This window comes from Aeromonas sp. s11 (assembly GCF_040907945.1).
GTDB lineage: Bacteria > Pseudomonadota > Gammaproteobacteria > Enterobacterales > Aeromonadaceae > Aeromonas > Aeromonas veronii.
In genome coordinates, this window is record NZ_JBFOCU010000039.1 from 1 (window position 1) to 56891 (window position 56891).

Annotated in this window: 49 protein-coding genes (1 of these 49 running past the window's edge); 26 read left to right on the forward strand and 23 right to left on the reverse strand. The window is 60.9% G+C overall.

Annotated elements, in window-relative coordinates; all coding sequences use genetic code 11:
* Window positions 1–126: 126 nt before the first annotated feature.
* Window positions 127–846, reverse strand: a complete 720-nt coding sequence (locus AB5Y84_RS10945) for a substrate-binding periplasmic protein (protein WP_368176930.1) — start codon at window positions 844–846, stop codon at window positions 127–129.
* 91 nt (window positions 847–937) lie between these two features.
* Window positions 938–1960, reverse strand: a complete 1023-nt coding sequence (locus AB5Y84_RS10950; RefSeq protein WP_368176931.1) for an MBL fold metallo-hydrolase — start codon at window positions 1958–1960, stop codon at window positions 938–940.
* A gap of 152 nt (window positions 1961–2112) precedes the next feature.
* Here AB5Y84_RS10950 and AB5Y84_RS10955 point away from each other — a divergent pair, with 152 nt between their 5' ends.
* The 7 genes from AB5Y84_RS10955 (at window position 2113) to pdxY (ending at window position 11589) form a co-directional block, all read left to right on the forward strand.
* Complete coding sequence (locus AB5Y84_RS10955) at window positions 2113–3012, forward strand: LysR family transcriptional regulator (protein WP_368176932.1); 900 nt, start codon at window positions 2113–2115, stop codon at window positions 3010–3012.
* Between the two features lie 101 nt (window positions 3013–3113).
* Window positions 3114–4394, forward strand: coding sequence for an L-methionine/branched-chain amino acid transporter (yjeH, locus tag AB5Y84_RS10960; protein ID WP_368176933.1), 1281 nt, complete (start codon window positions 3114–3116; stop codon window positions 4392–4394).
* A 392-nt stretch (window positions 4395–4786) separates the two neighbouring features.
* Window positions 4787–6334, forward strand: a complete 1548-nt coding sequence (cadC, locus tag AB5Y84_RS10965; RefSeq protein ID WP_368176934.1) for a lysine decarboxylation/transport transcriptional activator CadC — start codon at window positions 4787–4789, stop codon at window positions 6332–6334.
* 405 nt (window positions 6335–6739) lie between these two features.
* Complete coding sequence (locus AB5Y84_RS10970) at window positions 6740–6940, forward strand: hypothetical protein (protein WP_368176935.1); 201 nt, start codon at window positions 6740–6742, stop codon at window positions 6938–6940.
* A gap of 150 nt (window positions 6941–7090) precedes the next feature.
* Window positions 7091–8425 (forward strand): cadaverine/lysine antiporter, encoded by a 1335-nt coding sequence (cadB, locus tag AB5Y84_RS10975; RefSeq protein WP_368176936.1) that lies wholly within the window; start codon window positions 7091–7093, stop codon window positions 8423–8425.
* Window positions 8426–8502: 77 nt separating this feature from the next.
* Window positions 8503–10635 (forward strand): lysine decarboxylase CadA, encoded by a 2133-nt coding sequence (locus AB5Y84_RS10980; RefSeq protein WP_368176937.1) that lies wholly within the window; start codon window positions 8503–8505, stop codon window positions 10633–10635.
* Between the two features lie 93 nt (window positions 10636–10728).
* Window positions 10729–11589 (forward strand): pyridoxal kinase PdxY, encoded by an 861-nt coding sequence (pdxY, locus tag AB5Y84_RS10985; RefSeq protein ID WP_108612855.1) that lies wholly within the window; start codon window positions 10729–10731, stop codon window positions 11587–11589.
* Window positions 11590–11665: 76 nt separating this feature from the next.
* Here the strand turns inward: pdxY and AB5Y84_RS10990 are convergent, their stop codons facing one another.
* Complete coding sequence (locus AB5Y84_RS10990) at window positions 11666–12103, reverse strand: PliI family lysozyme inhibitor of I-type lysozyme (protein ID WP_064341736.1); 438 nt, start codon at window positions 12101–12103, stop codon at window positions 11666–11668.
* A gap of 58 nt (window positions 12104–12161) precedes the next feature.
* Entirely contained in the window at window positions 12162–14195 is a 2034-nt protein-coding gene (locus AB5Y84_RS10995; protein WP_368176938.1) for a M13 family metallopeptidase, read from the reverse strand.
* Between the two features lie 180 nt (window positions 14196–14375).
* On the opposite strand from AB5Y84_RS10995, the gene tilS reads away from it, so the two are divergent.
* Complete coding sequence (gene tilS, locus AB5Y84_RS11000) at window positions 14376–15734, forward strand: tRNA lysidine(34) synthetase TilS (RefSeq protein WP_368176939.1); 1359 nt, start codon at window positions 14376–14378, stop codon at window positions 15732–15734.
* Window positions 15735–15817: 83 nt separating this feature from the next.
* Here the strand turns inward: tilS and AB5Y84_RS11005 are convergent, their stop codons facing one another.
* On the reverse strand, window positions 15818–16720 hold the full coding sequence (locus AB5Y84_RS11005) for a GGDEF domain-containing protein (protein ID WP_201910490.1): 903 nt from the start codon (window positions 16718–16720) through the stop codon (window positions 15818–15820).
* A 118-nt stretch (window positions 16721–16838) separates the two neighbouring features.
* Here AB5Y84_RS11005 and AB5Y84_RS11010 point away from each other — a divergent pair, with 118 nt between their 5' ends.
* Complete coding sequence (locus AB5Y84_RS11010; protein WP_201910498.1) at window positions 16839–18791, forward strand: monovalent cation:proton antiporter family protein; 1953 nt, start codon at window positions 16839–16841, stop codon at window positions 18789–18791.
* Between the two features lie 28 nt (window positions 18792–18819).
* Here the strand turns inward: AB5Y84_RS11010 and AB5Y84_RS11015 are convergent, their stop codons facing one another.
* From AB5Y84_RS11015 to AB5Y84_RS11030, 4 genes are all read right to left on the reverse strand, one after another.
* Window positions 18820–19965: a patatin-like phospholipase family protein gene (locus tag AB5Y84_RS11015; RefSeq protein WP_368176940.1), complete on the reverse strand. Its 1146-nt coding sequence runs from the start codon at window positions 19963–19965 to the stop codon at window positions 18820–18822.
* Window positions 19966–20077: 112 nt separating this feature from the next.
* Window positions 20078–20956 (reverse strand): alpha/beta hydrolase, encoded by an 879-nt coding sequence (locus tag AB5Y84_RS11020; protein WP_368176941.1) that lies wholly within the window; start codon window positions 20954–20956, stop codon window positions 20078–20080.
* A gap of 82 nt (window positions 20957–21038) precedes the next feature.
* Window positions 21039–21635: a TetR/AcrR family transcriptional regulator gene (locus AB5Y84_RS11025; protein WP_368176942.1), complete on the reverse strand. Its 597-nt coding sequence runs from the start codon at window positions 21633–21635 to the stop codon at window positions 21039–21041.
* A 113-nt stretch (window positions 21636–21748) separates the two neighbouring features.
* A complete protein-coding gene (locus tag AB5Y84_RS11030; RefSeq protein WP_005338467.1) occupies window positions 21749–22393 on the reverse strand; it encodes a response regulator transcription factor in 645 nt (214 codons plus the stop codon).
* A gap of 170 nt (window positions 22394–22563) precedes the next feature.
* On the opposite strand from AB5Y84_RS11030, the gene AB5Y84_RS11035 reads away from it, so the two are divergent.
* A complete protein-coding gene (locus AB5Y84_RS11035; protein ID WP_368176943.1) occupies window positions 22564–23190 on the forward strand; it encodes a glutathione S-transferase in 627 nt (208 codons plus the stop codon).
* A gap of 75 nt (window positions 23191–23265) precedes the next feature.
* Here AB5Y84_RS11035 and AB5Y84_RS11040 read toward each other — a convergent pair whose 3' ends face one another.
* The 5 genes from AB5Y84_RS11040 to AB5Y84_RS11060 all read right to left on the reverse strand — a co-directional run bounded on the left by AB5Y84_RS11040 (window position 23266) and on the right by AB5Y84_RS11060 (window position 28761).
* A complete protein-coding gene (locus AB5Y84_RS11040) occupies window positions 23266–25377 on the reverse strand; it encodes an alpha-amylase (protein WP_368176944.1) in 2112 nt (703 codons plus the stop codon).
* Between the two features lie 229 nt (window positions 25378–25606).
* Window positions 25607–26773 carry a hypothetical protein gene (locus tag AB5Y84_RS11045; protein ID WP_005338464.1) on the reverse strand — a complete coding sequence of 389 codons (1167 nt, stop codon included), beginning with the start codon at window positions 26771–26773 and terminating at the stop codon, window positions 25607–25609.
* The gene (locus tag AB5Y84_RS11050; RefSeq protein ID WP_005338463.1) at window positions 26773–27144 is read right to left on the reverse strand and encodes a GtrA family protein; all 372 of its coding nucleotides are present in this window, start codon (window positions 27142–27144) and stop codon (window positions 26773–26775) included. The genes AB5Y84_RS11045 and AB5Y84_RS11050 overlap by 1 nt, the downstream gene beginning before the upstream one ends.
* Window positions 27141–28160, reverse strand: coding sequence for a glycosyltransferase family 2 protein (locus AB5Y84_RS11055; RefSeq protein ID WP_139410023.1), 1020 nt, complete (start codon window positions 28158–28160; stop codon window positions 27141–27143). Before AB5Y84_RS11055 ends, AB5Y84_RS11050 begins: the two co-directional genes overlap by 4 nt.
* Window positions 28161–28215: 55 nt before the next feature.
* Entirely contained in the window at window positions 28216–28761 is a 546-nt protein-coding gene (locus AB5Y84_RS11060) for a hypothetical protein (protein ID WP_041202288.1), read from the reverse strand.
* Window positions 28762–29077: 316 nt separating this feature from the next.
* On the opposite strand from AB5Y84_RS11060, the gene AB5Y84_RS11065 reads away from it, so the two are divergent.
* From AB5Y84_RS11065 to AB5Y84_RS11080, 4 genes are all read left to right on the forward strand, one after another.
* Window positions 29078–29842 (forward strand): substrate-binding periplasmic protein, encoded by a 765-nt coding sequence (locus tag AB5Y84_RS11065; RefSeq protein WP_368176945.1) that lies wholly within the window; start codon window positions 29078–29080, stop codon window positions 29840–29842.
* A gap of 92 nt (window positions 29843–29934) precedes the next feature.
* Window positions 29935–31419 carry a murein L,D-transpeptidase gene (locus tag AB5Y84_RS11070; RefSeq protein ID WP_368176946.1) on the forward strand — a complete coding sequence of 495 codons (1485 nt, stop codon included), beginning with the start codon at window positions 29935–29937 and terminating at the stop codon, window positions 31417–31419.
* 164 nt (window positions 31420–31583) lie between these two features.
* A complete protein-coding gene (locus AB5Y84_RS11075; protein WP_005338458.1) occupies window positions 31584–32129 on the forward strand; it encodes a DUF882 domain-containing protein in 546 nt (181 codons plus the stop codon).
* Between the two features lie 47 nt (window positions 32130–32176).
* Entirely contained in the window at window positions 32177–32428 is a 252-nt protein-coding gene (locus AB5Y84_RS11080; RefSeq protein WP_005338457.1) for a hypothetical protein, read from the forward strand.
* Window positions 32429–32513: 85 nt separating this feature from the next.
* Here AB5Y84_RS11080 and AB5Y84_RS11085 read toward each other — a convergent pair whose 3' ends face one another.
* Together AB5Y84_RS11085 and cysZ are read right to left on the reverse strand one after the other, a co-directional pair.
* Window positions 32514–33128 (reverse strand): trimeric intracellular cation channel family protein, encoded by a 615-nt coding sequence (locus AB5Y84_RS11085; RefSeq protein ID WP_005338456.1) that lies wholly within the window; start codon window positions 33126–33128, stop codon window positions 32514–32516.
* 146 nt (window positions 33129–33274) lie between these two features.
* Window positions 33275–34039, reverse strand: a complete 765-nt coding sequence (cysZ, locus tag AB5Y84_RS11090) for a sulfate transporter CysZ (RefSeq protein ID WP_005338455.1) — start codon at window positions 34037–34039, stop codon at window positions 33275–33277.
* 214 nt (window positions 34040–34253) lie between these two features.
* Between cysZ and AB5Y84_RS11095 the strand changes: the two genes are divergently transcribed.
* The 3 genes from AB5Y84_RS11095 (at window position 34254) to ligA (ending at window position 40919) form a co-directional block, all read left to right on the forward strand.
* Complete coding sequence (locus AB5Y84_RS11095; protein ID WP_368176947.1) at window positions 34254–37628, forward strand: AAA family ATPase; 3375 nt, start codon at window positions 34254–34256, stop codon at window positions 37626–37628.
* A gap of 15 nt (window positions 37629–37643) precedes the next feature.
* Window positions 37644–38813: a cell division protein ZipA gene (gene zipA / locus AB5Y84_RS11100; protein ID WP_040066671.1), complete on the forward strand. Its 1170-nt coding sequence runs from the start codon at window positions 37644–37646 to the stop codon at window positions 38811–38813.
* Between the two features lie 99 nt (window positions 38814–38912).
* A complete protein-coding gene (gene ligA / locus AB5Y84_RS11105) occupies window positions 38913–40919 on the forward strand; it encodes an NAD-dependent DNA ligase LigA (protein ID WP_368176948.1) in 2007 nt (668 codons plus the stop codon).
* An 82-nt stretch (window positions 40920–41001) separates the two neighbouring features.
* On the opposite strand, the gene AB5Y84_RS11110 is transcribed toward ligA, so the two are convergent.
* Window positions 41002–41976, reverse strand: a complete 975-nt coding sequence (locus AB5Y84_RS11110; protein ID WP_236325395.1) for an ABC transporter substrate-binding protein — start codon at window positions 41974–41976, stop codon at window positions 41002–41004.
* 444 nt (window positions 41977–42420) lie between these two features.
* On the opposite strand from AB5Y84_RS11110, the gene nrdD reads away from it, so the two are divergent.
* From nrdD to AB5Y84_RS11130, 4 genes are all read left to right on the forward strand, one after another.
* Window positions 42421–44538 carry an anaerobic ribonucleoside-triphosphate reductase gene (gene nrdD / locus AB5Y84_RS11115; protein ID WP_042079841.1) on the forward strand — a complete coding sequence of 706 codons (2118 nt, stop codon included), beginning with the start codon at window positions 42421–42423 and terminating at the stop codon, window positions 44536–44538.
* 100 nt (window positions 44539–44638) lie between these two features.
* Complete coding sequence (gene nrdG, locus AB5Y84_RS11120) at window positions 44639–45148, forward strand: anaerobic ribonucleoside-triphosphate reductase-activating protein (protein ID WP_368176949.1); 510 nt, start codon at window positions 44639–44641, stop codon at window positions 45146–45148.
* Window positions 45149–45212: 64 nt separating this feature from the next.
* Window positions 45213–45383 carry a YqaE/Pmp3 family membrane protein gene (locus AB5Y84_RS11125; protein ID WP_005338440.1) on the forward strand — a complete coding sequence of 57 codons (171 nt, stop codon included), beginning with the start codon at window positions 45213–45215 and terminating at the stop codon, window positions 45381–45383.
* 176 nt (window positions 45384–45559) lie between these two features.
* The gene (locus AB5Y84_RS11130) at window positions 45560–45952 is read left to right on the forward strand and encodes a TonB family protein (protein ID WP_213392354.1); all 393 of its coding nucleotides are present in this window, start codon (window positions 45560–45562) and stop codon (window positions 45950–45952) included.
* A 56-nt stretch (window positions 45953–46008) separates the two neighbouring features.
* Here AB5Y84_RS11130 and AB5Y84_RS11135 read toward each other — a convergent pair whose 3' ends face one another.
* The 5 genes from AB5Y84_RS11135 to AB5Y84_RS11155 form a co-directional block, all read right to left on the reverse strand.
* Window positions 46009–46365 carry an MliC family protein gene (locus AB5Y84_RS11135; RefSeq protein WP_042055249.1) on the reverse strand — a complete coding sequence of 119 codons (357 nt, stop codon included), beginning with the start codon at window positions 46363–46365 and terminating at the stop codon, window positions 46009–46011.
* 146 nt (window positions 46366–46511) lie between these two features.
* A complete protein-coding gene (locus AB5Y84_RS11140; protein ID WP_368176950.1) occupies window positions 46512–47240 on the reverse strand; it encodes a substrate-binding periplasmic protein in 729 nt (242 codons plus the stop codon).
* Between the two features lie 203 nt (window positions 47241–47443).
* Complete coding sequence (locus AB5Y84_RS11145; protein ID WP_368176951.1) at window positions 47444–48541, reverse strand: DUF2955 domain-containing protein; 1098 nt, start codon at window positions 48539–48541, stop codon at window positions 47444–47446.
* Entirely contained in the window at window positions 48531–49586 is a 1056-nt protein-coding gene (locus AB5Y84_RS11150) for an HlyD family secretion protein (protein ID WP_043818894.1), read from the reverse strand. Before AB5Y84_RS11150 ends, AB5Y84_RS11145 begins: the two co-directional genes overlap by 11 nt.
* A 1-nt stretch (window position 49587) precedes the next feature.
* Window positions 49588–50100 carry a MarR family transcriptional regulator gene (locus AB5Y84_RS11155; protein ID WP_005349886.1) on the reverse strand — a complete coding sequence of 171 codons (513 nt, stop codon included), beginning with the start codon at window positions 50098–50100 and terminating at the stop codon, window positions 49588–49590.
* A gap of 298 nt (window positions 50101–50398) precedes the next feature.
* On the opposite strand from AB5Y84_RS11155, the gene AB5Y84_RS11160 reads away from it, so the two are divergent.
* From AB5Y84_RS11160 to AB5Y84_RS11180, 5 genes are all read left to right on the forward strand, one after another.
* A complete protein-coding gene (locus tag AB5Y84_RS11160; protein WP_162838752.1) occupies window positions 50399–50569 on the forward strand; it encodes a hypothetical protein in 171 nt (56 codons plus the stop codon).
* Between the two features lie 518 nt (window positions 50570–51087).
* Entirely contained in the window at window positions 51088–52404 is a 1317-nt protein-coding gene (locus AB5Y84_RS11165; RefSeq protein WP_331378974.1) for a 2-hydroxycarboxylate transporter family protein, read from the forward strand.
* A gap of 23 nt (window positions 52405–52427) precedes the next feature.
* Window positions 52428–53978, forward strand: coding sequence for an NAD-dependent malic enzyme (locus tag AB5Y84_RS11170; protein WP_368176952.1), 1551 nt, complete (start codon window positions 52428–52430; stop codon window positions 53976–53978).
* Between the two features lie 17 nt (window positions 53979–53995).
* Complete coding sequence (locus AB5Y84_RS11175) at window positions 53996–55564, forward strand: sensor histidine kinase (RefSeq protein WP_021229142.1); 1569 nt, start codon at window positions 53996–53998, stop codon at window positions 55562–55564.
* A gap of 3 nt (window positions 55565–55567) precedes the next feature.
* Entirely contained in the window at window positions 55568–56263 is a 696-nt protein-coding gene (locus tag AB5Y84_RS11180) for a response regulator (protein ID WP_058056718.1), read from the forward strand.
* A 76-nt stretch (window positions 56264–56339) separates the two neighbouring features.
* Here AB5Y84_RS11180 and AB5Y84_RS11185 read toward each other — a convergent pair whose 3' ends face one another.
* Window positions 56340–56891, reverse strand: partial view of a DMT family transporter gene (locus tag AB5Y84_RS11185; RefSeq protein WP_040066692.1) — the 3' portion only. It continues 348 nt past the right edge of the window; the window shows 552 of its 900 coding nt (coding positions 349–900); its start codon lies beyond the right edge, outside the window; it ends in the stop codon at window positions 56340–56342.

Genomic DNA, 56891 nt, shown 5'->3' on the forward strand with positions numbered 1-56891 from the left:
TGCGTTGAAATACAGAACCCCCGATGCGGTACATAGGGGGTTCTGAGTAGAGAAATGCTAGTTGAAAATGTGTAAACCTATTTCAGGACTAGACACTTTTTGGGGCGGCGAGCGGATGCGGTATCGCTACTTCATCAGCTTCTTCACCTCGTCACTGGCCAGCGCCTTGTTGAATTTGTCCCGCGCCTCTTTCCCCTTGGCGGAGTTGGTAAAGCAGACGTGGAGGGACTTGTCCTCGAGGATCTTGCCGTTGAAGCCGAGGTTGGCGGCAACGTCCTTGAGTTGGGGATCGCTCTCCAGCAGATAGGTCATCACATTTTGGTCGATGACCGCCAGATCGAGCCGACCGTTGCCGAGCTTGAGCAGGTTCTGGCTGTCCGAGCTGGTGGCGTCAGCCGAGAGCGCCTTGCTGGCCACTTTTTCGTCGAACTCGGTGGTATTCACATAGCCGGTGACGACACCAATTTTCTTGCCCTTGAGGTCATCAAGGCTCTGCCAGGTGACCGGCTGATCGGCTCGCTGGGCAAACCCGAGAGGGCCGTTACCTATGGGGTCGGAGAAGAGGCAGCTGCTCTTGGGGTCGAGATACTCGGGGAAATAACCCAGTACCTCGGGGTTGTTGGTCGCCTCGTCCACGGCCCGTTGCCAGGGATAGAACTTGATAGTCAGCGGGTCGCCAGCCAGGGCAAAGGCTGCGGTCACCACCTGACTGCTCTTGCCCTGTTCAGGGAGGCTGGCGCTGGTGTAAGGGGGCCATTCAAGGCTGGTCAACACCGCCGCCTGCGCGGCCGTCATGCCGAACAAGGGAAGAGTGGTCAGGGCGAGGTGCTTCCATTTCAGGCTCATAGAGATAACTCCTTGTGGTCAAACACCCCTTAAAGATAGCCCCCGGTGTCGATTGCGGATGCCGGCCATGGCTGACCGGCATCCGTGCCAGCTATTTATTGTCGATATTCTCCGACTGCCAGAGGGCATAGCCCTTGCCGGATGCCGTGGTGGGCAGATCAATCTGCATCAGGTCGTTGCCGATGACGAATGGGCCGGTGTAGCGGGCACGCAGATCCTGCGCCAGATCTTTGACCCTGATCTTGCCGTTGAGGCCGATATGGCTGAACACGGTCAGCGCCGGTTTGGCTTCGTTCATTACCCGGGCCGCCTGCTCAGGGGAGGCGAGGTGACCGGCGATCGCCTTGTAGCCGGGGTTGGCCTTCATCTGCTCGGCAGAGGTCATGGAGACGCAGTGCACCAGCAGATCGGCCCCTTTGGCCTGCTTCACTACTTCGGGGCTGTAGCGGGTATCGCCGGAGAGCACCACGCTGTGGCCGTGGTAGTCGATGCGATAGCCGAATGACGGCTTGATGTTGACCCCGTGGTCGTTGTCAAAGGCAGTCACCTTGACCCCGTCCTGGTCGTAGACCACCCCGGCGGTGACCTCGTGGTTGTTGATCTCCACCCCATCCAGCGGCGTTCCCTCATCCTTGACCCGGGTGGCGATGTCGGTGGCGTAGGCCTGCTGCAAGCCACGGGCGAGAGCTGTGGTGCCTTTGGGGCCGTAGAGTTCCATCGGCGCGTGGCGCTGGCCATAGGCCGGTTGCAGCCAGCCGGTCAGCCAGAGATCCGCCAGCCCGTTGGTGTGGTCGGAGTGAAAGTGGGTGAGGAAGAAGGCGTTGACCCGGCCGATGGGGATATGCAGCTGCCACAGGCGAGTGGCGGAGTTGCGGCCAAAATCGAACACCAGCTTCTGGTTGCCTGCCTCGACCAGGGTGCTGTAGCCGCCTCGACTGATCTGGGGCACCGGAGTGCCGGTGCCGAGCAGGCTGACCCGAAAGATATCGGGCCGGGCTTGAGTTGCTGAGGCAGGGGCTTGATCGTGGTTGCTGATAAAGCTGCTCTCGGCAGCCTGACTGACACCGGTAGCCAGCAGACCGACCAGCAGGGCGGCCAGATAGGTGCTTTTCATGGGAATTTATCCTGTGGGGGAGGGATGGCATCACTGTATTGGTAACCAAAAGTTGAATAAATTGGCTAAAATCCATTTCTTACTAAACTTTTGGTTGTGAATCAGGGCTCGGTAGCGGGTCGTGTTACTCAGGAACGAACAAAGGAGCGGTTGTGGACCGATTGACCAGCATGCGTATCTTCACCCGGGTGGTGGATCTCGGCTCCTACAGCGCGGTGGCGAGCGAAGAGGGGATCAGCGCCCAGATGGTGGGCAAGCATGTGCTGAGACTGGAGCAGTGGCTGGGGGGCAAGCTGTTTCACAAGACCACCCGCCAGCAGAGCCTCACTGAACTGGGCCAGCTCTTTCTCGCTCGCTGTCATCGGGTGTTGGAGGAGCTGGCACTGACCGAGTCGCTCACCCAGAATCTGCTGGCCGAGCCGGCCGGACGGCTGCGTATCGCCGCTCCCCTCAGCTTTGGCCACCACCGGCTGGTGCCGCTGCTGCCCGCTTTTCTCGACCGCTACCCCAAGCTGGATCTGGATCTGCAGCTCACCCCGCGCTGGGTCGATCTGGTGGAGGAGGGGTTCGACGCCGCCATCCGCACCCTGCGCCCGCAGGATGAGGCGCTGATCGCCCGTCCGCTGCTGACCCAGCACTACCGCCTCTGCGCTGCCCCCGACTACCTCAATCGCCACGGCGTGCCCCGTCATCCGGCCGATCTCGCTCGCCACCAGTGTCTGCACGGCAACTGGGGGAAACATGAGCGCTGGCAGTTTGTTGGCGAGGATGGTCAGAGCGAGGAGGTGCGGGTCGCCTCGCGCCTGCGCATCAATCACTGGCCAGCCTTGTTGACGGCTGCGCTCTCGGGGGCTGGCATCACCTTGCAGCCCGCCGAACAGGTGCGTGAGCATATCGCTGCGGGGCGTCTGCTGCCGCTGCTTGATCGCTATCAGAGCCCGGCAAAGACCCTCTACTTCATCTATCCGGCGGCGCGGCGGCAGGTGCTCAAGATCACCCTGCTGGGGGATTTTCTGGCCGAATCCCTGCAAGCTGGGCCCGAGCCTGAATAAAAGGCTGCATATTTTCGCCACCGCGCTTAACCATCGTGCTTAACAAAGGAGCGGGGGAGGCCTAACATGGCGTGATGTTTTTCTAGTCGGGACAAAAGGATATGTCTGGGTTGAAAAAGGATCTCGGGCTCTGGCAGGGGATGGGGCTGCTCGCCACCTCGCTGCTCGGCACCGGGATCTTCGTGGTACCGGCGACTGCCGCCTCGCTGGCGGGCGGGGCCTCGCTCTGGGCCTGGTTGCTGCTGATTGCGCTGGTGCTGCCCATCGCCTTTACCTTCGCTCGCCTCGGCCGTCGCTATCCCCATGCGGGCGGCGCGCCGCACCTGATTGGCCTTGCCTTTGGCAACGGCGCCGAGCGCTTCTCCGCCTTCCTCTTTCTGGCGGTGCTGCCGGTGGGGCTGCCCGCCGCCCTGATGATTGCCGCCGGTTTCTGGCACGCCCTGTTCGAGATGGGGGAGTGGACCCTCTGGGCCATCCAGCTGCTGACCCTGCTCGGGGTCTTTCTGCTGGGGCTGCGCGGGGCGCGCTCCTCCGGCAACCTGCAACTGTTGATCGCGCTCGCTATTCTGGGGCTCACCCTGCTTATCTGGTTCAAGGGAGAGGTGAGCTGGCGCGATGCGGCCCGGCCGCTGCCTAGCGCGGATGAGTGGCCCCCTATGGCCACCGCGCTGGCGGTGATGTTCTGGTGTTTCGTCGGGCTGGAAGCCTTCGCCCATATGGGGGAGGAGTTCAAGCGGCCGGAGCGGGACTACCCCATTGCCCTGCTCGGCGGGGTACTGCTGGCGGGGCTTATCTACTGGGTACACTCGCTGGTGGTGCTCAAATATGGCCTCTACGGCGATGAGGCGAAAAACGCCACCGCCATCCCCTCCCTGCTGGCGCTGCTGTTCGGCCCCACCGCCAAGTGGCTGGTGGCGGTGCTCGGTTATCTCTCCTGCTTTGCCAGCATCAACATCTACATTCAGGGCTTTGCCCGGCTTATTTGGAGCATGGCGCGGGAAGGCAAGTTGCCCCCCTCGCTGGCCGTGCTCACCGCGCGCGGCGCGCCGCTGCGGGCGCTCGGTCTGGTGCTCGCCATCTGTCTGCTCTGCATCACCCTCATCATCTGGCTGCGACTGCCGCTTGATGAGCTGATCCGCTACGCCAACGGCAACTTCGTGCTGGTCTACCTGCTCTGCATGGCGGCGGGCTGGCGCCTGCTCGGCGGGGTGGGCAAGGGGCTGGCTGGGGTGAGCGTGCTGCTCTGCGTTCTGGTACTGGTGGCGCTCGCTTCTCAGGTGCTCTATGCGGTGGTGCTGAGTCTTGGCTACGGCGGCTTCTCGCTGTGGCGGCGTCATCTGCGCCGTAGTCGTCAGCAGGATGCGCTCCCGCTGGCGAAGTAACGTCTCCTCGGTTGTCGAAGAAATGAGAAAGCCCTGATGTTCAGGGCTTTTTGATTTCGGCATATGGGATGTTCATATGAATACTAGTTGGCACGCTATTTGCCGAAAAGTGCGGTGTCGGATCAACTCAACGGCGATTTATAGCCAAAAAAAGTGGGATCCAGCTCCCGTTTTGCTTAAAGTGATCCCTTCCGATCCCGGTGGTCGGAATGCCCGCAAGGATGCCCTTCAGACGTAAACAGGATGGCCTGGCCAGACTGACTCTCAGAGATGTGATTGCTTCGGTTCTCTTTTTATCTGTCACCTCTGGTGATAGCGCCTTGTTCCGTTCAGTCAGCCCGGGTTTTGCGTCTCTCTCATCGTGCATTGTCACCATCTGCAGCGAGCGAATCATGAGCGAATCGGTTTTTGAGATCCATGACTGGACCCTGAGCGTTGACGACAACACGCTCTGCCGTCCCGACCGCGAGGTCTACCTCGAACCCAGGCTGGTCAACCTGTTGCGGTTTCTGGCCCATCATGCCGGCACCGTATTTGGCCGCGATGCCCTGATCAATGAGGTGTGGGATGGCGCCGAGGTGACCGATCAGGTAGTGACCCAGTCCATCTTCGAACTGCGCAAGATCCTCAAAGATGGCCGCACCGATGCGACCGACTATATCGTCACCGTGCCCAAGCGCGGCTACAAGCTGGTGGCACCGGTAAGGCCGCTGCAGGTGGTTTCCGTGGTGATGGCGGACGAGCAGCCCGCGGTCAATACCACTCTCTCAGACAACCCGACTCTCTCCGATCTGAGCCCACCCGCGGCTGATCAGGATGATGATGCACAGCCCAATGTCGCCCCTTTTCCCGCCGGGCCCCTGACCCGCGCCATCTCCACCCATGCCAAGGATGCCCGCAGCCGCTGGAAGATGGTGAGTTTCGATATCTTCGTTGCCATTGTGCTGATCGCCATTGTCAGCATGCTCAGCTATCAGCACACCCGCCCCCAGGTGCATGCCATGCTGGATCCCAATCTGCTGGTGTTCCGCTTCCACTCCGGTATGGATGACAACAACGAGAACGTGCGCCTCGCCGATGGCATTACCCGCGCCCTGATGGGGGAGGTGGCGGTGGCCACGCCGCTGCGGGTGCAGTACGGTGCCACTACCCTGATGGGAGGTATCATGCCCGGCAAGGAGCTGAGCGTGCGGGTCACCCGCCAGCCACGCGGCACCTATCTCGATCTGGAGTATCGCAATATCAACACCAACCGGGTGCTGTTCAGCCATCAGTACCAGCTCAGTCGCTACAATGTGCACGGCGTGTTGCAGGCGAGCAGTCAGGATCTGCTGCGCGCCCTCGATCAGCCCTATGCCGAGCCGGGGATGGGGTGGCCGACCGATGACGCCTCCCTGATGGCGATGATGGAGGCGCAGTACTACATCAATAGCCGGGATCCGGTGGCCCTCAAGCGTGGCATCGATCTGCTGGAGCAGGCGCTGATTGCCCATCCGGATCAGCCGCTGCTGCTGGCGGAGCGCTATCTGGCCGGTGAGGTGCTGGCCACCCTGGCGGGCAAATCCGAGAGCGAGCGGCTGCAGGGGATTGGCACCCATCTCGCCCGCGTGGTGCAAAACAGCGGCGCCCTGCCAGCCAGGGTGTGGGAGGCGTTGACCCTGCAGGCGATCCTCAACGGCCAGCAACAGCAGGCCAACTATCTGCTGGAGAAGGCGGCGAGTCGCGGCCGCTCGGTGCTCTACTACATACTGCAGGGCAAGCTGGCGGAGCTGGACGGTCGCCCCGAGGCGGCGGGTGATGCCTACAGTCAGGCCTTTCTGATGGAGGCGACCGAGCAGACCTATCTGCTCTGCCAGCAGCTCGGTTTCTACAGCAATATGGAGATCCTCACCCCGGCTCTGTTCAATGCGCTGGGCCAGAGCAAGGTGAAGCTCTTTTAATACCGCAGTGTTGGTTTTCCCCCGGTCGGTGCGGTTGCCGACCTCATCCACAGGCTGCCTTCGGGCGGCCTGTGCTATTTCTGCTTGTCTCAATCCTGCTTGTTTGCCACCGGGGATAGTCGCTCTGGTGCGGTCCGATTTATCCCCCGCAGCTCCCCACTATCCCCATTTGCCTTTGACTTGCACGCAGCATTCGCTGCACTCGCGTTTGTTCGGCTTCACGCCGCGCACGCAGCTTGTGACATCTGCTCATGGTTGGCGGCGGGATAAGCTGTCTGTCTCGACCCATTTCTCATTGCTTACCGGTTATCGCCGTTGTGCTTTACCTCTGAGCCTGGATTGTGATGAGCCGAGCGGAGGGTCAAGCAGGAGGTAAGTGGTCGCTGTGGGTGATGGCAAGAGGTCTTGCTGATGGCTGCAAGGGGAGGGCGGTGCAATGGGCGCTGCTTTATCCCGGATTTATCTGACCAAAAATATCAAGACGGCGAGATAAAGGGGTTATCAAGGGGGAAAAATTGGGCGGAAGGATATCAAGGTTTTATCAATATGGTTGTGTGGGTGGATGTCAATGCACTGTTTTTAAATGATTTTTATCAAAAGAGATGAGGCGGCGAAAAAAGTTGCCTCATATTTTTATCCGTTAGCGGGTCTTTATGTTTTCCGGGGATGAGAGGCCTAGTCTGTGCCCATTCTTTGGCGGGGCGTTCCGCCAAATGTGTATGTGACGACCCGACCTTTTATAGAACCGGAGATCTTATGTCCCTAGATACGAGCAAGAAGATTGGCCTTATCGCCTGTACAGGTGTGGTGGCCGGCAACATGATGGGGAGTGGCATCGCGCTGCTGCCTTCGGCACTGGCCACCATCGGCTCCATCTCTGTCTTTAGCTGGGCAATCTGTCTGGTAGGTGCCATGGGCCTCGCCTTTGTCTTCGCCCGCCTTGCTACCAAGAACCCGCAAGAGGGTGGCCCCATTGCTTACGCTGGCGAGATCTCTCCGGTGTTCGGTTTCCAGACCGGTGTGCTCTATTACCACGCCAACTGGATCGGTAACCTGGCCATCGCCATTACCGGCGTCTCCTACCTCTCGGTCTTCTTCCCCATTCTCAACAGCCCGATCCCGGCCGCCGCAGCCACCATCGCTGCCGTCTGGATCTTCACCTTCGTCAACCTGCTTGGCGGTAGCTGGGTGAGCCGACTCTGTACTCTGGGTCTGGTGCTGATCCTGCTGCCGGTTGTCGGTACTGCGGTGATGGGTTGGGGTCATTTTGATGCCACCGTCTACAGCCAGAACTGGAACACCACCAGCGGCAGCGACCTGCATGCGGTCATCAGCGCCGTGCTGATCTGCCTCTGGTCCTTCGTCGGTGTTGAATCTGCCGCCGTCTCTTCCGGCATGGTGAAGAATCCCAAGCGTACCGTACCGCTCGCCACCATGCTGGGTACCGGTATCGCCGGTGTTATCTACATCCTCTCTACCCAGGTGATCAGCGGCATGTTCCCGGCCGGTGAAGTGGCTGCCTCCGGCGCCCCGTTTGCCATGGCCTCTTCCGCCATCTTCGGTAGCTGGTCTGCGCCGTTCGTCTCTGCCTTCACCGCCTTGGCCTGCTTCACCTCGCTGGGCTCCTGGATGATGCTGGTGGGCGAAGCTGGCAAGCGTGCCGCCAACGATGGCAACTTTCCGAAAATCTACGGTGAAGTGGACAAGAACGGCGTGGCCAAGAAGGGTCTGATCCTGGGCTCCCTGAAGATGACTGCCCTGATGGTTGGCCTGACCGCCTTCACCTCCCGGTCCGCTCACGCAGCCGATCTCTTCAACGTGCTGACCACAGATGCGGTGCTGCTGACCATGCTGCCCTACTTCTACTCCAGCATTAACCTCATTCGCTTCGAGGGCATGACCTCCCGCAGCATCGGCGCGATGATCTTCTCCGGTGTGGCCTGTGTCTTCTGTCTGGTGGCACTGATGGGGGCCAAGGGGTCCAACCTCACCGCTACCTTCGTGGTGTCGCTCATCATCCTGATGTTCTACGCCAAAAAACAGGGTCTGCGTCAGCACGACGCCCTGCTGAACGAACAACCCAGCAACTGATTTCCCCTTTTATCTTCCGAGCGCTCTTCACTCACCATCCCTGATGGAGAGCGCCCCTTTACGTGTGGAGCATTACGATGAATATCATTGCCATCCTCAACCACCTGGGCGTTTTCTTTAAAGAAGAACCCATTCGCCAGCTGCAAGCCTCCCTCGAGCGCAAGGGGTTCGAGGTTGTTTATCCGGTCGACGTCGCCGACCTGCTGAAACTGATTGAGAAGAACCCCCGCGTTTGCGGCGCCATCTTCGACTGGGACAAATACTCTCTGGGTCTGTGCAAGGAGATCCACGATCGCAACGAGAAGCTGCCGATCTTCGCCTTTGCCAACGACCAGTCCACTCTGGATATTCACCTGACCGACCTGCGTCTGAACGTGCACTTCTTCGAGTACCGTCTTGGCATGGCCGATGACATCGCCCTCAAGATGGATCAGGCCACTCAGGAGTATCAGGATGCCATCCTGCCGCCGTTCACCAAGGCGCTGTTCAAGTACGTGGAAGAGGGTAAATACACCTTCTGTACTCCGGGTCACATGGGCGGTACCGCCTTCCAGATGATCCCGGCCGGCAGCCTCTTCTATGACTTCTACGGCCCGAACGCGTTCAAGGCTGACGTCTCCATCTCCATGCCGGAGCTGGGCTCCCTGCTGGATCACTCTGGTCCGCACAAGGAAGCCGAGGAGTACATCGCCCATACCTTCAACGCAGATCGCTCCTATATCGTCACCAACGGCACCTCCACTGCCAACAAGATCGTTGGCATGTTCTCCGCGCCGGCAGGCAGCACTGTGCTGGTTGACCGCAACTGCCACAAGTCGCTCACTCACCTGATGATGATGAACGACGTGACGCCGATCTACTTCCGCCCGACCCGCAACGCCTACGGCATTCTGGGCGGTATCCCGCAGAGCGAATTCAGCCGCGACACCATCGCCGCCAAGGTTGCCGCGACACCGGGTGCTCAGGCTCCCCGTTACGCCGTAGTCACCAACTCCACCTATGATGGCCTGCTCTACAACACCGGCTTCATCAAGGAGAGTCTGGATACCCCTTACATCCACTTCGACAGTGCCTGTGTGCCTTACACCAATTTCAGCCCGATCTATGAAGGCAAGTGCGGCATGAGTGGCGAAGCGATGCCGGGCAAGGTGTTCTACGAAACCCAGTCCACCCACAAGCTGCTGGCGGCCTTCTCCCAGGCCTCGATGATCCACATCAAGGGTGACGTGGAGGAAGAGACCTTCAACGAAGCCTTCATGATGCACACCTCCACCTCGCCGCAGTACGGTATCGTGGCCTCTACCGAGATCTCCGCTGCCATGATGCGTGGCAACACCGGCAAGCGTCTGATCAAGGACTCCATCGATCGCGCTATCTCCTTCCGCAAAGAGATCAAGCGTCTGCGTGATCAGAGCGAAGGCTGGTTCTTCGACGTATGGCAGCCGGACAACATCGACACCGTCGAGTGCTGGAAGCTGGATCCGAAAGATGACTGGCACGGCTTCAAGGACATCGATGACAACCACATGTACCTGGATCCGATCAAGGTCACCCTGCTGACCCCGGGTATGGGTCGTGACGGCAAGCTGCTGGAGAAGGGCATTCCTGCTTCACTGGTCTCCAAGTTCCTGGACGAGCGCGGCATCGTGGTCGAGAAGACCGGCCCTTACAACATGCTGTTCCTCTTCTCCATCGGTATCGATCAGTCCAAGGCGATGCAGCTGCTGCGCGCCCTGACCGAGTTCAAGCGTGGTTATGACCTGAACCTGACCATCAAGAACATACTGCCGAGCCTCTATCGTGAAGACCCGAGCTTCTACGAAGGGATGCGCATTCAGGAGCTGGCCCAGAGCATCCATGATCTGACCTGCAAATACCGTCTGCCGGAGCTGATGTTCAAGGCGTTCGACGTACTGCCGGAGATGAAGATGACCCCGCACGCTGCATGGCAGCAGGAGTTGGCGGGCAATCTGGAAGAAGTGCCGTTGCGTGAGATGGTTGACCGCATCAGCGCCAACATGATCCTGCCGTACCCGCCGGGAGTACCCTTGGTTCTGCCGGGCGAGATGGTGACCAAGGATTCTCTGCCGGTGCTCGAATTCCTCGAGATGCTGTGCGAGATCGGTGCCCACTACCCGGGCTTCGAGACCGATATCCACGGCCTCTATCGTCAGGCCGATGGCAGCTACACCGTCAAGGTGCTGCGTTAATCGACAGTGACAACAGTCGAAAGTGACAACAACGGGCCGCAAGGCCCGTTTTTCCCTCCGGAATTCCTGTTCTTATTGCGTGAGTCGCCAATCATGAAGCGAGTGCTCTCCATTCAATCCCACGTAGTCTTTGGCTGTGCCGGCAACAGCGCCGCCGTTTTTCCCATGCGTCGCCTCGGGATCGAGGTGTGGCCGATGAACACGGTGCAGTTCTCCAACCACACCCAATACCGCGAAGGCTGGCAGGGGATGGTGATGCCCGGCGGTCATATCCGTCAGCTGGTAAACGGCCTGGCGGAGATCGGCGTGCTGGCCGAGTGCGATGCGCTGCTGAGCGGCTACCTCGGCTCGGCCGAACAGGGGGAGGAGATCCTGGCGGCGGTGGCCCGGCTCAAGGCGCTCAATCCGGCGGCCCTCTATTTTTGTGACCCTGTGATGGGTCACCCCGACAAGGGGTGCATAGTGGCACCCGGCGTCGCCGATTTTCTGAAAAACCGGGCACTGGCCTGCGCCGATATGCTGGCCCCCAATCTGCTGGAGCTGGAACAGCTCACCGGCCGCGATATCCGCAATGTGCCGGAGGCCATCGAGGCGTGCCAGCAGCTGCGCGCGCAAGGGGTCAAGCTGGTGATGGTCAAGCATCTGGGCAAGGCCGGTTTTGCCATGGACCGCTTCGAAATGTTGCTGGTGTGCGAGGAGGGAACCTTTCATCTCTCCCGCCCACTCTACCCTTTTGCTCGCCACCCCATCGGGGTGGGGGATCTGCTAAGCGCCACCATGCTGGCCAATCTGCTGGCCGGTTGCACCCCGGTGGCGGCGTTCGAGCTTACCAATGCCAGCGTTGATGCCGTGCTGGCTCGCACCTGGCTGGCGGGGGCTTACGAGCTGCAACTGGTGGCGGCCCAGCACGAGATGGCGCTGCCGCAGGTCTCCATCCGGGCGACCCGCCTCTGAGCTGTTTGCGCCAACAGCAGAAACAACAAAGCCCTGATCATCAGGGCTTTTTATATGTCAGATGTCGGGAGAGGGCTTAGTCCTGCGGGCTTTTGAGCGCCTTGACCACATCCTCTTTGGGCTCCAGCTCCTTGACCTGATTGAAGATCTCCAGCTCCCCTTGCGGGCTGACGGTGTAGGCATCGGCATCCTGATAGCTGCCGCTGCCAGCGCTCTCGATGATGACCACCAGCTCGGGCTGCTTGTCGCCATTCAAATCGATCAGTTTCAGCTCCCGGATAAAGCCGTTGCGAGCCATCACCTTGCCATCCTGAAACTCATCCAGTGGAAATTGGGCGTTCTGACCCGAATAGAGCCGCACGTCATAGCTGCCGATGGAGGCGGGCTCACCGGCCCCCTGCGCTACCCGGATCACCTGCCCAGAGGGGAGGGTCAGTTGCTTGCTAAATCCCTCTTCGGCTTGTGCCGCCAGCGGCAGGGTCAGCAGCCCTGCCATCATCAATGCTCTGTTCATCTTGCAACCTCTTGCTGTCTCTTGAGTGCGGGCTCCCGGGGAGCCCGCCGTGATGCTGTTACCAGATCTTCACCCGCTTCTGGGGCGGCAGATAGAGCTTGTCACCCGGCTGGATGTTGAATGCCTCATAGAAGGCGGGAATGTTCGGCACCACGCCATTGACCCGGTACTCGGGGGGCGAGTGGGGGTCGGAGCGCAGCAGCATCTGCATCAGCTCGGGGCGATACATCCCCTTCCACACCTGCGCCCAGCCGAGGAAGAAGCGCTGTTCGCCGGTGAAGCCATCCAGCACCGGCGCCTCCTTGCCATCCAGTGACAGCTCATAGGCCTTGTGGGCTATGGTTAGGCCGCCGAGATCGCCGATGTTCTCCCCCAGGGTGAACTGGCCGTTGACGAACTGGCCGTTGATGGGCTCGAAGCGGTTGTACTGGGCCACCAGCCGGCTGGTGCGAAAGCGAAACTCCTTGAGATCTTGCGGCGTCCACCAGTCGCGCATCATGCCGTCACCGTCGGATTTGGCCCCCTGATCATCAAAACCGTGGCCCATCTCGTGACCAATGACCCCGCCGATGGCGCCGTAGTTGACCGCATCATCCGCCGTCATGTCGAAGAAGGGGGGCTGCAAAATGGCCGCCGGGAAGACGATCTCGTTGTTGCTCGGGTTGTAGTAGGCGTTCACCGTCTGCGGCGACATGTGCCATTCGTCCCGGTCGACCGGCTTGCCGAGGCGCGCCAGACTGTCTGCGTATTCAAAGGCTTGCGAGCGTTGCAGGTTGCCGACCAGATCATCCGGTTTGATAGTGATGGCGCTGTAATCCTTCCACTTGTCGGGGTAGCCAATCTTGGGGCGGAACTTGGCCAGCTTCTCGAGGGCCTGCGCCTTGGTCTCGGGCGACATCCAGTCGAGCTCTTTGATGCTCTGGCCGTAGGCGGTGCGCAGGTTCTCCACCAGCTGCTCCATCCGCTCCTTGGCCGCTGGCGGGAAGTAGCGGGCCACATAGAGCTGGCCGACCGCTTCACCCAGATGATCGTTCAGCACCCCGAGCGCCCGCTCCCAGCTGGCGCGCTGCTTGGGCGTGCCGCTCAGGGTGGTGCCGTAGAAGGCGAAGTTGGCGCGGTCGGTCTCGCTGTCGAGATAGGGGGCGTAGTCGGTCAGCAGTTGCCACTTGAGGTAGGCCTGCCAGTCGGCGATGGGGGTCTGGGCCATCACCTGATCCAGCGCGCTCAGATAGGTCGGCTGACCGATGATGAGATCCGGCTGGGAAGCAATGCCCGCGGCGTTTAGATAGGCCTGCCAGTCGAAGTGGGGGGCGAGCCGTGCCAGTTCGCTGGCGGGGCGCTTGTTGTAGTTCTTCTCCCGATCCCGCAGGGCGACGTTGTCCCACTGGATGGTGGCTAGCCGGGTTTCGAGGGCCAGAATCCGCTTGGCCTTGCCACTCGGGTCAGATTCCCCGAGGCGGCTCAGCATGGCGACGATATGCTGCTGGTACTTCTGGCGCAGGGCCTGACTCTCGGGATCCTGCTTGAGGTAGTAGTCCCGATCCGGCAGCCCCAATCCCCCCTGATAGAGGTAGACCGCATAGCGGTCGGGGGACTTGGCATCGGCGTCGATCCAGATGCCAAACGGCGCGCCGCCGCCCATGCGGCCACTTTGGGCAAAGGCGCGGGCCAGAGCTGCCTGATCACCGATCCGGTCGATATCGGCCAGCGCCGGTGCCAGCGGGGTGAGCCCCTTGGCGTCACGGCTAGCCTGATCCAGATAGCTGGCGTAGAGATCGCGGATCTGCTGGGGCGGCGTGCCGGTGGCGGCCTCCTGCTTGGCCAGCCCCTCGACCAGCACCCGCACATCGGCGAGGGATTTGTCCCGCAGCATGTAGAAGGCGCCATCGGCGGGGCGATCGTCGGGGATCTTGGCGGTGGCGAGCCACTTGCCATTGACGTAGCGGAAGAAGTCATCGCCGGGTTTGACCTGAGTGTCCATATTGGCCAGCGCCAGCCCGGAGTGTTTGGGGGAGTCTTGCAGTGCCTGACTGCAGCCAGCCAGCAGGGCCAGTCCAATCAGGCCGGCCAGTAAGCTTTTCTTATTGTTCATCTTGTTTGATTCCAATTCCGATTGTTTGCTTCCCTGCCCATCTTCCTTGCTCCAACCGGTTGTGCGACCGCCTTGCGGCCAGCCTGGTGGAGAGGGCGGGCGAGCCTCACTCTAGCAGCAGGGTTGCAGCTTGATAAGCCCGACTCTGCTAAGATCGGCCGGTCCGTTTTGGGGAAGCCTATGATTTCTCATCTTTATTCTCGCTTTTGTCTGACTATGCCAGCGCCGGAAGGTTCCACCGGTCTGCTGGTGGCCTTCAGTGGCGGCCTCGACTCCACCCTGCTGCTGGTGCTGGCGGCCCAGTATGCCCGCGAGCATGGCCTGCCAGTTCGCGCCCTGCACGTGCACCACGGCCTCAGCCCCCATGCCGATGAGTGGGTCGCTCATTGTGAAGCCGTGTGTCAGCAATTGGCGGTGGAGCTGCTGGTCGAGCGGGTGACTCTGGCCCGTGGCAATGGCGAGAGTCTGGAGGCGCAGGCCCGCACCGCCCGTTACCAGCGGCTGACCGCCCGGATGCGGGAGGGGGAGTGGCTGCTCACCGCCCACCATCAGGATGATCAGCTGGAGACCCTGCTGCTGGCCCTCAAGCGCGGCGCCGGCCTGCGTGGCCTGGCGGGGATCCTGCCAAGCCAGCCCTTTGCTGGCGGCCTGTTGCTGCGGCCGCTGCTCGATATGAGTCGCGCCGAGCTGGCCGAGGCGGCGGCGAGCCTCCCCTTTGGCTGGGTGGAGGATGAGAGCAATCTGGACGTGAGTTATGACCGCAACTTTTTGCGCCAGACACTTATCCCCCAGCTCAAGGCGCGCTGGCCAGCCATGGCCCAGACCGCGGCGCGCAGCATGGCCCTGTGCGCCGAGCAGGAGGCGCTGCTGGATGAGCTGGCCGAGAGCGACTGGCAGCTGGCGGGCGAGGGGGAGGCGCTCCATATCGGCCCGCTGCACGCCCTTTCACCCACCCGGCGCAACAACCTGCTGCGCTACTGGATCCGCCGTCAGGGGGGCGAGATGCCATCCCGTGAGCAGCTTGCCCGGCTCTGGCAGGAGGTAGCGCTGGCGCGCGGCGATGCCAATCCCCGGCTCAACTGGGGGCGCCAGAGCTGCCGCCGTTTTCAGGAGCGGCTCTATCTGGTGAGCACTGACCTGCAACCCTGTCATCAGGTATTGCCGCTCACCGTGGGCGAGCCGCTGACCCTGCCGGACGGGCTGGGTGAGCTGGTGGTACGCATGGCGGAGTGCGGCGATGGGCTGTTGCGTTCCCCCCGAGCGGACGAGCCCCTCTCGGTGCGCTTTCAGGTGGCGCCCGGGATCCCCCTCAAACCGGTGGGGCGGGGCGGTAGTCGGCGGATGAAGAAGCTGCTGCAGGAGTATGGCGTGCCTTCGTGGCAGCGGGGGCGCATCCCCATCCTCTACTATGGCGAGCAGGCGGCGGCGGTAGTGGGGCTCTTTGTCTGCGACGGTTTTATGGCGCAGGGGGCCGGGCTGGTTTGCCACTGGCAGGGGGGCGGTGCAGCTCCGGTTTTGCCCGAGCAGGATCTTGCCTGAGGTGATCGGTGTGAGCGGGGACCCCAAAAAAAGAAGCTCCGGTCACATGGCGCGCATGTGCCGGAGCAAAGAAGAGTTCGGGATTATTCGTTAGGGCTGGCCTTGCCGGCTTTTTTGCGGGCGTAGAGGTGACTGTCGGCCGCCTCGTAGAGGCTCGGCACATCGATCCCGGATTGCCAGCTGGCGGCGCCAAGGCTGCATCCGACCGAGAAGGTGCTGAGCTCCTTGTTGGTCATCAACATATGCTGCAGTCGCAGCCAGACCGGGCGCCACGCCTCGGGTTCGGCCGGTTGCAGCAGCAGGGCAAATTCATCTCCCCCGAGCCGGAAGGCTTGATCCGTGCTGCGGATACACCCCTTGAGCAGCTGGGCGAAGCGGCTCAGCACCAGATCCCCCACCGGATGACCCCAGGTATCATTGATCTGCTTGAAGCGATCGAGATCCAGCAGCACCAGCACCAGACCATGTGGCTCGCGGCTGTGCTGCTCGATGGCGCGGCCGATGGCCTCGTCAAAGTAGGAGCGGTTGCCAAGGCCGGTCAGGTGATCGAGCCGGACCAGCTGATCCAGTTTTTCCAGCCGCAGATAGAGGGGCAGCAGCAGGCAGAGCAGCTGATGGTATTGCATCAGTACCCGTTGCTGGCTGCCGCTCAGCGGATGTTCCAGCTCGTAGTGAAGCTGGCCGAGCAGCTGGCCATGCTGACCGCGCAGCTCGAACGGATAGTTGTGCAGGTTGAGGGTGGCCTGCGGCGGGTGCTGGATCAGCACGTGATGCTCGGCGCTATCGAGATAGAGGCCATGGATCCTGACAATTCTTGCCGCACGATCGGCAAAAGTTGTCAGCAAACCGCCGAGATCGCTCTGCCCCAACAACTGCTCAAGCAACTGGTTGCGCTCAACGCTGGGCAAGGGCGTGAGCCGCTCCATCTGGCGAACCCACTGCTCGATGCCATGGCTAAAGCCATTAAGTGACGACGTATTTTCCATGGTCTTCCACCTGTAACACCTGACTACTGTCTCCTCCCTGCAATTGGCATGCCCAATATATCTTTCCTGCCCGCCAGATCGGCTGACTAAGCTTAAGTCGATAAAAGGAGAGGAAAATTTGTACACCGATCTGTTGATCCTGCTGTTCGCCGCCGTCCTGCTGGTGGCAACTTTCCGGCGCCTCGGCTTGCCGGTGATCCTTGCCTACCTGATTGCCGGCGTCTTGCTTGGCCCCCACGGGCTGGCGGTGATCACCGGCCAGTCGATCATGCAGACCATTGCCGAGCTGGGGATCGTCTTTCTGATGTTCTCGCTGGGGTTGGAGTTCTCCCTGCCGAAACTACTGGCGATGCGCCGGTTGGTGCTGGGGGTCGGGATGTTGCAGGTGCTGCTCACGTCACTGCTCTTCTTCGCCATCGGCTGGTGGTGGGGGCTGGGTCTGGCCCAGTCGCTGGTGGTGGCGGGAACGTTGGCACTCTCCTCGACGGCGGTGGTGATCAAGCAGCTCGGCGAGCAGAAGCAGCTCCATACCCGCCGCGCCCAGCTGGGGGTGAGCGTGCTGCTGTTTCAGGATCTGGCGGTGGTGCCCCTGCTGGTGATGATCCCGATCCTCGCCCAGCCGGAAGTGCAGGGGAGCGCCCTTGCCGCCGAGATCGCCTGGGCCACCCTCAAGGGGCTGTTTGCTCTCTTCACTCTGCTGGCGGTGGGCAAGTGGTTGCTGCCGCTGCTGTTTCACGAGGTGGCGCGAGCCCGCTCCGACGAGTTGTTCGTGCTGAGTGCCCTGCTGGTGGCGCTGCTGGCTGCCTACATGACCCATTCACTCGGGCTGTCGATGGCGCTGGGGGCGTTTCTGGCGGGGATGATGCTGGGGGAGTCCCACTACCGTCATCAGCTGGAGGTGGACATCAAGCCCTTTCGCGACGTGCTGATGGGGCTCTTCTTTATCACCATCGGCATGGCCATGGAGTGGGAGCTGGTGGCGCGGGCATGGTGGCAGGTACTGATCTGCGTGGTGCTGCTGGTGCTGTGCAAATCCCTGCTGGTGCTGCTGGCCGGGCGGCTGATGGGGGAGCGAAAGCGCGACAGCATGGCCGCCGGCATCATGCTCAGTCAGGTGGGGGAGTTCGGCTTCGTGTTGCTGGCGCTGGCACTGCACCACGGCTTGCTGGATCAGCAACTGGTCTCCCTGCTGATCGGCATCGGCATCATCTCCATCGCCATGACCCCCTGGCTGGTGACCCAGGCCCATTCGCTGGCCCGCAGCCTGACCGATCCGGCGCTGCTGACCCGCTTCGAAGTCGCCCAGTCGGGCCTGAGCAAAAACCAGCACGTCATCATCGCCGGCTTTGGCCGGGCGGGGCAGACCTGTGCCCGCTTTCTCAAGCTCGAGGAGATCCCCTTTCTGGCCCTAGACCTCGACCCCGAGCGGGTGAGCGAGGCCAAGCTGGCGGGGGAGCAGGTGGCCTTCGGCGACGCCAGCCGCCGCGATATTCTGCTGGCCGCCGGGTTGTTGCGGGCGCGGCTGGTGATCATCACCTTCGATGATCGCAAGCGGGTGGAGGCGATGCTGGCACTGATCCGCGAACTGGCGGGGGATCTCAAGGTGCTGGTGCGTACCCGGGATGACAGCTTTCTGGAGCAGTACAAGCAGGCGGGGGCCTTCGAGGTGATCCCCGAATCCCAGGAGGGGGCCCTGATGCTGGTCTCTCACCTGCTGCTCAACTGCGATATCCCCATCGGTCGGGTGATCCGCCGGATGGAGCTGGAGCGCAGCAGCCAGTATCGCTTTCTGCACGGCTTCTACTGGGGGGATCAGAGCGCCAGCAATCTGGAGGCGGATCAGCTGCTTGAACGCCTCCATCCCCTGTTGCTGCACGATCAGGCGTGGGCGGTAGGTCGTGAAGTGCGCGAGTTGCCGCTTGATGAGGTGCGGATCAAGGAGGTGCAGCGTGGCGATCAAAGTCTGGAACCCAGACCCGAGCTGGTGCTGGCGGCTGGGGATCGGCTGATCCTGTTTGGTACCGTGGTGGCGATGGAACAGGCTGAGCAGCGTTTGCTGGAGGGGCGCTGAGTTCCCTCGGACTCATCGGCCGCGCCCTTTATTCCCGCTCTTTTGGTAGCCCTTCGATATCGAGGAAGGCGACGACCCGCTCCCGCTCCCTCAGGGTGTCCTGATAGCCCAACTTGATCAGCTGCTGACAATAACCCGGATAGAACATCAAAAAGCTGGCCAGACTGCTGGTCTCATCCCCCTTCACGCCCAGCACCCGCAACAGGCGGCGCAACTTTAGCGGCAGTTTGCGCAGGTAGGCCAGTGCGATGGTGTCGAGATCCTGACTCGGTTTCAGCACGCAGGTTTCCACCCGTTTCAGCTTGAGGCGATTGCGCTCCCGCTCCGGGATCAGATCCAGAGTCTGGTTGATGCGCCACAGCCGCTCCAGATCGGAGTTGAGAGTGTCGGTAAAGACGGTATCGAGCAGATGGCTGGCGATATTGGAGCTGGTGAGATGGCCGTGGTGATGGGTCGGCGCCGAGTGTGCCGGCGGATCCAGGGTGATCAGCAGGATCCGCTCCGCACCCAGATGGATGGCGGGGCTGAGCGGGCTCAGCTGGTGGATGGATCCGTCGCCGTAGAACTTCTCGCCGATCAGGGTGGCTGGAAAGACGAAGGGGAGAGCCGAGGAGGCGAGCAGGTGCTCCGATGTAAGCACGGTGCGCACCCCGCGACGTCTGGCCCGCTCCCACGGATGGTGGTCGGCCCGCCCTTGAAAGAAGGTGGTGGAGAGACCGTCGTCGTAATCCGATGCCGTGATGGCCAGCGCCTCCAGACTGCCGTAGAGGATGTTGTCATCGATGCGGTGATAGTCGATGAGTTGATCCAGCAGGCGGTGCAGCGGCGCGTTGTCAAAGAGGTGAAAGGCGTGGTTGGTGTGGGGATTGATCAGCCCCGCCGACCCCTCGTACAACAACCGCCACAGCAGGCGCCCCGGGTGAAAATCGAAGATGTGGTGAGTCTCGAAGCGGCGCCAGACCCACTCCAGCTTGCGCACCCCCAGATGGAAGCAGGAGGCGTAGCAGGCCAGTGCGGTGACATTGATAGCCCCCGCCGAGGTGCCACACAGGATGGGAAAAGGGATGCCGAGATTGCGCGGGTAGAGCTCCGCAATCGCCTTGAGGGCGCCGACCTGATAGGCGGCGCGAGCACCGCCACCGGTGAGCAACAACGCTGTATTGGGTCTGGCCATATGCTGGCGCCTTATCGTGTTCTGACAAGAATGTTCCCACTGACAAGTTAACTATAAGGCGCTGTATCAAATATAAAAACGGGCGCTCGCCCGTTTTTTTCATGGCCGCTTTTCAAAGGGCCCGCTGGGGATTTTCCGGCCGTGCCAGCTGATCAAAGGCGGCGAATACCGGAGCGCTGGCGAGGATGCGACCGTGGCCCAGACCCCGGGTGCTCACCAGCCGGGTATGACCATCCTGACTGGCCCGCAAGGAATCGCCGTGCGGGGCAAATCTGTCCTCCTCGTCGTGCACGATCATCGCCGCGCCGCTGCGACTGGCGAGGCGACCCAGCGGATCGACCGTGCTCAAGGGGTGCTGGTACTTCTGCTCAATCTCCTTGACCACCGCATCAAACAACCGGATGGAGTAGCCGGAGCGCGCCACCATGCCGTAGAGCTGGGGCACATAGTCGAGCACCGGTGAAATCAACAGCAGCGGCAGGGTATCGATACCCGGCTGACGGCTGGAGAGAGTGACGGCGCCTCCCATGCTATGGGCGATGACGCCGTGCAGCGGGCCTGCTTCGCTGGCCAACTTGGTCGCCAGCTCGTCGAAGGCGCGCACGAAACGGGGCAGGTGGCCAGTGTTGCCTGCACTCTGGCCGTGGGCCGGATGATCGTAGGCAATGGCGGTGAAACCCTGCGCGGCGATATGGCTCATCAACGGATAGAACTGGCTGGCGCTGCCGGACCAGCCGTGCATCAGCAGCCACAGCGGCCCCTGACCGAGCCGATAGCTCATCAATAACCCTTCGCTGGTATGGACGGCCTGCTTCACCAGACCGGCAGGTTCGTGGTCATCCCGCTGGTTGCGCTGGGGGGTGAGCAGCAACTTGCTGGCGGTGCGCTTGGCATGGGTGGGGGCGAGTCTGTGGTGCAACCGGGTGCCGATTCCCAGCAGCCATTTGCTCGGGCTGAAGCGGCGGGTGTTGAAGTAGATCTTGCTGCTCATGGTCATCCTGTGGTTTTTATGTGCGAACGGTCGTGCTTTTTTATCGGTTTTTAAAAAGTCGTGCTGAACGGATGCCAAAACATCAGCGCCAGCTGCTCAGCAGAGCGTCCACCTCGGGCCAGAAGTGGCGGGCCGGATCCTGACACAGTTCGAGATCGTTGAACACCTGATCCGCCAGATAGAGGCCATAGAGGCGGTAAACGGCGCGCCAGGGATCCATCTCCTGTCGCCACTCGCCTGCGGCCTGACCTTGCACCACCTGACGGGCCAGATAGTCGAGCCAGAAGCGCACCAGTTGCCGGGCGGCTTGCTGCACCAGGCTCTTTTGCTCATGGCCATCCTGCACCGAGGTCCAGGCATCGAGGAACATGCAGCGTCCGGCGAAGCAGTGGTTCCACGCCTGCCAGGCCCGCAGCAGGGCGATCAGCTTGTCGTGCTGGCTCTGGTGCTCCTGCTGGCGTACCGGCTGGATCACCCGCAGCCGGAACACCTCGGCGGCGTACTCCAGCACGGCGATCTGCAGATTGTCGCGGGATTGAAAGTGGGCAAACAGGCCGCTTTTCGACATTTCGCAGGCGCTGGCCAGCGAGCCGATGGTCAGGCTCTCCAGCCCTTGCTGGCTCGCCTGCTCAAAGGCAGTCTGCAAAATGGTTTCCCGGGTCAGGCGCCCCTTGCTCATCACTCTCTCCTCGTTGACGCTGGCAGCATAAAGTACGATCGTGCTAATTGTCGAGCAACAAATAGCCAGCATGGCTGGCTATGTCGTCTCGCGCGTGTCATTGCGCGCGGGGTTCAGCTCTCCTTGATATCGAGCTGTTGCAGGGCGATGACTGCCTGAGTGCGGTTCTTGACGCCCAGTTTTCTGAAGATGGCGGTGATATGGGCCTTGATGGTGGCTTCGGAGACGTTGAGCTCCCAGGCGATCTGTTTGTTGAGGCTGCCATCGCGCAGCATGATCAGCACCTTGTATTGCTGGGGGGTGAGGCTGGCCAGCTTGCTGGCGAAATCGGGGCCGTCTTCCGATTCAGGATGGAGCGAGATGCCTTCCGGCACCCAGTTATCCCCCCCGATCACCGTATTGAGGGCATTGACCAGCTCCTTCATCGGTACCGATTTGGGAATAAAGCCGAGCGCTCCGAGTCGCAACACCTGCTGGATGATGGCCGCATCTTCCGAGGCTGAGACCACCACGATGGGCAGGTCGGGATACTGGCCGCGCAGGTGGGCCAGCCCCTCGAAGCCGTTGGCCCCCGGCATCTTGAGATCGAGCAGCAACAGGTCAACTTCGGGGTGCTCGCCGAGCAGGCTGGTCAGGCTGTCGATGGAGTCCGCTTCCAGCAATTGAGCGTCGTTGATGGCCATGTGCACCGCTTGGTATAGGGCGCCCCGAAACAGGGGGTGGTCATCTGCGATGACGATGGTAAATTGGCTGTCCATATTTCGGTTAATGGCTCACATTGTTGCTAACTGATTGTTTTGAAAAATCAAACTAGCATCGCTCACCAAGAGGGTCAAACCCGCGGGTGCGCAAATGTGAAGCGACCATCGGATGTTTTGCCATCAGGGCAGATCGGCCGGTCGCAGGCAACTCATGCAGGAGGCAGCAGATGGGATCCTTGGTATTGGCGGTGGGCACCGGCTCCACCTGGGCGATGCGGGCGGCACTGGTGCTCGCCATGAGCGGGCTGACGTGGCAGGAGCAGGTGTTCGATCTGGAGGATGCCAAGTCGCTGGCGCGGCTCAAGCGGCTGGCACCGGCCGGTCTGGTGCCCTGGCTCGAACACGATGGCGTGCGGGTTCACGACTCGCTGGCCATCGCCGAATATGTTCACGAGCTCTGTCCCGAGCGCCAGCTCTATCCGCTTTCGCTGGCCGAGCGGGCACTGGCTCGCAGCCTCTGCGCCGAGTTGCACGCGGGATTTCGGCAGATCCGTTCTCTGCTCCCCTTCTTTCTTGGGGCGCCAACCCGTATCGATCCCCCGGTGGAGGCGGTCGGTGAGCTGGCCCGTTTGCAGGAGATCTGGTCGCAGGCGCGGGGCCCCTTCTACTTTGGCGAGGCGGGCATTGTCGATGCCTTCTATGCGGTGATGGCCTATCGGCTGGCCAGCTACGGTATCCTGTTGCCCGGCCAGGCCGGAGCCTATCAGCAGGCGCTGCTCTCTTGGCCTCTGTGGCAGGAGACCCTGCTCAAGGCGCGGTTGCAGTGGCCGGTGGCAGCGCGCCAGTCACAGTGAACCGTGGCAGATAGATAAACGAGAGAGGGGAGCCAGTGGCTCCCCTCTCTGCTGCAGGTCAATGTGGCTCAAGGGTTACTTCTGCCGGCCGGCAAAGACCACCACCACCTTGTCATCCCCCTTCTCCCGCACAAAGGCGTAGGGGGCATCCGAGAGTTTCTGGTGGCTGCCTGCCGCAATGGCCGGATGGGCTGCGCGGAACTGGCCCAGTTGCTGCCAGTGCTTGACCAGCTCAGCCTTGTCTCCGCGGGCCAGCTCCTGCCAGTTCATGTCCGAGCGCAGCGCCTGATCGAACACCCCGCCATCCTTGGCCAGCCCGCGGCCGGACTCGTCGCCGTAGTAGAGCTGGATGCCGCCCGGCAGCAGCATAAAGCTGTTGGCGACCCGGCGCTGTAGCGGCACATCCTGATAGTCGCCAAAGAACAGCTTGGTGTCGTGGGAGCTGATGTAGCTCAACACGTTGAATTCGGGATCCTGATTGATGCGGCTGGCGTAGCTGGCATAGGTGGGCTCGGCGCTGGCCATGCACTGGGCCTGTGACAGTGCGAACTCGCGCTGATAGTCGAAGTTGATCAGGGAATCGAAACCGTTCTGATACCAGAAATCCTTGGCCACCCCGTGATCCCACACCTCTCCCACCATGTAGAAGGGCAGATCGTCGAGAGCCTTGCCCGGGTTGTTGGTCTTCCACTCCTTGAGCGCAGCGGTGCCCGCCTGCTTGAGCTTGGCCCACACTTCGGGCTCCAGATGCTTGACGGTGTCGGCGCGGAAGCCGTCGATGCCAAAGCGGCGCACCCAGTCGGTGTGCCAGGCGATGAGATAGTCGCTCACGGTAGCGTCGGGCAGCGCCTTGGCGAGGGTATCTTTTTTCGCCGCCAGCAACGGCGGCAGCCCTACCGGCTTGGTCGATTCGGTCAGGAAGTCAGGCAGCCCCGCCACCGAGCCGGTGACGTCGTCGGTGCCGGGCTGCGGGTAGCCTGGCAGACCGGCGCGCACCCAGTCTCCACTCCACCACTTGTTCCACGCGGGTGATTGATAGTCGATGAACTGGTTGTAGCCATGCCAGTTAAGGCCGCCGCTCGGGCGCCACTGGTTCCAAACGGTCGGCAGTTTGCCGCTGTTCTGGGTCAGTTTGGTGAGCCCCAGATCTTGCAGATCGGCGAGGGTGGCATAACCGGCGTGGTTCATCACCACGTCGAGGATGATCCGCATGCCGCGCTTGTGGGCCTCATCCACCAGGGTTTTCAGACTCTCTTCATCGCCGTAGTTGGGATCAATCTTGGTGAAGTCGAGCGCCCAGTAGCCGTGGTAGGCGTAGAAGGGGAAATTGCCCTGCTCGCCGCCACCAATGAAGCCGTGAACCTGCTCCACCATGGGGGTGATCCAGATGGCGTTCATGCCGAGGCTCTTGATGTAGTCGAGCTTCTCGGTCAGCCCCTTGAAGTCACCGCCATGCCAGGTGGCTACCTCATCCTGACCATCCTTCTGGCGACCGAAGCTGTGGTCGTTGGCGGGGTCGCCGTTGTGGAAGCGATCGGTCAGCAGGAAATAGACGCTCGCCTGATCCCAGCTGAACGGTGCTGGCTTGGCTGCCTTGACCGGTTCGAGCAGCAGCAGGCCGCCGCTCTCTTTGCTCGGGGTCAGGGTCAGCTTGCCCTGTTTGACCACCACCTCCTGTTTCGAGTAGGCATCCCGCAGTCGGGTACCGTCTGGCCAGACCCCTTTCAGGGATACCGTGACCGGGCCGCCATCCCAGCTGATGCAGGGCTCTTGTGGTGGCTGGCGCTTGAACTCGCTCTTCTTGGTCGCCCGCAGCACCTTGAGGCTGGGGGTATCCGGGTTGAAGGTGAACTGATACTCCCCGGCCAGCATCACCCGCAGGGTAAAGCTCTGGTCCTTGCTGCATTTGTCCATGGGCTGGGCGGTGCCGAAGGGGAGCGGCTTGCTCTCGCTCGGGCCAAAGCTGGTACCGCAACTGTTGTCTGCGTCGCTGATGCGGATCTGGTGGCTCCCCTTGGCAAGGGGATGGATCAGCTCCACCGTGCCCTTGTCCAGCGCGATCGGGGTCGCGACCGGTTGACCATCCACATAGAGGCGAACCTCGGGAGCGGCCAGCGCCTGTTGCGTGAACAGAGGGGCGGCCAGCAGGGCGAGCCAGAGAGGGGATAAGTAATGAGCACGACGCATAAGCCATTCCTTGAGCAGGGCAGTTCGGACAAGGGCCCATTCTAGGAGCAGCAAAGCGCGCCTTGGATCGGCAAAACGCCGATTTGTGACATCAGTTCAAATGGTTACGTTTTCAAGCCGAAGAAAGTGTGATGGGGAGGCGGTGGGGGTACGCTGTCGATAAAAATAGCGGCCATAAAAAATGCCGGTCAGGTGACCGGCATTTGGTGTGTCAGGCATCGTCGTCACATCAGACGGTGAAGAACTTGAAGTTGACGAAGGCCACCGCGATGAAGGAGGCAACCATGCCGCTGATGCAGAGCACAGCAGGGCGGATGGCTGGCCAGCGATGGGTCAGCAGAATGATGGCCAGCAGGGTCGGGTAGAGCCCGAACATGTAGCGTGGCATGGCGTTGAGGCCGGTCATCAGCGGGATGGTGCAGCAGATGAACATCAGGGTCGCTTCCGCCCAGCGCTTCTGGCTGAACAGGTAACCGTTCAGGCACCAGCCGAAGATCACCATGATGGAGAGGTAAGCCTTGCGGCCGCCCAGCTCGAAACCGCTCAGCCACCAGTCCAGCGGGCTGTCCATGTAGCGACCCCAGGCCACCTGAATGTGCTTGAAGGCAAAGGCATCGCCGGTCAGATGATAGAGGTAGACCATGTAGGCGAACAGGCCAAACGGGATCATCCAGAGGGTGAACACCACCTTGAAGGCGCGCTCGGTAAAGCGGAAAAATTCCCGCCAGCCGTAAGCTTGCAGCGCCAAGATCAGCACCGGGAAGACCATCATCACCCCCAGGTTGCGGGTGGCGGAGATACAGACCCCCAGCACGGCCACCATCAGCCACTGCTCCCGATAGGCGAACAGGAACATCCCCAGCATCAGCGCCATAAAGGTCGACTCGGTATAACCGGAGACGAAGTAGGCGGAGAAGGGGGAGAAGGCGAGCAGCCAGACGCCGAAGCGGGCGGTATCGTCCCCCAGCTTGAGCTGACGCAACACCAGCAGCATCAGCGGCAGGCTGGCGAAGAAGGAGATATTGGTAACAATGATGAGGCCGATCAGGCTCTCGACATTGAACAGGTTGGAGATGGCACCGGAGACCATCGGATAGAGCGGCATAAAGGCCCAGTTGGCCGCATTGCCCTTGCTCAGCCAGCGCGGGTAGAGATCGTAGCCGTTCTCGATGATGCGCTGGAACCAGACGCAGTCGAACTGACAATAGGCCTGCAGCGGGCCGATGTCGGGGGAGCCATAGAGCTGGACACCGAAGTAACCCATGCCATACAGGGCCACCCGGCTCAGCATGAAGGCGGCGATGATCATCAGCCAGTCACGGCCGCTGATGCGCAGTGACGGGCGATAGGGGAGTGCAGCCCCGGTTAGCGGGGCAGTATTGGTCATATCATTCATCAGGCAAAAACCCAGACGCGAGAGAGAACGTAAGTGAGGACGGTAACGGTCAGGGTGGCGATGACCACCGGCAGCAGACCGGAGAGCCCCGCAAACAGCAGGCCGCTCAGGATCAGGTTACGCACCGCCAGCGAGAAGAGGGCAACCAGCAGAAACTTGCTGGCGGCTCCCTGCTTCTGGAAGGTGATGTAGCGGTGACCAAAGAAGGAGAACCAGAACGCGATGGCAAAAGCCAGCGTGGTAACCAGGTGCTCCGAGATGGTGGGCCAGGTATGAAACAGTGCGATGGAGGTGCCAAGGTCGACGAGGGTAGCCCCCCCGCCGACAAAACCGAAACGTACCAGCCGCCAGAATTCCTCGCGGGAGATCATTGAGGCGCCTGCTCCTGCTGCTCTTGCGGGTTGCTGTCAGCGCTCTGCGGTTTGCCCGCATCCTGCTTGGCATACTGGCCATAGACCCCTTCAATGAGGTAGACCGGGCGCTGTTTCACTTCCACAAACATGCGGCCGATGTACTCGCCGATGATGCCGAGCGACAACAGCTGGATACCGCCGAGGAACAGCACTACGGACATCAGTGAGGCGTAACCGGGTACGTCGATGCCGAAGAAGATCACCTGGGTGATGATTTTCAGGATATAGAGGAAGGCAACCAGCGAGACGCTGACACCCACATAGCTCCAGACCCGCAGCGGCCAGCTGGAGAAGCTGAGCAGACCGTCGAGTGCGAAGTTCCACAGTTTCCAATAGTTGAACTTGGTTTCACCGGCGTGACGGGCCGGGCGCTCGTAGGGGACGCCAACGGCACGGAAACCGGCCCAGGCAAACAGACCCTTCATGAAGCGGTTGCGCTCCGGCAGCAGCTTGATCGCCTCGACCACTCGACGGTCGATCAGGCGGAAGTCACCGGCGTTCTCCGGCAGCTTGGTGCTGGTGGAGAGGGCGTTGAAGAAGCGGTAGAAGCCACCGGCAGTCAGGCGCTTCATCGGGGTATCGGCGCTGCGATCGACGCGGATGCCGTAGACGGTGTCATAGTCACCGGTCTGCCACAGTTTGACGAACTCCAGGATCAGGGCGGGCGGGTCTTGCAGATCCACATCCATCGGCACGATGGCATCCCCTTTGGCCTGATGCAGACCGGCGGTCAAGGCCGCTTCTTTACCGAAGTTGCGTGCCAGGTTGACCAGGGTCACGCGCGGGTCACGGGCGATGGCCTGCTCGACCACTTCACGGGTGCGGTCACGGCTGCCATCGTTGACGAATACAATTTCAAGCTGGTCTTTCAGCGGGGCCAGTTCGTTGTCTATCGCGTTGATGAAGGCATCGATGCTCTCTTCCTCGTTGTAAACGGGAACGACCAGAGAGAGTCGAAAATCTGGATGCGACATAAGAACGTCCTTATTTGGGATAGTTGTTTTTATAAAATGGTATTCGGGGCAAGGATCACTGGGCTACGGTCAAACGTACCGACTGCACATTGATGGGAGTAGGTGCCGAGAGCGCCAGAAAATTGGGGCGCTTGGGATCTGCCGTGAGCGAGTCACCGGGCAGACTGAGGCGGATTTCGTTGATGCCCGCTTTGGCCAGTTTCACCGTGGTGGTGAAGTCGTGCCCCAGCGCTACTTTCAACAGGGCTCCGGCTTCCGGGCTGTTGATGCGGGCCTGTACGGTCAGCTGATCCGGATTGGCCGCCTGCTTGGGCAGCACAAAATAGAGGCCGCCCTGACCGCTGAGCAGGGTACCTTCGTCGCTCGGCTTCTTGGCCCAGCCTTCGCTGGAGAGGAAGCGGCTCGGCTTGGTCAGATTGAGTTCGTTACCAGGCTGATAGGTCATGCTGGAGTTGTGTTCCCAGAAGCGGGTTTTGCCTTCCAGATAATAGAGTTTGTAGGCCAGGCTCACGTTGGGGTGAGCAGCCAGATAGAGGGTGTAAAGATAAAAACCGCTTAACGCCAGAATGGCAGTCAAAAAACCGAACTTTTTGTACGTCATATCACTCTCTATGCCTGACAGAATGGGTAGGCCGATGTCGCGCATATGCTAATCCAATTGCAAAAAAAGCATAGTGGATCACAAAAAAATATTTGGTCACATATTAACCCCTTTTTACCCCTGTTCCAAACGTTGCTGTTTCCCGGTTAAACAGGTCTGGCGGGGCGCCGGTTGCCAATGGTGCTCCGGCAAGGTATTTGGCAAATAGACGTGCTTTGCTGCGTCATTTTCTAGCGGATGCGATAGTCATCTGGCCTCTATCGCCATTTTGCAGGGGGCGATTTATGATGACTCACTTATTCGTCAAGGATGACATATGAAGTGGCTCTCTTGCTGTCTGTTGCTTGGATTATGGGCGCCAATGGCATTGGCCAGGGCCCTGTGTCCCGAGCCTATTCAGGTCGGTTACGATAACTGGCCCCCCTACCATTATTATGAAGCCGACTCACCGCAAGAGGTGCGCGGTTATGCTGCCGAGGTGCTGACGGCTGTGCTCACTTCCATGCACTGCAAGGTCCATTATGTGGAGCTGCCCTGGAAGCGGGTACTGCTCGAAATGGAGTATGGCGAGATAGACATGGCGATGGAGGCGAATATCAACGATGAGCGCGCCCGTTATGCCTGGTTTTCCGACTCCTACAACCCGGGTCGCACCTTGCTGTGGATCCGCAAGGGCAGCCACTACCCCGAGCAGGATCTGGCGAGCTGGCTGGCCAGTGGTTACTCCCTCGGTGTCACCAAAGAGTACTTCTATGGTGATGAAGTGATGTCGCTGCTCGCTCGCTATGCCAAACAGGTGAGTGCGGTGAGCGACCAGCAAAATTTTGAGAAGCTGGCCCGCGGGCGGATCGACGGTTTCCTCGGTGACATGCTGGCTACTCCCAGCGCCCTTAACAAGGAGGGGATGAGCGGTCTGTTCACCAGTCACACCATGGTGGTATCTGAATCGCCGAGCTTCTTTATGTTGGGCAAGCGCAGCTTTTCGCCGCAGTTCTTGCAACAATTCAATCAGGCGTTGGCGCGGTTCAAGGAGACAGATGCGTATGACATTATCTGGCAGCGTTATGCCCCCGGGCGCTAGCAAAGTATTGGCCGTTCACGCATCATGAGCGGCCTGAGCATCGGGTCTGCTTGTCAGGCCTGACAGAGTGAACAAACCGTTTTGAGGTACCCATGGGGATGAAGTATTGGCTGGCCCTTGCCAATCTGGTGTGGCTGGGATGTTTGCCCGCTGGCGCGGTACATGCGACCGAAGCACAAGTTGTGGTGGCGGCCAGTGAAACCGGACACGACTGGTATCAGGGCAGTCAGGCCGAACAGGCCCGTGTCGAGCTGGAGCAGCAGTTGCAAGAGGCTGTGCTTGCCCAGCTGCATCCCGATTTTTTCACGCTGTGGAAGCGTCTGCAGGCCACCCCTGCAGACAAGCGTGGTGCCATCTATGACGACATTTTTGCCAAGCTGAGTCGTTTCCAGCACGCCTGGCGGGGGATGGATCTGGTCTCTCGCGAGCAGATGAAGACCCTCAAACTCGATTTGAACCGCCCTGTAGTGACCCAACCCAGCGATGATGGCCTGCTCACCCAGGTGAAATCCCTGCGCCCTCAGGTGGCGGAATACGAGGCGGTGCGGGCCAAAGTGCACAAACTGCTGGCGATGCCGATGGCCAGCAAGTGGCCGACCCTCGATATGCCGACCCTGCGTGCCGGAGAGAGCTCCGCCGAGCTCGGCCAAATCCGCGCCATGCTCAACGAGCTGGGCGACAGCGCCCCGAGCCATGGTGATCAGATTTACGATGGTGATACCGAGCAGGCCATCAAGCAGTTCCAGCGTCGTCACGGTCTCACCGCGGACGGCATTATCGGTCGTCAGACCCGCTCCTGGCTCAATACCGGCCCGCAAGTGCGCGCCAGTCTGTTGTTGCGTAACCTGTGGCGTCGCGATCTGGTGGATCAACTCGCCGGTGGCCGCTACGTGTTGGTCAATATTCCCGACTACCGCCTGAGCGTGGTGGAGTCCGGCAACGAGGTATTCACCAGCCGGGTCATCGTCGGCAAGGAGCAGCGCGCCACTCCCATTCTGGCCAGCGAAATTCGCTCCATCGTGCTCAATCCCTCCTGGCATGTGCCGCGCTCCATCCTGAGCAAGGACATCCTGCCCAAGCTGGGTCGCGATCCCGCCTATCTGAGTCGCGAGCAGTTCGAGGTGATCGACAGCGAGGGCAATCCGGTCCAGTTCACCGAAGAGGGGTGGCATCAGGCGCTGGCCGCCGGTTTCCCCTATCGCCTGCGGCAAAAGCCGGGGGATCACAATGCCCTGGGGCGCTACAAGTTCTACCTGCCCAACAATGACGCCATCTATCTGCACTCCACTCCGCGCAAGGCGCTGTTCGAACAGGGGGCGCGCGCCTTCAGTTCGGGCTGCATCCGGGTGGAGCATGCCGACGATCTGGCCGAACTGTTGCTGGCGGACTCCCGCTATCAGCCGGACAAGGTGGCCAATATCCTTAAGGAGAGCCAGACCAAATGGTTGCCGCTCACCACGCCGATCCCGGTCTTTACCGTCTACTGGAGCAGCTGGATCGACGAAAATGGTCGCCAGCAATTGCGTAACGACATCTACGGATTTGATCGGGTCAGCTTCCAGAGCCGCCTGCTGTGATCCCTGCCACAGAGTGAAAAGCCCGGCCTGTGCCGGGCTTTTCTATGGGCGATTGAGGTTTGACAGGGCCCCCCGCCGGAGGGTAGTTTCAAGCGCCTGTATCACATTCAATCAGTGATCTTATTCAACTATTTTCGCTTGAATCTGCGATGGACGAACCCCTTATGCTGGAACAAGAGATAAGTCGACGTCGCCTGTTGCTGGGAGCCGGTTGCCTGTTGGGCAGCTCGCTGATCTCCTTCCCTGCACTGGCCAGCCGCAGTACCACCGGGCGTGAACTCAGTTTCTTCAATCTCAATACCGGCGAGCGGGTGCGCGCCAGCTATTGGGAAAATGGCCACTATCTGAGCGACGGGTTGGCCGAGCTCAACCACATCTTCCGCGATTACCGGCGCAATGAAGTGTTCAACATCGACAAGAAGCTTTTTGATCAACTGTTTCTGTTGCAGCACAAGCTGGGTCGGCGCAGTGAAATTCAGCTGATCTCCGGCTATCGCGCCCCGGCAACCAATCGTCAGAAGCGCCACAAGAGCCGCGGCGTGGCCAAGCACAGCTACCACACCCTGGGGCAGGCGGTGGATGTGCGGATCCCCGGCGTACAGCTGGCCCATCTGCGCAAGGCTGCGCTCCAGCTCAAGGTGGGTGGGGTTGGTTACTATCCCCGTGATAACTTCGTTCACCTCGATACCGGCCCGGTGCGCAGCTGGTAAAGGGGATGGCAAGCTGCCAAGCTCTTCCCACCAGAGAGGAGATAGCGATGAAAAAGATAGTGATTGGCGGCCTGATCGCCCTGTTGTTGACCGGTTGCAGCAAGCTCAACCGTGAAAATTACGACCAGTTGAAGATGGGGATGAGTTACGCCGAGGCCAGCACCATTCTGGGCAAGGCGGAGCGTTGTGATGATGCCTTGGGCACTACCAGCTGCCTCTGGGGCGGGGAAGGGAAGAACATCAAGATCCGCTTTATCGCCGACAAGGCGACCTTCTTCAGCTCGGAAGGGATTAACTGAGTCGCAGACCGTCCATGAAAAAAGCGCCGCTCGGGCGCTTTTTTGTTGCTCGCAATCCAACCCGCCTCGCCAGAAGCTGGCGTACTCAGTGGGTCGCGTACTGGTAGTTGAAGGTGGGCAGACCCCACTTGAAGCGAACCGCCAGCAGCCGCAGTACAAAGCCGATCCCGATGGAACCAAACGCGGCCCAGTTGGTCGGCAAGCCCTGATCCAGCGCCAGACAGTAAAGCGCTGCGGTGATCAGCGAAATGGCTGCATAGAGCTCGCGACGAAACACCAGCGGAATGCGCTGGCAGAGCAGATCCCGCAGCACCCCGCCAAAGACCCCGGTCACCACCGCCATGATGCAGGCAATACCGGCGCCGTGGCCCATATCCAGCGCACGGGCCGCACCGAAGATGGAGAAGACCACCAGTCCCAGGGCATCGAGGGCCATGAACAGCTTGCCGAGGTAGCGCATCAGGGGGGCGGAGACCACACCCGCCATCGCAGCTGCCGCAACCAGCAGCACATATTCCGGATGTTCAATCCAGAGCAGCGGATAGTGGCCGAGCAGCACATCGCGGATGGTGCCACCACCGATGGCCGTCGCCGAGGCGATGATCACCACACCAAACAGATCCATCCGCCGCCGACCCGCGGCCAGCGCGCCGGTCATCCCTTCGGCCACCAAGCCAACCAAGAAGAGTGCATGTAACATGAGATATCCCAGGGAACGAGAAAGGCCAGAATCCTACCAACTCGTGTCATATGGGACAAGCTATCGAATGCATGCATTAATTTAATTCATGATAAATGCGAAAAAGGCACCGTTTCGGGTGCCTTTTTCTAATCAATGTTCAAGGGTTAGCGCCCCAACTGCTCCTGCCGGTAGTGATCGACCCACATGGCGGTGGCGCCACAGATGGCGACCGGCATCACGAAGAGGTTCACCACCGGAATGGCGGAGAAGAGGGTCACCAAAGCGCCGAAGCTGAGGCACTTGCCGCGGCGCTGCTTCAAGGCGTCGCGCATGGTGATGAAGTCGATCTTGTGGTTGTCGAACGGATAATCCACATACTGGATCGCCATCATCCAGGCGCTGAACAGGAACCAGAGCACAGGCGCCAGGGTCTGGCCCACCACAGGGATCAGAAACAGGATCAGGCAGCCGATGGCCTTGGGCAGGTAATACTTCAGCTTGGTCCATTCGCGGCCGAAGGTGCGTGGCACATCCTTGACGATATCCAGCATGCCGCTGTCATTGGCGGGCTGACCGGTGAGGATCTGCTCCACCTTCTCCGCCAGCAGGCCGTTGAAGGGAGCGGCTACCCAGTTGGCAACCGAGCTGAAGATAAAGGAGAAGACCACAAGTATGGTGATGAGCGCGATGGGCCACAGCAGGTAGTCCAGCCAGTCGAGCCAGGCGGGGATCTGCTGATGGAGCCAGGCGAATAGGCCGTCCAGTTGCAGCAGCAGGGCATAGAAGGCCCCGGCAAACAGCACGAAGTTGACCAGCAGGGGGATCAGCACAAAGGTGCGGATGCCCGGTTGGCGAATGAGGGAAAAACCGCGCAGAAAGTAGTCTGCACCGCTGATTGAATCTTTGACCATATGGGGTGATTGGCTCATGTGAGCTCCATCTATGCATGGGAGAACTGCCAGCATATTACAAACAAGCCTTTGATTTGGTAAAGTCGCCGACTATTCCTTATTTCGTGCCGTGGCGACTGAAAATCGGGCATTGAATGGGGATGATGCCTGCATATTACAAACAAAGCCGGGTCTGGATTTGGTAAAATCGCCTGCCCGCCTCCTCTTTATTTAGCCACTGATACAGGTCGCCATGCGTCTGAAACTGATCAAACTCGCCGGCTTCAAGTCGTTCGTCGAGCCGACCCGCATCGAACTGTCGGCAGATATGACTGCTGTGGTTGGCCCCAACGGCTGTGGCAAATCCAACGTGATCGACGCGGTGCGCTGGGTGCTGGGGGAGAGCTCGGCCCGCCATCTTCGCGGCGAGAACATGACCGATGTTATCTTCAACGGCTCTATCAATCGCAGTGCGCACGGGCGCGCCTCGGTGGAGCTGGTGTTCGACAATCCCCACAACCGGGTGCCCGGCGAGTTCGGCCGCTTTACCGAGATTTCGGTGCGCCGCGAAGTGCTGCGCGATGGCTCCAACCACTATCAGATCAACGGCCAGAAGTGCCGCCGCAAGGATGTGACCGACCTCTTCCTCGGCACCGGTCTTGGCCCCCGCAGCTACGCCATCATCGAGCAGGGCACCGTCAGCCGACTGGTGGAGTCACGTCCGGCCGATCTCAAGCTCTTTATGGAAGAGGCCGCCGGGGTTTCTCGCTACAAGGAGCGGCGCCGCGAGACCGAGCAACGCATTCGCCACACCCAGGAAAATCTGGAGCGCCTCGGCGATATTCGTGGCGAGCTGGGCTCGCGCCTTGACCACCTCAAAGCCCAGGCCGAAACGGCCGAGCGCTACAAACAGATCAAGAGTCGTTCGCGCGCTGCTCGCGCCGAGCTGATCGGCTCCGAGTTGTGGGCGCTGGAGACGCGCCTTGGCGAGGCCAAAACCGAACTGGCGCAGGCCGAGCGGGCGCTGGCGGCGCTCGATGCCAAGCGCACCGCCGATGAGGGGCGCCACGTCACCCTGTCGGTCGCCAGACAAGAGGCGCAAGCCGAGCAGGCGAGCCGTCAGCAACAGATTTTTCTCGGTGGGCAAGCCATCGCCCGCCTCGAACAACAGCAACTGCACCAGAGTGAACTGGGGCGCGACTGGCAGGCCCGTGCAGAGGCGCTGGGCGAGCGGATTGCTACCCGCAAGGCGCAGCTTGCCAGCCAGCAGGATCAACTGACCGAAGGGGTATTGCGCGCCGAGCAGGAGAGCGCCCGGCTGGAGCAGTGTGAGCAGTTGCTCACCGAGCAGCAGGAGGGTCGCCAGCAGGCCAGCGAGCAGCTGGAACAGGCTCGCTTGCGCCAGCAGCAGTGGCAGCAACAGTTGGCCGGGTTGCAGGGGCAGCTCAACCAGACCCGTACCCGGTTGGGTGGTTTGCAGGAGTTGCAAGCCAAGACCCGGCTGGCCCGCCTCAAACTGGAAGATGAACGCGCAGGCCCCCTCGGCACAGAGGCCGACGATCTGCAACCGGCCCTCGATGCCCTGAGTGGTGAGCTGGAGCTGACGCGGGCGGCCAATGGCGAGCTGACCGAGCAGCTGGCACAGGCGGTCGACGCCCATGAACAACTCAAGCAGCTGCATGGCCAGCAGTTGAGCCTGCAACGGGAGTTGGAGGCGCGGCTGGCGACGCTGGATCAGATCCTCGGCGAACAGATGGAGGGGGCGACTCTGGCTGACCGGTTGCAGGTTGCCCCCGAGTGGGCACAGGCACTCGACAAGGTGCTGGGTCGCTGGCTCACCGCAACGCCGGCGGACGAGTGCAATCTGGCGCAAGAGGGGCTCTGGATTGGCCCGGCGCAACCGGCGGTTGCCGGTACGCTGGCGGCGCAACTGGGCGGCGAGCATATTCCCGCCTTCCTCAATGCCATCTGGCTGGTCGAGAGCCGGGAGGCCGCATTGGCCCGCCAGCCAAGCCTTGCGGCCGGTGAGTCGGTACTGACTCCTGCTGGCGACTGGCTGGGGCCAAACTGGGCAGATTTGGGACAGGGCGCGGCGCTTGGCACCATGGCGCTGCTGGGTGAGCGTGAGCGGTTGCATACCGAGCAGGAGAAGGTTGCCGCGGGGCTGGCACAGCTGAGCGAGCAACTTGTCTCAGCCGATGCCCGGCGCGCCCAGCTTGCCAGTGCGCAGGAGTTGTCGCAGCGAACCTTGCGCGAGCAAGAGCAGAAATGGCAACAACTGCGCGAAGCCTGGAGCCTGCAACAGGGTCAGCGGCAGGAGCGGTTGCAGCGGCTCGGTCAGCTCGGCGAAGAGCTGATCCGGCTTGATCAGGAGCAGGCCGAAGAGGCAGAGCGACTGGCCAGCGCCCGTGAACAACTGGAACTCGATGAGGCACGCCTTGCCGAGTTGCAGGAGCAGGGGGAGCCGCTGAAGCAAGGGTTGCAGCTCGCTCAGGAGCTGCTGACCCGCTGCGAGCGGGCGGTCGACGAGGCCCGTGCGCGCCGCGAGCAGCAACAAGCGGCCTGCCAGCGTTTGCAACTGGAGTTGGGCAATTTGCGCCAACTCATAACCCTGGGCGAAGAGGAGTTGGCGAGGCTTGGGCTGGAGCTGGCCGGGCTGAAAGGGCCGGATAGTGAAGCAGTGCCGGATCTGGCGCCCCTGCTGGCCGAGCAGCGCAATCTTGAGGCGCAGCAGCTCGCCTGCCATCAACGGCTTGCGGAGCTGGAGCGCCAGCTCGGTGAGCTGGAGCAGGCCAGAAGTGCCGATCACAAGCAGTTGGTGACGTTGCAAGAGAAGCTGGCAACCCTGCGTCTTGAGCGCGAACGCAACCTCACCCGTCGACAGGGGTTGCATGAGCAGTTTGAAGAGCTGGGGGTTCGACTGGTGGATCTCGATCAGGCGGTGTTGATCGCCGCTGATCGCGGCAAGCTGCGGCAGGAGATCCAGACTCTGGAGGCGCAAGTGGAGGCGCTCGGCGCCATCAACCTGGCGGCGCTGGAGGAGTACGAAGAGGCGAAAACCCGGGCAACCTATCTTGAAAATCAGTGCCAGGATCTCGAGCAAGCGCTGGAAACCTTGAGCCAAGCCATTAAAAGAATTGATAAAGAGACACAAATACGGTTCCGGGACACTTTCGATAAGGTCAACGAAGATTTAAAATCCCTGTTTCCAAAAGTGTTCGGTGGGGGCAGTGCCTGGCTTGAGCTCACCTCCGATGATCTTTTGGAGGCCGGAGTGAGCATCATGGCGAGACCTCCGGGTAAGAAGAATGCTACCATTGCCCTGCTTTCCGGGGGGGAGAAGGCGTTAACCGCGCTTGCGCTGGTTTTTGCCATCTTCAGACTCAACCCAGCACCTTTTTGTCTGCTGGATGAGGTGGATGCACCGCTCGATGAAGTGAACGTCGGTCGCTTCTGTTCTCTTGTCAAAGAGATGTCGAGCACAGTACAGTTCGTTTACATCAGTCATAATAAGGTCTCCATGGAGATGGCTGAGCAGCTGGTTGGCGTCACGATGCAAGAGCCCGGGGTTTCTCGCATTGTGTCGGTCGATATCGGTGAAGCCGTCGCTTTGGCTGAGCAAAACTAGAAAGAGAAGCAGCTAATGCAGGAATTGCGTTACATCTTGGTTGCCCTGGGCGGTATTGCTATTGCGGCATTGCTCATTCACGGGTTGTGGAGCAACAAAAAGAATCGTCAGGCACCGATCAAAGAGAAACCGATTGGACGGATGGACTCCAAGTCGCGGGATCGTGATAACGACGCCTTCGACAGCGATGGCATCGGCCAGGTACGTGTGGTCAGTGGTGGCCGTCGTGCCGAGCCCAAGCTGCGCAGTGAAGAGAGCCGCCAGCCGGAACTCGGTCGTCGCCCTGCCGTCCCCGCCTTTGATGATGAAGATGACGAGGACGATCTGCCGCCGCCCGTAGTGCGCAAGCCTGCTGCCCGCCCGGTTCCGCCGCCTCCTGTCTATGAAGAGGAGGAAGCGTTCGACGAACCGCTGCCCGAGGAGATCGACGAGGCGCCCGCCGCGCCGGTGCGCAAACCAGCTCAGGTCAATCGTCGTACCCCGGTCTACCGTTCCCGTCCCCAGCGCGAGCCCATGATGCAGTCGCTGGATGACGAGCCGCTGGTCGAGCCCGCTTACGCGACCGCCCCGACTTTTGGTGCCCGTGCAGAGACAGTCCGTACCGCCGACACCGTTCGTGCCGAACCGGTCCGTGCACCCGAGCCGGAATATCAGCCGCAGCCCCGTCATGTGGCTCCCGAGCCTGTTTATGAAGAGCCGGCCTATGTGGCACCTGCACCTGTGGTTGAAGAGCCGCGCATGGCGCCCCAGCCGGTCGAGAAGATCTGGCAGGATGTCTATGTCATCAACCTGATGGGCCGTCCGGGTCACGACTTGCAAGGTGCGACCCTGCTCTCATCCCTGATGGCGCTGGGCTTCAAGTTTGGCGAGATGGATATTTTCCACCGTCACGAAGATCCCAACGGCAAGGGTGAAGTGCTCTTCTCCATGATCAACATGGTCAAGCCGGGTACCTTCAACCCGTACCGGATGGAGCAGTTCACCACGCCGGGTGTCTCCCTGTTCATGCAACTGCCGCTGCGCAGCAATGCCGCGTTTGCCTTCGAGGATATGTTGCAGGCTGCCGATCAGCTGGCCAGCGATCTCGATGCCATGCTGACAGATATGGATCGCAGCCCGCTGAGCGACGAGACCATTGCCCGTTACCGTCACGAGCTGGCTGCCTACGAGGCCAGTCGCGACTAATACGCCATGCGGGTCGAGTGAAGAAAAAGTGCGGTACCCTGGTACCGCATTTTTGTTTCTACCCCGGCCGGATGTTCAATCACACTTCGAGACTTTTTCATGAGCGACACCCTCTCCCGCCACCGTCAATTGTGTGAACTGCTTACCGAATATGGTCATCAGTACTATGTGCTGGATAACCCCACAGTGCCGGATGCTGAATACGATCGCCTGATGCGCGAACTGATTGCGCTGGAGGCTGACCACCCCGAGCTGAAAACCCCTGCGTCCCCCAGCGTGCGGGTCGGTGGCCAGCCGCTGACGGCGTTCAGTCAGGTGCGTCACGAGATCCCCATGCTCAGTCTGGATAACGTCTTTAGCAGCGAAGAGTTGCAGGCGTTCGAACAGCGCATGAGCGATCGCCTCAAGCGTGACGTGCTTTTCACCTTCTGCTGCGAGCCCAAGCTCGACGGCTTGGCGGTGAGCCTGCTCTATGTGGATGGTCAGTTGGTGCAGGCGGCCACCCGGGGCGATGGCGCCACCGGTGAGGAGATCACCGAGAACGTGCGTACCATCAAGGCCATTCCGCTCGCATTGCGGGGCTCTGGCTGGCCCGATCGGCTGGAGGTGCGTGGCGAAGTCTTTATGCCCAAGGCCGGTTTTGAGGCGATGAACACCAAGGCGCTGGCAGCGGGCGAGAAGGTGTTCGTCAACCCGCGCAACGCCGCCGCCGGCAGCCTGCGTCAACTCGATTCACGCATCACCGCCAGCCGTCCCCTGAGCTTTTACGCTTACGGTGTCGGTGTTGGTGGCGAGCAACTAGGCGACTCCCACTTTGGCCGTCTCACCCAGCTCAAGGAGTGGGGGCTGCCGCTCAGTCCAGAGGTGAAGCTCAAAGAGGGGGCCGCCGGTTGTCAGGCGTTCCACGACGACATTCTGGCCCGCCGTGGCGAGCTCCCTTACGAGATCGACGGCGTGGTCTACAAGGTGGATGCCATCGCTCTGCAAGAGGAGCTGGGCTTTGTGGCCCGCGCCCCGCGCTGGGCGACCGCCCACAAGTTCCCGGCGCAGGAGGAGATGACCCTGCTTGAGAACGTCGAGTTTCAGGTCGGCCGCACCGGCGCCGTGACCCCGGTAGCCAAGCTCAAGCCGGTGTTTGTCGGCGGCGTGACCGTCTCCAACGCCACCTTGCACAACGCCGACGAGATTGAGCGCCTCGGCGTGATGATTGGCGATACCGTGATCGTGCGCCGGGCAGGGGATGTGATCCCGCAGATCGTCGCCGTGGTGGAGGCGCAGCGCCCAAGCGATGCCCGCGCGATCCTCTTCCCGACCGAGTGTCCTGTCTGTGATTCTGCGGTGGAGCGGCTGGAAGGGGAAGCGGTTGCCCGCTGCTCCGGCGGCCTGTTCTGCGAGGCGCAGCGCAAGGAGGCGATCAAGCACTTCGCTGCCCGTCGCGCCATGGATGTGGACGGCCTTGGCGACAAGATTGTCGAGCAGCTGGTGGACAAGGGGCTGGTGAAGACCCCCGCCGATCTGTTCAGCCTCAGTGCCATCCAGCTGGCCGGTCTTGAGCGGATGGGGCAAAAATCGGCCCTCAATCTGGTAGCCGCCATCGATGCGGCGCGCAGCACCACCCTGCCGCGTTTCCTGTTTGCTCTGGGGATCCGCGAAGTGGGGGAGGCGACTGCGCTCAACCTTGCCAACCACTTCCTCACGCTGGAAGCCCTGCGCGCAGCTTCGGTGGAGCAACTGCTCGAAGTGGCCGATGTGGGCGATGTGGTGGCCAAGCATGTCTACTACTTCTTGCGTCAGCCCCACAACGTGGAGGTGCTGGAAGCCTTGCTGGCTGCCGGCATCCACTGGCCGGCCATCGAGAAGAAAGAGGCCGCGGAGCAACCCTTTGCCGGCAAGACCTTCGTGCTGACCGGCACCCTGACCACCTTGTCGCGCAACGACGCCAAGGCGGCGCTGCAGGCGCTGGGGGCCAAGGTGGCGGGCTCTGTATCTGCCAAGACCGATGTGCTGGTGGCGGGGGAGGCGGCCGGTTCCAAGCTGACCAAAGCACAAGAGCTCGGTATCACCATCTGGACCGAAGAGGAGCTGCAACAGGCGTTGCAGGGCTGATAGCCCTCACCAAGCCTGCTAACCGCAGCACTCGATAAAAGAGAACCCGGCATGGCCGGGTTCTCTTTTTTTGTTTCGGCGGTCACTCACGCCAGAGGATCTTGTGGCGCCATTTGTCGGGCACGGTGAGCTGCCAGCGGGCCAGCTCGCTCTTGCTGAAGACATATTCGCCGCGCAGGGCCGCGCGGGGGGAGATGGTACGGGGCAGGGTGCCCGCCAGTATGGTGTTGATGAGGCTGGCTGCCTGTATCCCCTGATCGTGGCCGTCCAGCACCAGCCCACCGATGGCCATCCCCTTGCCGACGGTAAACTCCCAGAAACAGAAGATCGGCACCGGCGTGTTGGCGCTGGTCCACTCCAGCACCGTCTTTTCGCTCACATGCTTGCCATTGTCATCGACCAGCGTGTGGTAGAGGCCGAGGAAGATTGCCTGATAGCCGTTCTTCTTGGCGTTGAGCACTGCCTCCTGCCATAGGCTGTAATCCCCCATCAGCTGGCTGTTGATCCGGGTCTGGCCGACTCGCAGCTCGGTCTGGGTCTTGAATTCATCCTCAATGGCAGTGAGGGCCACATTGCTGGAATCAAACAATACCAGCGCCTTGTCGAGCCCCCCCATCATCTGGCTTATTTCGCTGATGTTGCGCTTGAGCAGGGGGCGCTCCAGCACGCCGGTGATCTTGGGGTGGCCGACAAAGCCTTTGAGGCGCGGATTCTCGTTCATGCCGAGAAAGACCACCGGGGTGCCCAGCGAGGCGATCTCGTTGGCCAGATAGTTGATGGCGTTGTCATCCCCCAGTACTACCAGATCCGGTTTGTTCTTCAGATAAAAGGCGATGGCTTGCTGGGCGATCTCGTCGAACTTCTCCCGTGGATGGCGTTTGGTATCCATATAGAAGTGGGTGATCTTGTGCTCCCCCTGCAAGCCATCGAGCAGCCCTTTGTTGTAGCTTTGGTCCCACAGGTATTCGGGATGGTAGCTGCTGATCACCAGAATGTTGGCGGCCCAGAGCGGCAGAGAGAGGGTGGATAGCAGTAGCAATAGCAGGGAGGTGCGCATGAGTTGTCCCTTGTCGAGGGGGAGAGAGTTCTTGTTCAGTATGGGCGGTTTTGGTTGACGCTGTCATCTCGAAACCGGTGCGGCGGGGGGCGATTTTTTTCGGGTGGGCGGATCGGACGCCAGCCCGCACCCTGCTTGAGGTTGGGTTTGAATGGAGCTCTTTTCGGTTGGTCGTGAACTGTCCCGCTCGCTGAAAAACCTGTTCTGGATCAAGAAATGAGGCTTCGCTTTGGTGCCTAATAGACACCACATATAGGGACGCATTCGTTTTTAATCCCTATATGTTGTGTTATTAAGCTGTGTATAAGCTGTTCCCCTCCTATCTTCAGCCCAGGCTTGTCAAGCCTCGGCTGAATTTATTTGCGTCCAGGACGAGATGCCGGGAGGGGGGCCCAACAAGGGTGAGCCAGAGGCAAATGCCTGGCCTTTTAACGGGGAAAATTCATGAAACCGGTTGTGATCAAACGTGACGGATGTCGCGCACCATTCAATGCCCAGCTGATTGCAGAGGCGGTTAGCCGTGCGGCGGAAGCGGTCAATCAGGCCAATCCGGCACTGGCCTCCCGCATTGCCAATGCAGTGAGTCAGGAGCTGGAAGGGCGTGGTGAAGTTGATATCCACGAGATCCAGAACCGGGTCGAAAACCACCTGATGGCTTCCGACGACAAGGCCATCGCCCGTGCCTATATCGAATATCGCCACGACAGGGATCAGGCTCGCGAGGCGCGCGGCCGTCTGGCGCAGGAGATCCGCGGTCTGGTCGAGCAGACCAACGCCGCCCTGCTCAACGAGAATGCCAACAAAGACTCCAAGGTGATCCCGACACAGCGCGACCTGCTGGCCGGTATCGTCGCCAAGCACTATGCCACCAGCCACATGTTGCCCCGTGATGTGGTTCAGGCTCATGAGAGCGGTGATCTGCATTTCCACGATCTCGACTACTCGCCTTTCTTCCCGATGTTCAACTGCATGTTGATCGATCTGAAAGGGATGCTGACCCATGGCTTCAAGATGGGCAATGCGGAGATCGATACTCCGAAATCCATCAGCACCGCCACGGCCGTGACCGCCCAGATCATCGCCCAGGTGGCGAGCCACATCTATGGTGGCACCACCATCAACCGCATCGACGAAGTGCTGGCTCCCTATGTGACCATCAGCTGGCAGAAACACCGTGAAGTGGCCGAAGAGTGGGGCATTGCCGACGTAGAAGCCTACGCCATGGCCCGCACCGAGAAAGAGTGCTACGACGCCTTCCAGTCGCTGGAGTACGAGGTCAACACCCTGCACACCGCCAACGGCCAGACGCCGTTCGTCACCTTCGGCTTTGGCTTGGGGGACAGCTGGGAGTCGCGGATGATCCAGCGCGCCATCCTCAGCAACCGCATCGCCGGCCTTGGCAAGAACAAGAAGACTGCCGTGTTCCCGAAACTGGTGTTCGCCATCAAGGATGGCCTCAACCACAAGCAGGGCGATCCCAACTACGACATCAAGCAGCTGGCGCTGGAGTGTGCCTCCAAGCGGATGTATCCGGACATCCTCAACTACGACCAGGTCGTGAAAGTGACCGGCTCCTTCAAGACCCCCATGGGGTGCCGCTCCTTCCTCGGTGCCTACGAGGAGAATGGCGAGCTGATCCACGAAGGTCGCAACAACCTGGGTGTGGTGAGCCTCAACCTGCCGCGCATTGCCCTGAAATCCCGTGACGAAGCGGACTTCTGGGATCGTCTCGATGCCTCCCTGCGGGTCGCCAAGAAGGCGCTGATGTACCGCATCACCCGTCTGGACGGGGTGAAAGCACGGGTTGCTCCGATCCTCTATATGGAAGGGGCTTGCGGCGTGCGGCTGAAGGCAGACGACAACGTCAGCGAGATCTTCAAGAACGGTCGTGCCTCCATTTCCCTCGGTTATATCGGAGTTCACGAGACCATCAACGCCCTGTTTGGTGACAAGGTGCACCTGTTTGACAGCGCCGAGCTGCAACAGAAAGCCATCGCCATCATCGCCCGTCTCAGGGCGGCCATCGATGAGTGGAAAGAGGAGACTGGCTACGGCTTCAGCCTCTACTCCACCCCGAGCGAGAACCTCTGCACCCGCTTCTGCCGCATCGATGCCAAGGAGTTTGGCGTGGTATCCGGCGTGACCGACAAGGGTTACTACACCAACAGCTTCCACCTCGATGTGGAGAAGCAGGTCAACCCGTACGACAAGCTGGACTTCGAGGCGCCCTATCCGCCCATCGCCAGCGGTGGCTTCATCTGCTACGGCGAGTACCCCAACATCCAGCACAACCTGGAAGCGCTCGAAAACGTCTGGGATTACAGCTATGACAAGGTGCCTTACTACGGTACCAACACCCCCATCGACGAGTGCTACGACTGCGGCTTTACCGGCGAATTCGAGTGCACCTCCAAGGGCTTTACCTGCCCGCGCTGCGGTAACCATGACCCGGCCAAGGTGTCGGTGACCCGCCGTGTCTGCGGCTACCTCGGCAGCCCGGATGCGCGCCCCTTCAATGCGGGCAAGCAGGAAGAGGTGAAGCGCCGCGTCAAACATATGTAAGCGCACAGGCTATGAAGAGCTGGCCCCTGACTCAAGGGGCCATTTTCATTGGAGGGCGGCAACCATGCCGCCTTCCCGTGAACGAGGCAGGAAACAAGCGATGCACTACCACCAATACTACCCGGTCGATGTGATCAACGGCCCCGGCACCCGTGCCACCCTGTTTGTCTCCGGTTGTGAGCACCAGTGCCCGGGTTGCTACAACCAGAGCACCTGGCGGCTCGATGGCGGCAAGCCGTTCGATGAGGCGATGAGCGATCGCATCATTAGCGACCTCAACGACAGCCGCATCAAACGGCGAGGTCTGTCGCTCTCCGGCGGCGATCCGCTCCACCCTGCCAACGTGCCCCACGTGCTGGCGTTGGTGAAACGGGTGCGCGCCGAGTGTCCGGGCAAGGATATCTGGTGCTGGACCGGCTATCTGCTCGGCGAGCTGTCAGAGGCCCAGCGTGAGCTGGTGGCTTTGCTGGATGTGCTGGTGGATGGCAAGTTTGAAAAGGCGTTGGCGGATCCCGGTTTGCTCTGGCGTGGCAGCAGCAATCAGCAGATCCACGACCTCAACGCCTGGCGTGATGCGGGTGAGCGAATTCCCTGTCTGGTTTGCAGTTGAAGTCCGGGATGTTTATGGTTAGCCCATTCCAATCCTGACGACATTTTTGAAAAGGAGAGCCGAGATGAACAATCTGCTCAAGATCCTGCTGGCCATTTTCCTGCCCCCTGTGTGCGCGTTTATCCAGGTGGGCTTTAGCCTGCACTTTTTAATCAACATAGTGCTGACCCTGATGGGCGGTCTGCCGGGCATGGTCCATGCGCTCTGGCTGGTGGTGAGCGACAAGCGCGGCTGATGCCAGCGGCTGGTTAGTGAGCTTATTGACGATAAAAGGGCCAACCTCTCGGGGTTGGCCCTTTTGTTCATGTTCATACGAATACTTTTTCGTTAGGATGGGTGACTGACCAAGCGGGCCGCGTTGAGCGCCCTGCAGTCCGGCAACAAGCACCGGCAGAGAACAAGGAGCGTTACATGAAGTGGAAAGTCGCAGTATGGTCAGGTCTGGCAGTGACACTGTTGCTGGGGTGCTCATCCCGTCAGGAGGTAGCGCACGAGCGCGCTCCGATCGCTATCCCTCTCGAGCAGTTGTCCAGCTACTGGGTTCAGGAGAAGCAGTGGTCATGGCTTGGAAATGACGAGCCCGTCCTGCCGGCCAAACCGGTCAAGGGGTATGTGGAAGTGCGCTATCAAATCGACGCCAGCGGCACGCCGGTCAAGCCGGAAGTGGTGGCGGCCGAGCCCCCCGGCGAGCTGGAACAGAGCGCGCTGGCGACCCTCTCGCGGATCCGCTACAGCCCGGCAGAGGGCAACCCGGATGCCATTCCGGTCGAGGTAACCAACCGCTTCGAAATCGAGATCAATTGATCCCCCATCACTCTGATGCCAGAGAAAGAGAGACCCCGGCCAGGCCGGGGTCACGTTTATTGCTGTTTGCAGTCGTTGTAGGCGGTCTGCCACTCGCCATCCTGATCCCGAAGCTCGACAAAGCCCTCATCCCCCTTGTTCCACCAGACGGCCTCATGTTCGTCCGTATAGCGGGCGCCGGAGGCCGAAATGGCCTGGGGCAGGGTGTAATCCTTGCCGTCCGGCAGTGACAGCTTGATAAAGTTGAGGCTCTCGTCGGAGAGGGAGAAGTAGCGCACCTGCACCTTCTTGCCCTGCTCGCACTGGTAACTGACCGGTTCGCCACCAGTGACTGAGAGGGTATTGCCCTGATTGCAGCCAGCGAGCAGGCCGAGGGCTAGCGCACCAGCGGCCATCATATGTGCCTTATTCATGATTACAGCTCCATTGGTGTCATACGGGCGTGAGCCTAACAGGTTGCCGTTATTGTGCAATCAGCGGGGCCATTCGGTGCGTCGCTGGCTGTCCGGGATACCGCGCGAGTATGAGGGGGATGCCCTTATCAGCAAGGTAGTGTCAATCAGTGCAGGCCAAGTCTGGTTTCAAACTGGCGGATCAGCGTCTCATAGATGCCGTTGTTTTTGATCTTCTGCAGCCCCTGTTCGAACTGTTTGGCCAGCGCTTCCCCTTGCGGGTGGTGGCGGGAGAAGGCGAGCCAGAAGCCATCGGTGGAGAGCTTGCCAACCTTGACCACCTTGCCGGTCAGCTGCTTCTGCTGGATCTTGAGGTAGCCCGGCATGCCGTTCATCAGGATGTAGTCGACTCGGCCGCGCACCAGCATCTCTAGGGTCTGGGCATCGGATTTGGCCTGAAAGCGGGTGATTCTGGGGTTCTCCATAAAATCGGTAGGGTAGGTGTAGCCGAGCGTGATGCCCACCCGCTTGCCCTCCAGCGAGGTGAGCTTGAGATCCCGTTGCGGGTCGCTGGCAAGGGCGAAGATGGCAAGATCCTCTTCGAACATGGGGGTATCGTGCCAATGATACTGGTAGCGGTTCTCTTCGGTGATGGTGGCGTTGAAGCATCCCGCAAGTTTGCCGCTTTTCGCATCGTGCATGCAGCGGGCGAAGGGGAGGGTGCGAAAGACAATCTCAATCCCTTCGGCGGCGAACACCGCCTTGACCAGCTCAGGCGCCAGTCCGTGGGGCTGGTCATCCTCATAGTCCTTGTCGCGCTCGCAGTAGGGGGCCCAGTCATCTTCGGCACCAATGACGAGCGGGGTGGCCCCGAGCGGGCTGGTAGCTAACAGCATCAGACAAACCAGCCATTTTTTTAACAACGGAACCATAGGTACACCTCATCGACAGCAGCCTTACAAGCATAGCCGTACTTCTGAGCTGTGGCGGCGGGGGGGATGGCAAGGGAGGCACACGAGGGAGAGAAAAAACGCCCCGGCAGGCGACGGGGCGAAAGAGAGCTCATCCATGGGCTGACAACAGTGCTTACAACAGGAAATCAATAACCGAAGCGGGTCGCCTCGAAGCGGTTGAGCAACCGGTGGACGAGGTAGCAGGCCAACAGGGTGACCACGATGGCAAACAGTATGCTGCTCACCCGGTAGAGGGCGCTGAACACAAGATCGTTGCCCGGGGTGAGGTACTGGCCAAACAGGATGCCGAGGGTGGTGAGGGCGCCAAAGCCGACCCCCGAGCCGCCCGCCTCCTTGACGTGGGCATGGCTGAACAGCATGGCGCCGAGCCACAGTAGCGGGGCGACAAGCAGCAGTTGTCCTGACCAGTCATAGAGCAGCAGCTGGCCGAGCAAGCCGAAGGTGACCCCCAGCAAGGTACCCATCGCCCGTTTACGGGCATAACTCAGCGCACCGTTCCAGTGCATGGGGAACAGCACCAGCAGGGTCGTGGCCTGGGCAGACATGGAGTCGCGCAGGTCAAACACCTGAAATATCAGAAACGACAGGGTGGCCACCGTGGCTCCCAGCAGGGCTTCATGGCGCATCCGGTGCGGCGCCTTGGGGGCCGAGGCGGGCTTGGGTCTGGCCTCCACATCCGGGATCAGCATGGTCATCAGATAGGCGATCAGCACCGACAGCACGCTCGCCCAGATATTGTTGAGGATCAGGTCGTTGAGGTCGGTCTGCGGATAGCTGGCAAAGTGCAGCATGATGCTGAGGCTCAGTACCCCGTTGGCCCCGAACAGAAACAGGCTGCCCCGCGACATGGCGGCGAAGCGGTAGAGAAACAGCAGAAAGGCGATGGGGGTCATCAGCGCCGGATGGCTGCCAAACAGTCCCCCCAGCAGCCCGACCTCCACCCCACAGACCACCGCAGCCGCGATCAGCTGGCGTGCGGCATGGCCATTCATCACCGGCACCATTCCCAGCAGCAGCACCGGCGTGACCGTATAGAAGACCCCGTAATTCCAGCCAAACAGCTTGCAGAGCAGAAAGCCCGTGGTGCAGCCAAAGGCGATGCGCAGGCACTGGCGCAGCTCGTTGCCGGTGAGGGGCCGATACCAGAGGTGAGTGGCAGCACCACCGACGGGGTGGGCTGGGGCAGTATTGGCCGACGGGTGAGTGGCGTGGTTAGTAGACATAATGGAGCAGGCTGAGCAGGTGGATCTGGCCTCGTGCCAGCATGGCGGTCAGGGCATTGTCCGGCAGCAGTTGCACTGTGGCCCGCGCCCCGGCTGGCAGATGATCGGGGAGCTGCTCCAGCTCGAGGTGCAGCCGCATCCGCTGGGCATCCCGTACCCAGCGATCCGACTCCACCGGCGCGGCCAGTCGACCATTGGCATCAAATTGACCGGCACTCACTCCGGCATCCAGACTGCTTACCCGGGCAGGATAGAGCTGACCCGGCTCGCCATCGAAGGCGACCAGTGCGCGGGTTTGCTCGCCGACATGGCGCAGGCTCTTCTCCCGAAAATCGGCTATGACATCGACCTGTTCCGACACCAGCGCCAGCAGCGGGCTGCCCGCGCTGGCGATACTGCCCGGCTTGAGCTGCAGGTTGGTGATGGTGCCATCCTGATCCGCGTGGACCCGGCTGTAAGAGAGGGCCAGCTGCGCTTGCGCCAGCTTGTTGCGGGCCTGGCGCAGCAACAGATTGTCCTCACCGGTCACGCCACGACTGGCCTTGATCTGGGCCAGTTTGGCCTGACTGGCGCGCAGGTTGGCCTGGGCGCTGCGCAGGGCGCTGTCAGCCTCATCTTTTTGTTGCAGCGAAACCATGTGACGTTGGTAGAGCGCATCGATCCGCTCAGCCTCGCGCCACTTCTGGCTGGCCAGGGTCTCCTTGGCGTTGATCTCGGCAACGGCGGCGGTCAGGGCGGCATCCAGTTCACTGTTCTGCTGCTCTGCCTGCGCCAGCGCAAGGCGGGCTTGCTCCACTGCCAGTTCAAAAGGGGCCGGATCCAGCCTGAACAGCAGATCCCCCTTCTTGACCTGCTGGTTGTTGTGAACGGCGACCTCGATCACCTTGCCGCTCACCTGGGGGGCCAGCTTGGTGACCACCCGGGTCGCCATCGCCTGAGGGGTGAGGGGCATCAGCAGGTCGGCTATCAGAAAATAGGCAAACAAGGTGGCAAAGCCAGCCATGGACCATTTGATCCAGCGGGTAAATTGTTGATCCGGAGTCATCTTATTCTCTCTCTGTGTCGGTCTCGGGAGGGCTTGTATCGCCTCCGGCTTGTCGGTCGTGGTGTTGTTCAATTTTGCTGAGGGCGTTGGCCGAGATCCGCTGCACCGTGGCTTCAAACAGCTGAAGGGTCTGCTCGTCGATGCCCCCCAGAAGCTCCCGGCGGATATTCATGATGCGGTCGGCGATCTGATCGAGCAGGGTCTGGCCGGCCGGGGTCACACAGACGATGCGGGCCCGCTTGTCCTGACTGCAGCAGTGGCGCTCAATCAGACCCTGCTCTTCCAGCTGGCCCAGGGTGCGCATCAGGGAGGGGAGCTCTATCTCGAGGGCTTCGGCCAGGGTCTTCTGGCTGACATGGTTCCCCATGCGGGAGAGTTTCCACAGCGCGGTCCAGCGGGGATGGGTGAGGCCAAGGGGAGCCAGCTCCAGGTCGGCGGCAGTACGCCATAGCCGGTGCATCCGCGCTATCTGCTCGGCGAGCGACAGCTCGCGCAACCTTTCCAGATCCGTCATCTTCTCATCCTCAATGTACTTAGCCTGCTAAGCATCATACTTGTTTAGCAGGCTAAGTAAATAGTGTGATGCGGATCATGTTTCTGGTCGGATCTTTCGCTGGTGCGAGTTAGCAGCATTCGAGCCCCTGATATTATTTTCGGGGCTGATCCACTCGAGGCTCTCTTGCCGATTCGGATATTACGCCGTGAATGGAGGATATCCGGTGGTTATTTTCATGAAATTTTCAGCTTCAGCGAGCAGCTCTTTTTTTATCCGCTAATATTGATGGGGTTATAAAACAAGGGGGAAACGGGTTGTGGATGGATATGACAGTGGATGTGTGTATCTGGCAATTGAAGCGCTGTTGAGTGATGGGGAATATGGTGCAGAGTCACACCATGGCGTGAATCGGGAAGGCGCTATCAGAAGTACCGATATCAGTCATGATTTTGACCCCGCCAATATTCCATTGCTGTTGGCAGAATAGACCTGACCGTGTGTGATCCTTGTGAGTTCAAGCCAGTGCTCTGGTATTCGCTGGCTTGACTCATCACTATTTCAATCTCCCCTTTTTGCATCTTTCTCCTCACCCTTTTTCATCGTGCGTGCTTCCTGCACGCCGACTCAAACCCTGATGTGGCACGTCGTGGCACTCGCGTCATGGTGATGACATGGCCCGCTGATTATCACTCAGAGGAGCTGTGACGATAAATGGTCGCAGAGCTTGTCATCTGGCTCTGTTATTTCCCCTAAGGGGGAGAGATCATCGCATCGTTATTACTGCTGATCACCCAAATATCCATCATTGGGTTCGCTCGTTTTATCGCCCTATTTCCTGGTCGAGCAGGGCATCGATGGTCTGGTGTTCTATTGTGCAGCACGCGTTGGCGACACCATGATGTTTAAGTTTTTAATGTTTTTATATGGCTTTGCAATCTGGCTAACCGACAGGGGCGAGGGGGATCAATAAAGTAGCGGCCACAATCACACGCAGAGTACATAACAATGAAAAACCTCTCCCCCCTACAAACCACACAAGAAAAGGCCGCCTTTATGGGCGGCCAACAAATTGCGGGTATGCCGCTCTTTATATTTCTGGGGTTGGCGACCTGTGTTCTCTTTTCTGGCTGGAATGGCTCGCTGCCGCTGGGCATGGTCGGTGCGCTGGCGCTGATGTTCGTGCTGGGCACCCTGCTGACCGAGCTGGGGGAGCGGATCATGCCGATCCGTGAATATCTGGGGGGCGGCACCATCCTCGCCATCTTTGGCGGCGCCGCCCTGTTCGAATACCAGCTGCTGCCGGTGCAGGCGGGGCAGGTCATCACCAACTTCATGAAGGAGGGAGGCTTTCTCAACTTCTTTATCGCCAGTCTGGTGACCGGTTCTGTGTTCGGTATGAGCGGCGCTTTGCTGAAAAATGCCGCCATGCGCTACCTGCCGGTCATTCTTGGCGGCGTGACGCTGGCACTGCTGAGCGTGGGGCTGGTCGGTTCCCTGATGGGGTATGGCTTCAAGAATGCGGTGCTGCTGATCGGCCTGCCCATCATGGGCGGTGGCATGGGCGCCGGTGCGGTGCCCCTGGTGGAGATCCTCTCCGGCCCGATGCAGATGTCCAGTGCGGATCTCTTGTCGCGCATGGTACCGGCGGTGGTGATCGCCAATACCCTGGCCATTCTGGTGGGCTCCCTGCTGGCGCGCCTTGGTCGCCGTTATCCCTCCCTGACTGGCAACGGCAAGCTGATGGTCAAAGAGAATAGCCAGAGCATTGCTGACGAGCAGGCCGAAGCGCCGACCCTGCAGAGTCTGGGTATGGGGCTTTTTATCAGCTCCAGCATGTTTGTGCTGGGCTCCCTGCTTGGCAACTTTATCCCGATGCACCCCTTCGCCCTGATGATTTTGGCGGTTGCCTTTATCAAGGTGAGTGGCCTGCTGCCGCGCCGTTATGAGCAGGCGGCAGCCGACTGGTATCAGTTTGTGGTGAGCAACCTGACCCCCTCCCTGCTGGTGGGGATCGGTGTTGCCTACACCAGTATTCCCGAGCTCATCAGCGCCTTCTCCATCAGCTACTTCGTGCTGGTCATGGTCACCGTGATCGGTGGCGCCCTCGGCGCGGCGCTGGTGGGCCGGATGATCGGCTTTTACCCCATCGAGGCGGCCATCACCGGCGGACTCTGTATGGCCAACATGGGCGGCACCGGCGACGTAGCCGTGCTCTCGGCGGCCCAGCGCATGAAGCTGATGCCCTTTGCCCAGATCTCCTCTCGCCTTGGCGGTGCCGTGATGCTGATTTTGGCCACCGCCCTTATCTCCCTGCTTGCCTGATACCGGATTGAGGAACAAACAAGATGAACGACATCATGATGGGTACCAGCCTGCCCTATGCAGAACGCAAGCGTCAGGGGGTGCGGGGTCGCATGCCCCACAAGGAGGAGTCCCTCTCCCAGCAGCGGCGGCGGATCTACCGGCTGGTCAGCGCCATGCAAAGCCCGTTTGACCAGCATCTGCTGTTGCGTCAGCTGCAGGAGGACAACCCGGTGCTGTTCTACGATCTGGTACGCCACCACCTGCCGGAGCTGCTGCCGATCATCTACACCCCGGTGGTGGGGGAGGCGTGTCAGCGCCACAGCGACCTCTATTTGCGCAGCCACGGCCTCTACCTCTCGTGGCACGACCGGGATGATCTTGACGACATCCTCGAGTCGGTGGAGCAGGAGGTGGATGTGATCGTCATCTCCGACGGTGAGCGGGTGCTGGGGCTTGGTGATCTCGGTATCGGCGGCATGGGGATCTGTATCGGCAAGCTGGCGCTCTACTCCGCTGCTGGCGGCATCAATCCGGCGCGCACCCTGCCGCTCTGTGTCGATGTAGGCACCAACAACCCCGAGCTGCTGGAGGATGACTCCTACCTCGGCTGGCAATCCCCGCGCATCGACGGCGAGAGCTACTACCACTTCATGGACAAGGTGGTAGCCGCCATTCGCAAGCGCTGGCCGCAGGTGGTGCTGCAGTTTGAAGACTTTGCAGGCAAGCATGCCGCCAACCTGCTGACCCGTTATCGGGACGAGCTCTGCATGTTCAACGACGATATTCAGGGCACGGCGGCGGTTGCCTCCGCCTGCGTGCTGGCCGGGTTGCAGCAGGCGGGTACAGCCCTGTGCGATGCCCCGGTGCTGATCGTCGGCGCGGGCTCTGCCGGTTGCGGCATCGCCGCCATGCTGGCCCAGCTGGCGGGGAGTCACGACGGCGTCTGGCTGTTTGATCAGGATGGGGTGGTCTGCAGCGATCGTCCCAACTTGACTCGTGCCCAACAGCCGTTTGCCCGCGCTGTTGAGGAGGGGAGCAGTTCGCTGCTGGAGACCATCCGTCAGGTGCGCCCGGCGGTGCTGATCGGGGTGAGCGGTCAGGGCGGCCTCTTTACTGGCGAGGTGTTGCAGGCGATGGGGGATGTGTGTGCGCAGCCGGTGATCCTGCCACTCTCCAACCCGACCCGCAGTGCCGAGGCTACCCCCGAGCAGGTGTGGGCCGCCACAGATGGCCGCGCCCTGCTGGCCACCGGCAGCCCCTTTGCGCCGGTGACGGTGACGGGGGAGCGGCGGGTAGTCTCCCAGTGCAATAACGTCTATGTCTTTCCGGGCATTGGTCTCGGAGCCTGCGCCGTCAAGGCGCGCCGCATCAGTGATGGCATGTTGCTGGCCGCGGTGCGGGCGGTTGGCGCCTATCCGCTGGTGGCGGGTCGGCTGCTACCCCCGATCGAACAGGTGGGAGAGGTGGCCCGCGCCGTCGCCAGAGCGGTGGCGCTCTGCGCCCGCGAGGAAGGATTGGCCGATTTTGTCGGCGATCCGGCACCTTTGATTGACCAGACCTGGTGGCATCCGCACTATTGGGCAGCGTCCTGACGTTTTAAGGTATGTGCATGAAACTTCGCCACCAGTTGGTCACCCTCTCTCTTGGGCTCTCCCTGCTGCTGATCCTCATTCTGGGAAGCCTGCTGGCCCTCTTTATCCGTCATCTGCTGGAGAGCAACTTGCAGGATAAGGGGAGCGATCTGGCACGGGTGATGGCGGCGGACACCCGGGTGGTCGAAGCTCTGCGTCAGGGCAGTGATCCTACCCTGCGCGACTATGTGGAGGCGGTCTGCAACCGTACCGACGCCACCTATATGGTGGTGACCGACGAGCATGGTCGCCGCCTCAGTCACCCCAACCCCGAGCTGGTGGGGCAGAAGTTCCGCGGCGAGGATATCTGGCCCGCGCTGCAGGAGCGGCGCAGCTACTGCTCCAAGGATCGGGGCACCATGGGGCCGGCGATCCGCTGCTTCTCCCCGGTGGTGGGCGGGGATGGGCGCGTCATGGGGGCCGTGGTGGTGGGCTACCTGATGCAGCAGGTGGAGGGCATCTATATGGAGCGGGTAGCCCTGCTCATCAGCGCCATCGTTGCTGTGCTGGGGTGCGGCCTGCTGCTGGCACTCTGGGTGCAATACCTGCTGCGCAAGACCCTGCTCGATCTGGAGCCGGAGGCGATCGTGCGCCGCTTTACCCTGCAGGATCTGGTACTTGAGCACATCACCGAAGGGGTGATTGCCCTCGATGGTCGCGGCAATATCAACATGATCAACAGCACCGCCAGCTATCAGCTGCGGCTGCCGGTCACCGGGCGCCATGCCCTGCAGGGGCAGTCGCTGGCGGAGCTGGTGCCACCTCTTGCCCCCTGTCTGGAGCAGGAGGGTGGGGAAGTGAGCTTCACCATTCAGGGGGAGTCTTTCGTCGGCCGCTGGCAGGCGGTGCAGGGCAAGGCGCCGGGGCGGTTGCTGATCTTCAGCCGTCCGGAGGTGGCCGCCAGTCTGGGGGTGCAGGTGACCCACCTGCGCCAGTACGCCGAGATGCTGCGGATGCAGAGCCACGAGTTCGCCAACAAGCTGAGCAGCCTCTCCGGCCTGTTGCAGCTGGGCCATGTGGATCAGGCGGTGGAGCTTATCCAGCAGGAGAATGAGGCGTGCCAGACCATGCTGCAGGAGCTGCTGCGGCTGATCGACAACAAGCCGGTGGCGGGGCTTATTCTCGGCAAGTTCAGCCGGGCTCGCGAGCTGGGGGTGACCCTGGAACTCGATCCCGATTCGGCGCTGGCGGAGTATCCGGCTTCGGTCTCGGCCGATCTCATCACCCTCATTGGCAACCTGCTGGACAACGGTCTGCAGGCGGCCTGGCGCAACCGCCAGCAGCGGCCGCCGCGGGTGCTGCTCTCTCTGTGCGATGTGGGGCGGCGACTGGTGATCGAGGTGGAGGATAGCGGCGAAGGGGTCGACGAGGAGTTGGCCGATCACCTGTTCGATTACGGGGTGAGTCGCCAGAGCGGCGATCACGGGGTGGGTCTGTTCCTGGTCAAGGAGACCGTGGGTCGGCACGAGGGTGTGATAGAATGGCGGCGAACCGCCGAGCAGACCACCCTGTTTGGTATCTACTTGAATAAAAACCAATTAATGTGAGCCATGGACCCAATAATCACGCTTGTTATTGAAGATGACGATCGGATCGGTGCCATCTTGTCAGAACTGGTGGCGGCGACACCCGGTTTCTCCCTGCTGGGGCGGGCCGGCACCCTGGCCCAGGCCGATGCCATGATGGCCGGTGTGGTGCCCCAACTGCTGCTGGTGGATGTCTCCCTGCCCGATGGCTCCGGCCTTGAGTGGGTGAGCCGCCTGCGCAGCCACAACCGCGAAGCCTACGTCATCATGGTGACTGCCTCGCGGGATGTGGAGACCATCCAGCAGGCCCTCAACCTGGGGGTTCATGACTACGTCATCAAACCATTGCGGCTGTTTCGCATCCAGCAGAGTCTGGATGAGGTCCTGCAACTGCACAGCCGTCTGTGCGAGCGGGGTCGGCTGGAGCAGGAAGATCTCGACAAGCTGCTGGGCAAGGGGGGGCGCTCCCAGATCAAGGAGATGCGCGTCACCCCCAAGGGGATCGACAGCATCACCCTGCGTCAGGTACTGGATCTGCTGGCGGGTGAGCCGGAGAGCGTCTTCTCCACCGACACGGTGGCGCTGCGACTCTCCCTCAGCCGCACCACGGCGCGCCGCTATCTGGAATATCTGGAGTCGGAAGACCGGGTGGATGTGGATCTCAACTATGGTCAGCGGGGGCGACCGGAGCGGCGCTACCGCTGGCGCCGGGCCGGTTGAGATGCGCACTGGTGTGCATTGCAGAAACAACAAGGGAGCCATGGGCTCCCTTGTTGTTTCTGGACGATGTTGGTTCTCAGGCGGCTTCCCGTTCTGCTACCGGTGCACGCCCCTTCAGCTGGGAGGCCATCACCCCGCCCAGGATCAGCCCGCCACCCAGCAGGTGATAGCCGTGGATTGGCTCGCCCAGGCCGACGACGGCTATCAGTGCCGTACAGAGTGGCATCAGGTTCATAAAGACCGAGGTGCGCTCTGCCCCCATGCAGGCGAGGCCGCGCATCCAGCAGTAAGCCGCCAGCAGGGAGGAGGCGAGCCCGGCGAAGAGCACCAGTCCCCACCCTTCGGCTGGCACCGCCATTGAGTCGGCACTGAGGGCGAGTGGCACCAGCAGCAGTACGGCCAGCAGGATCTGCATGTAGAGGTTGAGCCAGGGGCCAAACGGCAGGTGCCAGCGGCGGATCAAGAGGCCGTAAAGGGCGTAGCTGGCGGACCCCAGCAGCATCATGCCATCCCCCGGGTTGATGCCGTTATGGAGCAGGGCAAGCGGTTCGCCCTTGCCAAGCAGCCAGAGCACCCCGAACAGGGAGAGACTCATGCCGAGCAGTGCCTGTTTGCCGGGACGCTGGCC

What these genes read in the sequence shown, in the direction of transcription:
- AB5Y84_RS10945 (WP_368176930.1), bottom strand. Translation starts at nt 846, where the DNA reads ATGAGCCTGAAATGGAAGCACCTCGCCCTGACCACTCTTCCCTTGTTC.
- AB5Y84_RS10950 (WP_368176931.1), bottom strand. Translation starts at nt 1,960, where the DNA reads ATGAAAAGCACCTATCTGGCCGCCCTGCTGGTCGGTCTGCTGGCTACC.
- yjeH (WP_368176933.1), top strand. Translation starts at nt 3,114, where the DNA reads ATGTCTGGGTTGAAAAAGGATCTCGGGCTCTGGCAGGGGATGGGGCTG.
- cadC (WP_368176934.1), top strand. Translation starts at nt 4,787, where the DNA reads ATGAGCGAATCGGTTTTTGAGATCCATGACTGGACCCTGAGCGTTGAC.
- cadB (WP_368176936.1), top strand. Translation starts at nt 7,091, where the DNA reads ATGTCCCTAGATACGAGCAAGAAGATTGGCCTTATCGCCTGTACAGGT.
- AB5Y84_RS10980 (WP_368176937.1), top strand. Translation starts at nt 8,503, where the DNA reads ATGAATATCATTGCCATCCTCAACCACCTGGGCGTTTTCTTTAAAGAA.
- pdxY (WP_108612855.1), top strand. Translation starts at nt 10,729, where the DNA reads ATGAAGCGAGTGCTCTCCATTCAATCCCACGTAGTCTTTGGCTGTGCC.
- AB5Y84_RS10990 (WP_064341736.1), bottom strand. Translation starts at nt 12,103, where the DNA reads ATGAACAGAGCATTGATGATGGCAGGGCTGCTGACCCTGCCGCTGGCG.
- AB5Y84_RS10995 (WP_368176938.1), bottom strand. Translation starts at nt 14,195, where the DNA reads ATGAACAATAAGAAAAGCTTACTGGCCGGCCTGATTGGACTGGCCCTG.
- tilS (WP_368176939.1), top strand. Translation starts at nt 14,376, where the DNA reads ATGATTTCTCATCTTTATTCTCGCTTTTGTCTGACTATGCCAGCGCCG.
- AB5Y84_RS11005 (WP_201910490.1), bottom strand. Translation starts at nt 16,720, where the DNA reads ATGGAAAATACGTCGTCACTTAATGGCTTTAGCCATGGCATCGAGCAG.
- AB5Y84_RS11015 (WP_368176940.1), bottom strand. Translation starts at nt 19,965, where the DNA reads ATGGCCAGACCCAATACAGCGTTGTTGCTCACCGGTGGCGGTGCTCGC.
- AB5Y84_RS11020 (WP_368176941.1), bottom strand. Translation starts at nt 20,956, where the DNA reads ATGAGCAGCAAGATCTACTTCAACACCCGCCGCTTCAGCCCGAGCAAA.
- AB5Y84_RS11025 (WP_368176942.1), bottom strand. Translation starts at nt 21,635, where the DNA reads ATGAGCAAGGGGCGCCTGACCCGGGAAACCATTTTGCAGACTGCCTTT.
- AB5Y84_RS11030 (WP_005338467.1), bottom strand. Translation starts at nt 22,393, where the DNA reads ATGGACAGCCAATTTACCATCGTCATCGCAGATGACCACCCCCTGTTT.
- AB5Y84_RS11035 (WP_368176943.1), top strand. Translation starts at nt 22,564, where the DNA reads ATGGGATCCTTGGTATTGGCGGTGGGCACCGGCTCCACCTGGGCGATG.
- AB5Y84_RS11040 (WP_368176944.1), bottom strand. Translation starts at nt 25,377, where the DNA reads ATGCGTCGTGCTCATTACTTATCCCCTCTCTGGCTCGCCCTGCTGGCC.
- AB5Y84_RS11045 (WP_005338464.1), bottom strand. Translation starts at nt 26,773, where the DNA reads ATGAATGATATGACCAATACTGCCCCGCTAACCGGGGCTGCACTCCCC.
- AB5Y84_RS11050 (WP_005338463.1), bottom strand. Translation starts at nt 27,144, where the DNA reads ATGATCTCCCGCGAGGAATTCTGGCGGCTGGTACGTTTCGGTTTTGTC.
- AB5Y84_RS11055 (WP_139410023.1), bottom strand. Translation starts at nt 28,160, where the DNA reads ATGTCGCATCCAGATTTTCGACTCTCTCTGGTCGTTCCCGTTTACAAC.
- AB5Y84_RS11060 (WP_041202288.1), bottom strand. Translation starts at nt 28,761, where the DNA reads ATGACGTACAAAAAGTTCGGTTTTTTGACTGCCATTCTGGCGTTAAGC.
- AB5Y84_RS11065 (WP_368176945.1), top strand. Translation starts at nt 29,078, where the DNA reads ATGAAGTGGCTCTCTTGCTGTCTGTTGCTTGGATTATGGGCGCCAATG.
- AB5Y84_RS11070 (WP_368176946.1), top strand. Translation starts at nt 29,935, where the DNA reads ATGGGGATGAAGTATTGGCTGGCCCTTGCCAATCTGGTGTGGCTGGGA.
- AB5Y84_RS11075 (WP_005338458.1), top strand. Translation starts at nt 31,584, where the DNA reads ATGCTGGAACAAGAGATAAGTCGACGTCGCCTGTTGCTGGGAGCCGGT.
- AB5Y84_RS11080 (WP_005338457.1), top strand. Translation starts at nt 32,177, where the DNA reads ATGAAAAAGATAGTGATTGGCGGCCTGATCGCCCTGTTGTTGACCGGT.
- AB5Y84_RS11085 (WP_005338456.1), bottom strand. Translation starts at nt 33,128, where the DNA reads ATGTTACATGCACTCTTCTTGGTTGGCTTGGTGGCCGAAGGGATGACC.
- cysZ (WP_005338455.1), bottom strand. Translation starts at nt 34,039, where the DNA reads ATGAGCCAATCACCCCATATGGTCAAAGATTCAATCAGCGGTGCAGAC.
- AB5Y84_RS11095 (WP_368176947.1), top strand. Translation starts at nt 34,254, where the DNA reads ATGCGTCTGAAACTGATCAAACTCGCCGGCTTCAAGTCGTTCGTCGAG.
- zipA (WP_040066671.1), top strand. Translation starts at nt 37,644, where the DNA reads ATGCAGGAATTGCGTTACATCTTGGTTGCCCTGGGCGGTATTGCTATT.
- ligA (WP_368176948.1), top strand. Translation starts at nt 38,913, where the DNA reads ATGAGCGACACCCTCTCCCGCCACCGTCAATTGTGTGAACTGCTTACC.
- AB5Y84_RS11110 (WP_236325395.1), bottom strand. Translation starts at nt 41,976, where the DNA reads ATGCGCACCTCCCTGCTATTGCTACTGCTATCCACCCTCTCTCTGCCG.
- nrdD (WP_042079841.1), top strand. Translation starts at nt 42,421, where the DNA reads ATGAAACCGGTTGTGATCAAACGTGACGGATGTCGCGCACCATTCAAT.
- nrdG (WP_368176949.1), top strand. Translation starts at nt 44,639, where the DNA reads ATGCACTACCACCAATACTACCCGGTCGATGTGATCAACGGCCCCGGC.
- AB5Y84_RS11125 (WP_005338440.1), top strand. Translation starts at nt 45,213, where the DNA reads ATGAACAATCTGCTCAAGATCCTGCTGGCCATTTTCCTGCCCCCTGTG.
- AB5Y84_RS11130 (WP_213392354.1), top strand. Translation starts at nt 45,560, where the DNA reads ATGAAGTGGAAAGTCGCAGTATGGTCAGGTCTGGCAGTGACACTGTTG.
- AB5Y84_RS11135 (WP_042055249.1), bottom strand. Translation starts at nt 46,365, where the DNA reads ATGAATAAGGCACATATGATGGCCGCTGGTGCGCTAGCCCTCGGCCTG.
- AB5Y84_RS11140 (WP_368176950.1), bottom strand. Translation starts at nt 47,240, where the DNA reads ATGCTGTTAGCTACCAGCCCGCTCGGGGCCACCCCGCTCGTCATTGGT.
- AB5Y84_RS11145 (WP_368176951.1), bottom strand. Translation starts at nt 48,541, where the DNA reads ATGTCTACTAACCACGCCACTCACCCGTCGGCCAATACTGCCCCAGCC.
- AB5Y84_RS11150 (WP_043818894.1), bottom strand. Translation starts at nt 49,586, where the DNA reads ATGACTCCGGATCAACAATTTACCCGCTGGATCAAATGGTCCATGGCT.
- AB5Y84_RS11155 (WP_005349886.1), bottom strand. Translation starts at nt 50,100, where the DNA reads ATGACGGATCTGGAAAGGTTGCGCGAGCTGTCGCTCGCCGAGCAGATA.
- AB5Y84_RS11165 (WP_331378974.1), top strand. Translation starts at nt 51,088, where the DNA reads ATGAAAAACCTCTCCCCCCTACAAACCACACAAGAAAAGGCCGCCTTT.
- AB5Y84_RS11170 (WP_368176952.1), top strand. Translation starts at nt 52,428, where the DNA reads ATGAACGACATCATGATGGGTACCAGCCTGCCCTATGCAGAACGCAAG.
- AB5Y84_RS11175 (WP_021229142.1), top strand. Translation starts at nt 53,996, where the DNA reads ATGAAACTTCGCCACCAGTTGGTCACCCTCTCTCTTGGGCTCTCCCTG.
- AB5Y84_RS11180 (WP_058056718.1), top strand. Translation starts at nt 55,568, where the DNA reads ATGGACCCAATAATCACGCTTGTTATTGAAGATGACGATCGGATCGGT.